This is a genomic window from Nostoc sp. LEGE 06077, assembly GCF_015207705.1.
Lineage (GTDB): Bacteria > Cyanobacteriota > Cyanobacteriia > Cyanobacteriales > Nostocaceae > Nostoc_B.
On the sequence record NZ_JADEWI010000025.1, the window covers coordinates 1 to 57,671 of the forward strand.

Consider the following 57,671-nt stretch of genomic DNA (forward strand, 5'->3'; position numbering starts at 1 on the left):
TGTGTCACTGATGTGAGACAGAATTGACTGTAGGTTGTTCATGGGTAGTTTGGTTGCATAGCATCAAGAGCTATGTTAGCGTACCTCATCCGCTAACTACTCTCCCACACCTTTTTTCCTTCACCCGCGATATTCAATTTCGGTCGGTTCTCCAGCTAAATGTTGTACCATCATTTGAGCAACGCGATCGCGATCAGCTGGATATACCGCATCCATCCACGATAGCGGCTGTGCATACAAACTTTGGCGAGAAAGACCCCAAATTTCCTCATAAGCCGGATTAACATACAAAAATTGCCCTGTTTGGGAGTCTTTCCACCAAATCAGAGATTGAATATTGTCGACAAAATGATGAAATTTCGCCTCGCTTTCCCTTAATGCGGCTTCTTTTTGTTCGCAATAAAGCTTTTCTTTATTGTGCCAGCTTTCCTCAGCTTGCTGGTATTCCCATATTTTCTGTTGCAACAGCTTATTTTCTGCCACTATTTTTTCTAATTCATCATGAGTTTGGTACAGTTTTTCTTCTACCATCTGAAGTTTTTTACGAGTTTGTTCAAGTTCTTGATGAATTGATATGAAAGTAGGTAATTTGGATTCTCTTTCTGGCTGGCGATGATGAATAGAACAACTTATGCCATTGGTTGTTCGATAATTATTTTGTGGTTGCTGTAAAGCTGTTTTGATCCTAACTATTGTGTCACGCTTAAAAGCTTGCAGTAAAACACTAGCAGTAAGAATTCCTGTTAATTTTTCTTGGTGATCCACAATTGGCAAATAACTAATTTGATAGTGACGCAACAGTGACCAAGCTATGAATATATCTTTTGCATAGCTTTTGCTGAGAGTGATCAATGCTGTCACCATCACTTCAGATACTTTTCTCTGGGTAATATCTACTCCAGCCGCAATAATGTTTACTATATCTTTTGCCGTGATTATCCCCAACAAATATCCAGAATCGACGACCAAGACACAACTATTTTCTTGCTGATTATAGATGTCCAGCTTTAAATATCTACTTAAGCTAGGTAGAGATAAATTTTGAGTTTTTTTCTGACTCATCAAAACAATAGCATCGACTATGTAGCTATCAGGGCTAATAGTTAAAGGATAATGATTAATCAGATGATTTAAATTCGGACAATTAATTAGCTGCTCTTGTAGTCGCATAGTTAATTAGTCTATTTAATGTATGTTCTTGACTTCAGAACAAGGTAGTGGATGAAAACCACAGTAAATGAAAGATGAATATCATTTATTAAAAATTAATAGAGCCTTATACAAAATTAACTGCAAAAATGGAATTTTTTGCTTCAAGGCAATGTTTCTCTAGTCTTAGACTAATTATCTAATGGGGGTATTCAAACTCATTCTATTGTTAAATGCTGGATAGATGATCCATTGAGTCAAAAAATAAATTGTACGTATTGTCAGTGTAAAACTGCTTGAGTCACTCACCATGTAACTTTTTATTCTTCTGTTTAAATGAGTAAACTTATTAACCATGCTAGTTTTTAAACATTTTCCCAATATCAAAATCAGTAATTATGTTTTTAAAGCTACACAATATAGGCAGTAATCAATTTGGAGAAAATATTAATTTTTCTTATTTACTGCTTAATTAAAAAAGATCCAGCCATATTGATCAGTTTGTGGAATAAAATTGCCAAAATGGCAAGTAAAAAACCAGTTTGCCGAAATTGAGATTAGCTGAGGTGCGTTCAATTTGTAAATTCTCTGGTTAAGATTGTCATGAGTCATTTCTCTCTAGTTTAGTAATTTAAGTTAAATAAAGTAAAGTTTAAGTTTTACTTATTTTTGCTGTGATGGCTCTCGATAATGATATTTTAGTTTTTCAGATAAAAAAGTAAAATCAAAATAATTTGTCAAATAAATTACAACTAAATCTGTAAAAAGACTAAAGACACGGAGGAAAATTTTATGGATTTTCAAGATTTTCTCAGACATAAATTTACTCATGTGGCAATGGGCGAATTTCAGCCTGGTAAATTTGAAGTTGCTAAAAAACTTTATGAAGAAGCTGTATTAACCTATACAACAGGTTTCAAAGGAGCCTATCTTTTACAAGAACCAGGAACTGACAGAGGCATATCTATAATTTTTTGGGAGAGTGTAGAAGATATGGAGGCTAATCAAAATGAAGTTTATCAACACATTTTGAAAAAGATGATGCCTTTATTTGTCGAGCCACCAAAGACGATAGTCTATGAACTAGTTTGTGAAATTAACCCGAAAGATGAAGTGTGAAGTGAGAAATTTCAACTTTTAGTGTAGCGGGGCGTTGAGCAGCGTGCTGAGTTAAAAATACTACTCTCGAATCTCTCTTTCCGACCTACTGCTTGATATAGTTCATCAAGGCTACTTACTGCTAGGATTTAGCATAGTACAAGTGAACTGTAATAGGTATGGAATGTCTGAGTTAATTCTATTTTGGCATCGTCGGGACTTACGCATTTCTGATAATACCGGACTAGCTGCGGCAAGGAGGCAAAGTCCGAAAGTGGTGGGTGTATTTTGTCTTGATCGCAATATTCTTGAACGTGATGATGTTGCGCCTGTCAGAGTAAAATACATGATTGGCTGTTTACAGGCATTACAAGAGCGATATGCCCAAATTGGTAGCCAATTGCTGATTCTCTATGCTGATCCTCTGCAAGCAATTCCCGCTTTGGCTAAAGCTTTGAATGCCAAAGCTGTGTTTTGGAATTGGGATGTAGAACCATATTCTCAAGTACGCGATCGCACTATAATTGACGCACTCAAAGAGAAAGGCATTGAGTTTCTCACCGAAAATTGGGATCAAATCCTCCACTCTCCAGATGAAATTCGCACAGGTAGCAATTCGCCTTACACGGTTTATACCCCTTTTTGGAAAAATTGGATTAGCAAACCAAAAGCGCCACTAGTAGAAACCTTACAAACCGCTGAAGGATTAACACCAGCCGAACAAGAAATAGCCAAAAACACAGGTGCAATTCCCTTACCCAGTGCCAAAGATTTAGGATTTATCTGGGATGCTGAGTTAATTTTGCCCCCAGGCGAAATCGCCGCCCAAACAAGGTTAGAAAAGTTTACCTATAAAGCTATTACCGAATATCAAGAACAGCGCAACTTCCCCGCCACAGATGGTACATCGCAACTAAGTGCCGCTTTGAAATTTGGCGCAATTGGGATTCGTCATGTTTGGCAAGCCACAACACAAGCACAAGAAGATAGCCGCAGTGAAGAAGCAACCACTGGTATCCGTACTTGGCAACAAGAACTAGCATGGCGCGAATTTTATCAACACGCCATGTATAATTTCCCCGAATTAGCTGAAGGTGCTTATCGTGATGTCTTCAAAAACTTTCCTTGGGAAACCAACGACGTACACTTCCAGGCTTGGTGCGAAGGTAGAACAGGCTACCCCATCGTAGATGCAGCCATGCGGCAATTAAATGAAATCGGTTGGATGCACAACCGTTGTCGGATGATTGTTGCTAGTTTCCTCACCAAAGACTTGCTAATTAGTCCGCAATTAGGCGAAAAATACTTTATGCAAAAGCTAATTGACGGTGATTTATCAGCCAATAATGGCGGTTGGCAATGGAGTGCATCAAGTGGGATGGATGCTAAACCTGTGCGAATTTTTAATCCGGCTAGTCAAGCACAAAAATTTGATCTAGATGGCGAATACATCCGCCAATGGCTGCCAGAATTAAGATCTATAGATACTGAATATTTAGTAACTGGGAAAATTACGCCTTTAGAGCGTTGCGCTGTTGGCTACCCTGAACCAATCGTTGATCATAAACAGCGGCAACAGCAATTTAAACAGCTTTATCAACAGCAGAAAGAAGCAATTAGGTAGATTGGTAGAAATAAAGTTGACTATAGCAATCCTAAATGAGTTGTGAACAATCTTCTTTTTAACGAACTGCAAAGAGCGATCGCATAGACGCGATAGCGGCTACTCTACCCTTCGGGAACGGCTTCGTCGAACGAGAACGCCTGACGGCGAACCCGCAGAGTAGGACACGAAGAAGGATAATAAAGAGAGTAAAATGAATTTCACGAATGATTTAAGATTGCTATAACTCAGGTTTTTATTTGTTATTAGTCATTTTTCATTGGTAAAAATATAATAGCGTTAGCCTAATTTGAGACTAACGCTATCTTTTTAAATAAATTCAGGGATAAAATATTAACGAATGCTCCCTGAAGCTTATCATAAATTAAACCAAAATAAATCAATTAAACAGTACTACGACGAGTTAGCAAGTTCCACAAGAAGACGGCGACAATAGCACCTAAAACCGCTACTAAAATACCAGGGATGCTAAGAGTAGGGGCTGCTAGTGCAAAATTCCCCGTACTGAAGAATACTCCTAAGCTACCACCAACAAATGCGCCAATAATTCCTAACAAAATTGTTCCTAAAATGCCGCCACCTTGATGACCAGGGTAGATAGCTTTAGCAATAGCACCAGCAATTAAACCTAAGACAATCCAAGCAAGAATGTTCATTTGTTTTTTCTAGTTAATTTTCTCTCTGACAATTACAGATTAGCAAGTTTAAGATAGGCAGCCAATCTATCATCAGCATTAATTATGTTTAGCCTGAAGAGGTAGTTAAATTGTTCTGATTCCTTTGGGCATATACCGAAATCAAGATAGGTAAAAACTCAAGAAAAAGCCCATAGCTGCTGTGAAACTATGGGCTGATTAATTCATTGCTTGGTAATTGCAGTATAGGCATTTATAATTAGCTCTATCCTCTACTAGAAGAATTAGGCTGAAATGAGAATTATGAAGATTATTAACAAGAAAAAGAGGAATTTATTTCCACCTCTGGTAGAGTGTAACCATCAATTACCCACATAGGATCAATACAGTCAGACCCAAGCACAATTTCAGCATATTTCAATTTATGACATTTAATTACAGATGGAAAAATGGCGCTCGACCAAATCGGGATGAAGCAATTAGACACAAATATTTGTTAGATGAAACCCAGTTTGAAAATGATCAAGACCGACAATTAGCAGAGGATTCTGCCAGGCGGTTATTGGGTGTACCTTTACCCACGTTAGATGAAGATAAATCAGTATTGCCTCAAGCTGACCCAGATAAAAAAGTATAAATGACCTTGATGCTGGAATATTGGGAAGTTATTCCGAATCAAAATTAAAGCGATCGCTCGAAAATACAATTTAAAGATATAGGGGTGTAAGTGTTCAAAACCTTTACACCCCTATATTTCTACAGCCAAAAGCTTCTTTTCTCAATGTTTGACGGTTAACTTAGTGGCTTAACCCGCTAATTCCCGATACCTTTGTTGAACCTCTTCAATTTCAAACAACGCTTCAAACTTTAAACCAACAGACTGGTAAAGTTCTGCGCCTCCTTGCTTGCGGTCTACTAGTCCAATTACTTGTTCAACGATATATCCTGCATCTTTCAGGCGATTTACCGCTTTTAGGGCAGACTGACCAGTTGTCACCACATCTTCCAAAACAACGATTTTTGTACCTTCTGGTAAAGTGGGGCCTTCAATATAAGCTTTCGTTCCGTAACCTTTGGCTTCTTTGCGGATAATTAGTGCTGGGATGGGGCGGTTTTCATAAACAGAAACCACGCTGACTGCTGTCACAATTGGATCTGCACCTAATGTTAAACCTGCCACAGCTTGAGTATCCGCAGGTAGTAAGGGAAATAATAAACGCCCAATAGCTAAAGCACCTTGAGGATGGAGAGTCACCTGGGTTTTATTGATGTAATAAGAACTACGCAGCCCTGAAGCCAGCACAAAATCACCTTCTTGATAGGCGAGTTGGCAAAACAAATCTAATAGCTTGTGGCGCAAAGTAGCTAAGTCAGCAGTGGCTGACCAAATATCAGCCTGGGTAAGGGTTTCAGTAGAATGCGTCATTACAAATGATTATCAGTTGTGCTACACCAAAGGTTGAACTCATCAGAGTTCTGCAATTAAGCATAAGTTAAGATTTGCTCAAAATTGAGGAGTTAAGCAAGATGGGTATAAAGTTTAAACCCTTTGGTGGTTTTTTTGTGCTTTTAGCTACAGGGTTGATTGTTCCCTCTGTGGCATCTGCTGAGACAGCAACACCCAATTATGAAACAGCTAATGAAGCATTTGAGCGAGCTTATTTCCGTCACGATCGCAATTTTTACGAAAATAACACTCCCAAGCGCCAACTACAAAATTTTCTGGGTAATGGTTCCGGTTTCAAGGATTCTTTTCCAGAGAATGAAATAGCCCGTGATGCTGAATTGATGAACACACTCTATCGTGATGTTATGACTCAGCAAGTCGGTAATGACCCTTATCTACGCACACCAGATTTACCCAATCCTTATGATACTTCTTTACTTGCATCCCCTCGCTTAAATAGTAACAAGCTCAAAGTCGGTACAGAATTCCGCTTTTAGAGTGCTGAGTCACCGAACTTTGCTCAACGCGGGGAACCCGCGCACGCAACTTCTCGCTGAGTGCTGAGTGGTTAAAAGAAGTGATTAGAAGCTTGTCGAAGTATCACACTCCAATTCAATTCTGAATTCTGACTCCTGAATTCTGAGTGATAAAACTTATCACTCAGCACTCAGCACTTAAAAATCCAGGGTGCAGGAGTTGAACCTGCCTTGGGCGAATTATGAGTTCGCTGCCTCAACCGCTCGGCCAACCCTGGTCGAATATCAATTTTATCTCAAATTTACTATTTGTCTACCCTTTTATCACAGTTTATCAGATTTTTATACTACATAATTTAATTATGAAATCATGCACACTATGATTGATTAAGTTCCTTTAAGGATTGAGGTACATAGCTTCAATGCTCTTAATATAGACCAGCATTCTTCAGCAACAGCTTATCAGCGATGAAAATAAATTCTACTGTCATACTGACGTTGATTCTGTTAATCCTGATGTTGGGCGCAGGGTCTGTAAGTGCGTTTTTAGGTTTTAATTTGGGAAGCTTGGCTCTTAAAGGAGTTTCAACCCCAGATGGTCGCCCTACAACCAAATTCGCCAGCGCTAAGACCAATAACTCCCAACAACCAGGAGTAACGTTATTAAAAGAAGAAGAAATATTAAAAATTGTTAAGTCTCGGATCGATGGTAAGACTAAAGCCGCTAAATCAGAAAAATTGGAAGACGAAGACGAAGATATTAACAACAAACAGAAGCCACCAGAAAAGCCGCAGGAAGTAGAAGAAAAACTCCAACCAGGATTTCCGGTGAATGCCGAAAGTGATGGTGTAACGTTTGCAGTGCAATCGGCGCGTTATTCTGGAGGCGATTTACTTTTAAAAGTCAAAATGCAGAATAAAGGAAAAGATTCTGTACGCTTCTTGTATAGTTTTTTAGATGTGACCGACGACAAAGGCAGAACCCTGAGTGCTAGTACAGAAGGTTTACCAGCGGAATTACCTGCAAATGGCCCAACATTTTCAGGTACAGTGATTATTCCTACAGCTTTACTGGATGATGTGAATAAAGTATCTCTGTCTCTGACAGATTATCCAGCACAAAAACTCAAGTTAGATGTATCTGACATTCCTGTAGCAAGGTAGGGCTGGGAAGTAAAAAGTAAAAAGTAAAAAGGCAAAAGATTCTTTTTACTTTTACCTTTTACCTTTTTACTTTAAGTGAATTTACACGAGCTTTGGCAGTGATTGGTTTTCCTGGTTTAACTTGGGCAGATGTAGGGCTGCGATTATTATCAGTACTACTGCTGATTGCCATCAATGCCTTTTTTGTAACAGCAGAGTTTTCGATGGTGACAGTCAGGCGATCGCGGATTCACCAGTTAGTTAAGGCGGGTGACATTCAAGCGATCGCAGTTGAGACACTGCAACGCAGCATTGATCGGGTGCTATCGACAACACAGTTAGGCATTACCCTTTCGAGTTTGGCATTGGGCTGGATTGGCGAAAGTACAATTGTCGTACTGGTTAGTACATGGTTGAAATCCTGGCCTTTACCAGCCACAACAACTAACTTTATCGCCCATTCCCTGTCAATTCCCATTGCCTTTTTTTTGGTAGCCTATTTGCAAATTGTCTTAGGGGAATTATGCCCAAAATCGTTAGCGCTGCTATATTCTGAACAACTAGCGCGATTTTTAGGCCCTTCCGTTAAAGCGATCGTCCGTTTTTTCAGTCCCTTCATCTGGATTCTCAACCAATCAACTTTTTGTTTGTTACGAATTTTTGGCATTGAATACACAGGTCAAAGCTGGAGACCACCAGTTACCTCAGAAGAATTACAGATGATCATTGCCACAGAACGGGAATCTACTGGCTTAGAACACTCTGAACGTCAACTCCTGAATAATGTCTTTGAGTTTGGTGATGTCACAGCCCAAGATGTGATGATTCCTCGGACGGGCATTATCGCCTTACCCAAAGATGCTACCTTCCAGAATTTACTCCAGGAAATGACCACTACAGGTCACTCCCGCTATCCGATCATTGGCGAATCTTTAGACGACATTCGCGGGATTGTTTACTTCCGCGACTTAGCCCAACCCTTAGCGATGGAGAAACTAACTTTTACATCCCATCTCCAACCGTGGATGCGCCCCGCCCGATTTGTGCCAGAAAACACACCCCTGAGTGAACTATTGCCGATGATGCAACAAGAAAAACCAGCTATGGTCATCGTCGTCGATGAATTTGGCGGGACTGTAGGGCTAGTGACTATCCAAGATGTGATTGGCGAAATTATTGGCAATACAGGGGAACCAGAAAACAGCGAAGACTTGTTGATTGAGATTGTGGATCAAGACACATTTTTGGTACAAGCACAGATTAATCTCGAAGACCTCAACGAAGTTTTAAATCTCCGTTTGCCTTTAACTAGGGAATATCAAACCTTGGGTGGTTTTCTACTTTATCAATTGCAGAAAATGCCCACCAAAGATGAAATTTTATTTTTCGACAATCTCCAATTCACTATAGTCTCAGTTGTTGGGCCAAGGCTGCACCAAATTCAAGTACAACGCTTACCGCAGGGATGAAGCAGGGGTGCAGGGGTGCAGGAATATCTAACTCCCCATTCACTACTCACCACTCCCTAAGCATAAGGAACTGGGTCTGTTAAGCCTAATTCATCAAAAGCTGCCAGCCGCAAGCGACAAGAGTCACAGACTCCGCAAGCTACATCACCGCCGCTATAGCAAGACCAAGTTAAATTCCAAGGAACGCCTAATTTGTTACCAAGCTGGATAATTTCAGTTTTTTTCAGATTAACCAAAGGGGCGACGATCTCAGTTGGTTGGCCTTCTCGGCCTTGCTTGGTTCCCAGGCGAAATACTTCCTGCATTGCCTGGATGTAATCTGGACGACAATCAGGATAACCGGAATAATCTAAGGCATTCACACCGATGTAAACTCTTTCAGCGGCGATCGCTTCTGCATAGCCCAAAGCAAAGCTTAAAAATATGGTATTCCGGGCAGGGACATAAGTTACAGGAATATTTTGCGCCATTTCATCCAAAGAACGTTCTTGGGGCAAATCGATTTTGTTGTCAGTCAGTGCTGAACCACCCCATTGTCGTAAGTCAAAATTGACCACCTGATGTTCTACTATCTGGGCTATTTGCGCTATTTGCCTGGCTGAGTTTAACTCTCGGCGATGTCGCTGTTGATAATTAAAAGAAATTGCGTAACACTCACAACCATCAGCCTTGGCTTGATACAGTACAGTAGAAGAGTCTAATCCCCCAGACAACAAAATTACGGCTTTCATCTTAGCTGCCAAATTTTTAGATTTTCAATTGCCAAATCATCATATTAAAAAATTAGAAATTACCCTCACTAGTCTTTTTTTCTTTCATCATGTACCAGTTTATAAACTGGACTATTACCTCAGTGTGATTCTTGCTATTTTTGTAGATTTACTGACCAAAAAAATATTTATTTACAACCTTTTTTGTTGGAAAATATACTGGTAAACAATTGCCTAACTGACATTGAGAAATTTTCACCTACAATTTAGTTTATGTTTAAAGTTAATAAAAAAACACATTAGCTATTGTGCAAAGAGCAAAAAACTGATTGATTTAAAACTGAACATAAAAAAGACAGCCAGATTGCGGGAACTATCGCAAACTTTGAAATTCTTCATAAACAGAGCCTCTATGTTACCATCTGGATGGTTTTAGACGGATCATAACTGGCTGTTCAGTATAAATGCCAACGGCCGCAGCGTCTCTAAATTTGGTGGTTGAGGAGAGAACAATAGTGCAAAATAGCATGTCAGTGGCAGAATCAAATTCATACACACAGCGCAATCAACCAAGACCGATTCGCGTAGGCGTAATCGGGGTGGGTAACATGGGACAACATCATGCCCGCGTATTGAGTTCAATGAAAGATGTTGAACTAGTCGGTGTGGCAGATATCAATGTTGAAAGAGGCTTAGAAACCGCCAGCAAATACAAGGGGCGTTTTTTTGAAGATTATTGTGACTTGCTCCCCCATGTGGAAGCAGTGTGCATCGCCGTACCTACTCGTTTGCATTATGCTGTAGGCATTAATTGCCTGTTAGCTGGAATTCACGTTTTAATTGAAAAGCCGATCGCTGCTAGTATTTCTGAAGCAGAATCGCTGGTCAATGCCGCAGCTGAATCTCAGTGCATTTTGCAAGTAGGTCATATTGAGCGCTTTAATCCGGCATTTCGGGAACTGAGTAAAGTCCTGAAAACTGAAGAATTGCTGGCGCTGGAAGCTCACCGAATGAGTCCTTATTCAGATCGGGCAAATGATGTGTCCGTAGTACTGGATTTAATGATCCATGACATTGACTTAATGCTTGAATTAGCTGCCTCTCCAGTTGTAAAACTGACAGCAAGTGGTACTCGTGCTTTAGACTCTGGTTATTTAGATTATGTGACAGCCACCTTGGGATTCGCCAATGGCATTGTTGCTACTCTCACAGCCAGTAAAGTCACTCACAGAAAAATTCGTCGCATTGTTGCTCATTGTAAGAACTCCTTCACAGAAGCAGATTTCCTCAAGAATGAAATTCTGATTCACCGGCAAACAACCACCAATTTAACTGACAATCGTCAGCTGCTTTACCGGCAAGATGGTTTGATTGAAAAAGTTTATACCACTAATATTCAACCTCTTAGTGCAGAATTAGAGCATTTTGTCAATTGTGTCCACGGTGGAAATCAACCTTCTGTCGGTGGAGAACAAGCTCTGAAAGCCCTAAGATTAGCCAGTCTAATTGAGCAAATGGCTTTAGAAGAGAGAGTTTTTAACCCATTAGATTGGCAATCTGAATCTAGGGTACAATCTTTAACTTCCACAATCTAACAGTTCTGCTCAATTGAATATATGAAATATTTAGGGGCGTAATCATTGCGCCCCTAAAATTTGGCGGTTATTACAGGTTACAGGTTACAGGTGATAAGTGACAGTAGGGGAAATTTATTTTCCTAGTGTTGGGAACTAGAACTGGATTGAAGGAGTATTTGTTCTCTTCCTACTCCCTTGCTTTTTAAAATTGCGATCGCCGGAATAATTTGGCGATTTTGTCCCCAGTGTGTACTGATTATAAGTAAAGTTTTAAGAAGATTAACGCTAGATTAGGCAATTAAACTTGTGCAGCAATTTTAGGAATAGACTCGATGCTCGAATGGATTACCAATACTATCAGTTCCTTGGGTTACGTAGGCATTGCGCTGTTAATGTTCGTAGAGAACTTATTTCCCCCTATTCCCTCAGAATTGATTATGCCCCTGGCTGGATTTACCGCTAGGGCAAATCCAGACAAATTAAATATTTTAGGAGTCTTTTTTGCCGGAGTGGTAGGTTCTGTAGCTGGCGCACTTGTATGGTACTATCCTGGTAAGTTTTTGGGCGAACAGCGCTTAAAAAGGTGGGCTGATCAGTACGGCAAGTGGTTAACCATATCCAGCAAAGATATTACCAAAGCAAAACACTGGTTTGATTCTCAAGGTAGCAAAGCAGTGTTAATTGGTCGTCTTGTACCGGGAGTCCGTACTTTGATTTCCGTACCGGCAGGCATTAGCAATATGCCTTTGCTACCATTTTTATTTTATACAACCTTGGGTAGTGCTGCCTGGGTAGGTTTGTTAACATACTCAGGATACGTGTTGGGTAGCCAGTATGAACTTGTGGACAAGTACCTTGCGCCAGTATCAAAAATTGTGCTTGGGAGCTTGGTTTTGGCATTTGTAGTCTGGATACTCAAGCGTCGGCGAAAAAAGACTAGACACTAAAATACACAACCCTAATTTAAAGTTGATTTAAAGTTGGGGGGTTACATCTGGTAAAAATTCGCCTACACTATGCCAAATAATGCTGAATTTGCGATCGCCTAACTCAGCGTTAGGCGTATTCGTAGTTACACTTGACGAAACCTAGAATTTCTGGTATCTCGCACGTTTGTATGTAAGATGAGCAAGTTAAATTTTGACAGTTAAGAAAGGACTAGGAGCTTTCATGACAGACCAACCTTCCGCCGCTACCCCAATGAATGCTGCTGCTATCCCACTCAACCGGGTTTCAGCATCTACCCCAATTAATACCGCGACCAATATTAAGCCCAATGGTGGTTCTAGCAAATCCATTCTCAGTGTGGACTTAGGCAGAACTTCCACTAAGACTTCTGTCAGCCGCGAACCAGGTAACGTGGTTTTCATCCCCGCCAATGTCAAACAAATGTCAATGGAAGAAGTACGGGGAGGTATTTTTGAAGCCCGTGCAACAGATCCTTTAATGGATTTGTGGATGGAATATCAAGGCAGTGGCTTTGCCATTGGTCAATTAGCCGCCGACTTTGGCGCAAATCTCGGAGTCGGTAAATCTAAGGTAGAAGATGCACTGGCTAAAGTTTTGGCCTGTGCTGGCTATTTCAAGCTGAAAGACGAAATTTCCATCGTCTTGGGTCTACCCTTCCTCTCCTTAGAGCAGTTTGAAAAAGAAAAGGCTCAAATCACCAGTCAGTTAACTGGCCCTCACATAATGAATTTTAGAGGCGAAACAGTCTCTCTAAATATCAATAAAGTTTGGGTCATGCCTGAAGGGTACGGTAGTCTTCTCTGGTGTGAAGCTCAACCTAAAAAAAGCGCTTCCAGCCCCGACTTTACTAAAGTATCGGCAGCCATTGTTGATATTGGACATCAAACCATCGATTTGTTGATGGTAGATAATTTCCGCTTCGCACGAGGAGCTTCTAAGAGTGAAGACTTCGGGATGAGCAAATTCTACGAAATGGTAGCTAAGGAAATTGAGGGCGCAGACAGCCAATCTCTAGCGCTCATTTCTGCCGTTAACAAACCCAAGGGAGAACGTTTTTATCGTCCTAAAGGCTCTAGCAAGCCCGCCAACCTTGATGATTTCCTCCCCAACCTGATTGAAATGTTTTCTCGTGATATTTGTAGCCGTGTCCTTGCTTGGCTCCCTGAGCGTGTGACTGATGTGATTATCACTGGTGGCGGCGGCGAATTCTTCTGGGAAGATGTGCAACGTCTGTTGAAAGATGCCAAAATCAACGCTCATTTAGCTGCACCATCTCGCCAAGCGAACGCCTTGGGGCAGTATATTTATGGAGAGGCGCAATTATCCGCCGTTCGCGCTGCTAGGTCTTAAAGCCAATGTTCCAATGGTCAAAAAAAGTAGTTAAATCGGTCACGTTCAACCCAGAAGTTGCAGACGAAAGCTTGTTGTCGCTAGTGGAAAACCATTTAGAGCCTCAACCAGAAAAGTCTTTTAGCGACCTCTGTAAAGAAGCCCTATGGCAATTTTTATGTGTCCCGGAAGCTGTCAAACCTGCTTCCAAACCAATAGCCGCAGAGTCGGTTGAACAGAAAATCGATGAACTGCAACGCCAAGTGGCTGACCTAGAGGAACGTTTTTTCGCTAAGGAATCGAATCGTTTGGAGGCGATGGAACGCCATATTGTGCAACTCACGCAACAAATGGCACATCTGGCCATCTTGGTGACAGAGCGACCGCCGATTATTCACCATCAGCCTCCAACTTCACCAGCGCCAGCGCCTGTAGTGTCAACAGTACCAGTCAAGGAAATGGTGAACACTACCCACGCTGCTACGGCTCCTGAAGATGTTGACCCTGTTATTAGTCGTCTCAGTCAGTTCTTAGATGATTTTTAAGAGACGGTTTGGATTGTGAGTATTATTATTTTTTGGAGATCCTTAGTAGTGCAGACTATTAAGGATTATTAATTTACGCGATGTGCAACTTATTCTTGAAACCCCTCTCCACACCTCTCCCCGAAACGGAGAGAGGCTTTGAATATTGCTTCCCTTCCCTTGTAGGGAAGGGGTTGGGGGTTAGGTTTGAGAGAAAGTAGCACACGGCGTTAATTTTTATCGTGAGCGATCGCCTAACATGATTCAATTCCTGAAACTCTTCAGATACCCGACTTCTTGAAAAAGTCGAGTATCTAAGTCTACATAATAAATTTAGAGCGATCGCTTCAAATCATCTTCTTCTGTTTGCAGCAATTCCCAAATTAATAATGCAAGTTCAATCACCAGTCCTGAACCTGGGATGAACAAGTCAGCAATTAGGGGAATCAGAAAAAATGCGATCGCCATCAGTTTCTTAGCTTTCATTTACTTTGCCTCAAACGCTGAAGCAAAGGTAAATTTGGGGTAGTAACGGAAAGCAAAAGACGCTGTTTGTTGGCGGTGATGCGTGAATCTGCTGAGGTTCGAGTTTGGGGATGCTAGATTAAGTTTGGGGAATCCCGAAACTTTGTCGCAAATTTGGGCAAGAATAACCTATGGCGCGTCCTAGCTATGGTGAAGAAGTCGAAGCGCGGGTAAGAACACTTTTAGAAAAGTTTTTGGCTTATGCCAATGATGAGTTAGAAGACAGTGAACTTTATAAAATTGCTCTTAATTGGGAAACGCCACAGCAAGTAATAGTCAGAACACAGTTAAGAGTTCTGGCGAAACTTAGTGGTTTGACTAAAGAACAAGTCCGAGAAGCATTAAAACGACTTGAGGATTTTTTAGGCATTCTGAAGGATGAGCGCGAACATGAGAAGGGTTCCGAAAACTGGCACTTTCGCCTGATGCTTTGGCATGATAAAAGCGGCAAAGAAGGGAATTTGCAGAAATTTGATGCAGAATGGCAACGCCGACGAGAAGAATTACCCGGTGTGCAGCGTGAGAAAGGTAGGAAAACTCAACCCAAGCCTACCCGTTACGAAAATATTCCCTTGAGTGGGGTAGTGGAGTTTGTCGGACGTGAAGCGAAATTGCAAGAACTCCATCAGTTGTTGCAGTCAAATCAACAGGTAGCGATCGCCGCTATTGCGGGGATGGGTGGAGTCGGAAAGACAGAGTTAGCTTTGCAATATGCCAATTCTCACCGCGTGACTTATCAAGGCGGAATTTGTTGGTTATCCGCCGTGCAGGATGTGGGGTTACAACTGGTTCAGTTTGCTATGAATAAGCTGCAATTGAACATCCCAGATGATTTAGATTTAGTTGGGAGAGTCCAACACTGCCTGACAAAATGGACTGAAGGTGAGGTTTTACTGGTAATTGATAACGTCACTAACTATCGAGAAGAAGTTAGATGTTATTTAGAGTCTGTTCCTTCCCGGTTTAAGCAGTTAATTACCACGCGGGAAAAATTACAACCGCCGATAGTGCGATTAGATTTAGATGTGCTGACACCACTAGCGGCAATGCAGTTATTAAAATCTATAGTTGGTAGAGAAAGGCTGCGGCGTGAGGCGTTAGTTGCGAGAAAGCTTTGTAAGTGGTTGGGATATTTGCCACTGGGTTTAGAATTAGTCGGGCGTTATTTGTTAGGGGATGAGGAATTATCCCTAGCAGAAATGCTGCAAGACTTGGAAACAGAGCGTTTGAAAAATCTTGCTTTAGTTGAAGTTCCCCAAGAAATGAAGACTGAATTGGGTGTTACGGCTGCTTTTGAGTTGAGTTGGCGACGGTTGCGAGAAAATGCCCAACATTTAGGCTGTGTTTTGAGTTTATTTGCTTTAGCTCCAATTCCTTGGGAGTTGGTGGAGGGGATAACAATAAATAATGAGGCGCACAATTGGAAACAAGCCAGACGTGAGTTGTTACAGTTACATTTACTTCAGTCCAAAGGTGAGGGAATTTTTCAATTACATCCTCTGTTGCGGGAGTTTTTTAAAGATAAGCTTACAAGTTTAGAGCAGAAAGAGGAATTTAAGCGAAGCTTTTGCAGGGTAATGGTAGCAGTTGCTCAAGATATTCCTCAAAACCCTATACTTGAGCAAATTAAGAATGTCGCCCCAGCAGTACCTCACTTAACAGAAGTAGCAAATCATCTCATTCAGTATGTCAGCGATGAAGATTTATTTTGGACTTTCATTGGCAACGCTCGATTTTACGATGGTCAAGGATTATATACTCAGGCTGAACCTTGGTTTGAGCAGTGTCTAGAAATCACTAAAAAACGCTTGGGAGAGGAACATCTATCTGTCGCCACTAGCCTCAACAACCTAGCAGAACTCCACCGTTCCCAAGGCAGATACAGCGAAGCAGAACCCTTTTACATCAAAGCTTTAGCACTGTGGCGCAAACTCCTGGGAGAAGAACATCCATCTGTCGCCACTAGCCTCAACAACTTAGCAGCACTCTACCATTCCCAAGGCAGATACAGCGAAGCCGAACCCCTTTACATCCAAGCTTTAGCACTGTGGCGCAAACTCCTAGGAGAAGAACATCCCGATGTTACCGCTAGCCTCAACAACTTAGCGGAACTCTACCGTTCCCAAGGCAGATACAGCGAAGCCGAACCCTTTTACATCAAAGCTTTAGCACTGTGGCGCAAACTCCTGGGAGAAGAACATCCCCATGTTGCCGCTAGCCTCAACAACCTAGCTCTACTCTACCATTCCCAAGGCAGATACAGCGAAGCCGAACCCCTTTACCAACAAGCTTTAGCACTGTGTCGCAAACTCCTGGGAGAAGAACATCCCCATGTCGCACTTAGCCTCAACAACCTAGCGGGACTCTACGAATCCCAAGGCAGATACAGCGACGCTGAACTCCTTCACCAACAAGCTTTAGCACTGTGGCGCAAAATCCTGGGAGAAGAACATCCCGATGTCGCACTTAGCCTCAACAACTTAGCTCTACTCTACTCCTCCCAAGGGAAATACAACGAAGCCGAACCCTTGTACATCCAAGCTTTGGTACTCAGACGCAAGCTCCTGGGTGAAGAACATCCAGATGTTGCTACTAGCCTCAACAACCTAGCAGCACTCTACCGTTCCCAAGGCAGATACAGCGAAGCCGAACGCCTTAACATTCAAGCTTTGGCACTGAGGCGCAAGCTGCTGGGAGATGAACATCCAGATGTTGCACAAAGTCTCAATAACCTAGCGGCACTCTACCGTGATCAAGGCAGATACAGCGAGGCTGAACCCTTGTACATACAAGCATTAGATATTTTTGAGCATCGGTTAGGCGCAAATCATCCTAATACTGTTGCTGTACGTCAAAGTTTAGAAGATTTACGCGATCGCCTCAACTCACAACAGTAAAATTCATGTTCCTAACCTCATCAATCAAGCTTTCATCTCCAAGTTTCGTGTTCAGAACGAGAACGTTCCTGTTTCAAACAAGAATGTTCCTGTTTCAAACAAGAATGTTCCTGTTTCAAACAAGAATGTTCCTGTTTCAAGTGAGAACGTTCTTGTTCTAAATGAGAATGTTCTTGTTCTAAACGAGAACGTTTCTGTTTTAAGTGAGAATGTTCGTGTTTAAAACGAGAACTTTCCTACTCTGAGGTGGAATGATGGTGTTGTGAGGGCGATCGCTTGAGCTTTTTACTCGAAGTTTCGTGTTTGCAGGTGGAATGATGGTGTTGTGAAGGCGATGTCTGACGACAAGCTGCAAGCGTCTACGCTCTAGTTTAATTGTAGAATAATCAGATCAATAATGAATTAGTATAAACTTACCGATGAATCAAGAACTGACTCAAGCGTAGGCGTAGCCCGCCGCAGACATCGCCTGTTACAAAATTAGGATTATTCAAATAAATTAAATCCGTTTTCGTTTTTCAACTTTTTGTCAAAAGTTGCTGTAGAAATACAACCAAAATTTTGAGCAACTGCACCAATTAAATAATCAGAAAAATCTGCTTTTCCCTGATTGAACTGTTGTAATGCTCGATAAATTACAGAGCGATTTTCCATCTCAAAAGTTGAACATTGCAGCATCAAAGCAATAGTGTTACTAATTTCTTCTCTACTAAATTGATAAGGCTTTCCTCGTAAAACCCAAACCAATTCACAAAGAACTATGTTAGCGACAAAACATTGCTCTCCTCCTTCGATAATTTCAGCAGCTTGTCGCCACTGCTGTTCATCATCTTTGGTCAAATAGCGCACTAAAATATTTGTATCAACTGCAATCACTTGCACCTTCTTGAATTGCTGTTTCCATTTCTTCTAAAGTTGCACTTTTCATCCTTGGGCGCTGTAAAATCCCGGATAAACTTTGCACCGAAACATTAAGGGGAATCAATTTCACTGTGCCATTTTCATCAATAATAAAATCAACTTTGCTACCTATATCAAGATTAAGATAATCCCTAATTTCTTGAGGAATAGTGACTTGTCCTTTGGAGGTAACTTTGGAACTAGACATCATGCAAATTCCTTACATACACTCTTAATTTTTATATGATAACGAAAATCAGCGATCGCACTCCAATACTAATTTCTCAGCAATCAGCGCTAGTAAATAGACTCTTTTTTTACTCGATTTACTGAACAAGTGCTAAAATCCTCAGATGGACAGTTAGGATACCCCAATGCCAGTTGTAGCTAACGCAATCAAATTTGGTACAGATGGCTGGCGAGGCGTAATTGGTGAAGAATTCACCTTTGAACGTCTTGCTCTGGTAGCGCCAGTAGCCGCTCAAGTCTTATATGATACTTATTACTCTACAGTTGGTAGCCGGACTATCATAGTCGGTTACGATCGCCGTTTTATGGCGGAAGACTTCGCTCGTGCTGTTGCTGATGCTGTTACCGCCGTCGGATTTGATGTTTTGCTGAGTGAATCATTCGCCCCAACTCCGGCTTTTAGCTGGGCTGCAAAACAACTTAATGCTTTGGGGGCGTTAGTAATTACAGCTAGTCATAATCCTGGTTCATATTTAGGATTAAAAGTCAAGGGATATTTTGGTGGTTCGGTATCACCAGAAGTTACCAAAGATATCGAAGCATCATTATCGCAGGGAGTCGAGAAAGCAGCGACTCCTGGAAAGTTAGAAAAATTTGATCCTTGGCCTAGTTACACCAAAGGGCTAGAAGGTAAAGTTGATATTACCAAAATTCGAGGAGCGATCGCCTCTGGTAATCTGACGGTATTCGCTGATGTGATGCACGGTGCAGCAGCAGGCGGACTAGCAAGATTATTAGGTGATCAAGTCAAAGAAATCAACAGCAACCGTGACCCGTTATTTGGTGGCGGTGCGCCGGAACCATTACCAAAATATCTTTCTGGCTTATTTGAAGTTATTAAAAGTCACAAACAAACTAATCCATCTGGTTTAACGGTTGGTTTAGTATTTGATGGAGATTGCGATCGCATTGCCGCAGTAGATCAAGACGCTAACTTCTTAAGTTCGCAGATATTAATCCCCATATTAATTGACCACTTAACTTTGCGCCGTGGTTTTACAGGGGAAATCATTAAAACTGTCAGCGGTTCTGATTTGATTCCCCGTGTGGCAGCATTACACAATTTATCATTGTTTGAAACACCAGTCGGGTACAAATACATTGCCGATAGAATGTTAGTCGCCCAAGTATTACTGGGTGGCGAAGAATCCGGTGGTATTGGCTACGGTAGTCATATTCCCGAAAGAGATGCGCTACTTTCAGCATTGTATGTATTAGAAGCAGTTGTTGAATCTGGGCGAGATTTGGGGGAATATTATTCCTACTTGCAACAACAAGCAAATTTTAGTTCCGCCTACGATCGCATTGATTTACCCTTAGCTAGTATGGAAGTGCGATCGCGTCTTTTACAACAACTGCAAACCCAACCATTAACAGAAATTGCGGGTAAAGTAGTCACTGATTGTCAAACAATCGACGGTTATAAATTCCGCCTTGCAGACAACAGTTGGTTAATGATTCGTTTTAGCGGTACTGAACCAGTTTTGCGCCTCTACTGTGAAGCCGCAACCATCGAGGAAGTACATCAAACCCTTGATTGGGCGAGACAGTGGGCAGAATAATATCAGTGAACAGTTATCAGTTGTCAGTTATCACGTTTAATTGTTAACTGTTAACTGTTAACTGTTGACTGAAATATGACCAAATTACTCGTAGTCGCTACAAGCAATGCAGGTAAGTTGCGGGAAATGCAAGCTTATCTGGCTAATTCTGGTTGGGAATTAACGCTGAAACCAGAAGAACTAGAAGTTGAAGAAACAGGTGAAACCTTTGCAGCCAACGCTTGTTTAAAAGCCTCAGAAGTCGCCAAAGCTACAGGAGAATGGGCGATCGCCGATGATTCTGGTTTAGAGGTAGATGCTTTGAATGGTATACCAGGAGTATATTCGGCGCGTTATGGCAAAACCGACGCAGAGCGAATTTCTCGGTTATTAACAGAATTAGGTAATGAAAGTAACAGACAAGCACAATTTGTCTGTGCAGTTGCGATCGCCCGTCCTGATGGTGAAATAGTTTTACAATGCGAAGGGATTTGTCGAGGGGAAATTCTTCATGCAGCCCGTGGTGATGGTGGTTTCGGCTATGATCCTGTGTTCTACGTTCCCGAAAAGCAGTTAACCTTTGCTCAAATGTCACCAGAGGTAAAAAAATCAGTTAGCCATCGTGGTAATGCGTTTGCAGTGTTAATCCCACAACTGAGTACAATACTGAGTGCTGAGTAAAGTTTCGACTTTCTATTCTTATTGACTTAGCAATTACCATTTACAAATTACTATGGCTATAGCGATCGCACTCAATACAGACTCAATTAATACCTTAGATTTGTCCCCCGCTTTAACGGTAATTGAACCACTGCTGCAAGAGGGAGTCGCTGCCTATGAACAGCAATTAAGCTTTGATATTGATTATCCTCTCGAAGCTGGAGATCCCCGCGAACTTTCCGAAATTCCAGAGTTGCGGCTGTGGTTTATTCGCTTAGATGCTAAATATCCTTGGCTACCTTTTTTACTCGATTGGAAAGCCGGGGAATTAGCCCGTTACACCGCCATGCTTGTACCACATCAATTCAGCACTAAAGAAGGCATTCAATATAATCCTGAAGCATTAGAAATATTTTTAATGCACAAAATATTTGTTTTAACTGATTGGTTAAAACAACAAGAAATCCCCAGTTCAGCGCGGCTCAAATCTATGGCGCAAATACTGGGTTATGAATTAGATGATGGCTTTTTTGAAATGTTTTAAATAATAGTTTACAGGCGAATTTTGCTGTTCGCTTGTAAACATAAGATTATTTTATTTACCGTTTGAAATAGCAAAAATGAATGACTCGATTTATTCATGACCAATTTGCCAAAGACTATCTAGAAGAACTCCTGAAAACTTATGGGACAGTAGAAGCACCGAGGAGAGTAGCCGGAGAAGTACGAGAAATTGATGTTTTATTTTCTCCGACAATCCAAGAAAACTCAAATTTAGAATTACTAGGACTATTAGGGCGGTTAGCTGTTACTCCTGCTCTTTTTGAACCGTTTCGTAATGCAGCATCAAAAGAAGAAATTTGTGATTGCCTTTTGAAACTACTAGAAGTGAGAGGAGAAATTCAAAGAGAAGCAAACCGGAATAGAACCCCGATTCAAGAATCGCAAATTCCCAAATTATGGATTCTCACACCAACTGCATCTGCATCACTACTGTCGGGCTTTGGTGCCACTCAACAATTAGAATGGTTATCAGGAGTACATTTTTTACCAGAATACTTGCGAACAGCGATCGTGGCTATTCATCAATTACCGCGTACTCAAGAAACTCTATGGTTAAGGATTCTTGGTCGAGGAAAAGTGCAGAAACAAGCAATTGATGAATTAGAAACGCTACCATCAAATCATCCATTTCGCAGAGCAACGTTAGAATTGCTGTACAACTTGCAGCAAAACTTAGTAATATCCCCAACTCCAGAAGAAGATGATAGGGAATTAATTATGCGACTTACACCGTTGTATCAACAAGATAAAGAACAAGTTAGACAAGAAGGGCGACAAGAAGGGCGACAAGAAGGGCGACAAGAGGGAATTAAACAAGGAGAACGCCTTGTGGTAGAAAATTTACTCCAAGTGCGCTTTGGCTCAGTAGACGATGATTTGCAAGCAATTATTGAACAAGTATTAGCTTTATCGCCAGCCGAATTCACTCCTTTACTTATGCAATTATCACGAGAGGAATTAATTGCTAGATTTAGTAGATAATATTGATAAATAAAAATGGTGTGGTGCTGACACTGGTTAGTCAGGTTTCACCACACCATTTTATTTTGTAGAATCGCTGATTATAGCAATTTAAAAAACGATCGCAACAAATAGATTTACAAAATCCAGGCGCAGAAGAAGATTCTCCATCTAAAATCCCAAATGGATCAGCCGCCCCAAATTTTTTCAGAAACGGTTTTAGGCGAAATATCTGCCACTTTCCCAGTTGGGGATTTAATGGCGAGGAATTTTTCACTTTTTGGTAACAACTTCCCTGGATCTGAGGAGCCAAGTAGAGCGATGGTATAAGTCTGGGCTGCGATGCTCAACTGTAATGCTGCACTTTCGGTAGACAGCATTAAGTTTGCGCCAGCAATCATCGCTGTCAACTTACCTGCATTATCAGGAGATGTTACCTTAATTTCTGGACAGGATGCCCGGAGCGATCGCACAAATGTTTCATCATCCGCACCTTGAATCACAACTACAGGCATATCTGGTTGCTTCAGGTGAAACTCTTGAATGATCGGCTGCCAATTCGCAACAGGATAGATTTTATCAGCATCTTTAGCTCGTAAGGCTGAATCAACACCTCCATAAATCAAGACGTAGCCTGTTTCATTCACCCCCAGACGTTTTTGTTCAATTTGTGACCATTCAATATCTGGTTTTGGGACATTTACCGCTAACTCTGGCAAAGGTGTAGTCAGACCTAATGGTTTGAGCAATTCGTGATACGCCGCCGCTACGTATTGGGATGGATTAAACGGCACGGTATGAGTCAGAAAAGCTGCTCCTTTGCCTTTAAAGCCAACACGCATGGGAATCCCTGTTAACCAGAGCATCAGTCCCACTAACCAGCTTTGCCCAAAAGCAATGGCGACATCATATTCGCGATCGCGAATTGTGCCTACCAAGTTACCCCAATCTGCTAGACTGTTGCGATCTTTATAATCAAAGGTCAGTACCTCGTGAACAGACTTGCTCACCCGGTAGGCAGCCTTTGACTGGGGTTCCGTAACGACATCTATTTTGGCGTTGGGATAATAACGCTTCAAATCATCTAGAGTCGGAAAGAAGAGAATTTGGTCGCCAATTCCGCCAGGTACAAGGGCTACTACTCGCATAATAATTATTGACGCTTACTCGCTCCTTATTTTAGGGGAATATAGGTATGAAAGATTAGGCAATGGGGAGTAGGAGCTAGAGACTAGGAGCTAGAAATTAGAAAAATTAATCTACTATTTGCACTCTCACCTGTAACCTGTAACCTGTCACCTATAACCTGTAAGCTGTAGTTTTGCGATTGAGAACGCTTGTGTATTTATTAATTCCTGCTGCTGGTGTCGGCAAAAGAATGGGTAGTAACCGGAATAAACTCTTACTTGAGGTACACTCAAAAACTATTATTGCTTGGACTCTGTTAGCGGCGGAAGCGGCGAGTTCTATTAAATGGATCGGAATTATTTCTCAACCTAGTGATTGGCCGGATTTTAAGAGCATCATCGCTGATTTGCCCCTAACTAAACCTATAGAATTTATTATCGGCGGTGCGACTCGGCAAGAATCGGTTTACAACGGCTTGCAAGCATTACCACCAGAGGCAGAGCAAGTATTAATTCACGACGGTGCTAGATGTTTAGCAACACCGAATTTGCTAAACGCTTGTGCAGCAGCGATTCGCCATTGTGCTGGTTTAATTGCGGCCATACCTGTGAAAGACACGATTAAAGTTGTTGATCACAATGGCATAATTCAAAGTACCCCTGACCGACAACATTTGTGGGCTGCCCAAACTCCTCAAGGATTCAATGTCCAGTTATTGAAACAGTGCCACGCTGAAGGGATTCTTCAAGGCTGGGAAGTTACTGACGATGCGGCTTTATTTGAAAAGTGCGGTATAGAAGTTCGCATTGTTGAGGGTGAAGAGACGAATTTAAAAGTTACCACTCCCCAAGATTTAGCGATCGCAGAATTTATCCTGAGTCATCGAGAAAAAGCTAGTACAACAAGGCAAAAGTAAAAAGGCAAAAGGCAAAAGAAAGAATAGTTATCCCATAAGCCTTTTAGCAATTCCAGATGGTCACTGAGCCTCGTCGAAGTGTGGTCTGTTTATTTCCGCCGTGCTTTACTAGGGGCTAGTACTTTTTTTAACTCCCTACTTTGAATAATTACGAATCATTAAGCTTCTTCTGGCATTTTGTAACAAAATCTAGTATAATGCCACACACTTGTTCATTGTCCGTTATTAGTCATTCGTTGTCAGTGAAAAGTAACAAATGACTATTGACTATTGACAAATGACTATTGACTAAAAGCAAATGAAAACAGCTACCGCGACCAAGACAGCAACTAAGATAGAAGCGATTCTGTACTTGAAGGGTAAACCCTTATCCCTCAGCGAAATAGCCGAGTATGCCGCTTGCGATCGCGCGACTGCCCAAGAAGGCATAATTGAACTTATCGACAACTACGCCCGCAGAGATAGCGCTTTAGAAGTGGTGGAAACCACAGATGGTTATAGCCTACAACTGCGGTCTGATTTTCAAGATTTAGTCCAAACACTGATTCCGGTAGAATTGGGAGTAGGTGCCTTGCGGACATTAGCGGCGATCGCGCTTAATAGTCCCATCCTACAAAGTGATTTAATTAACCTCCGTGGTTCAGGAGTTTATCAACACGTTCCTGAATTAGTCGAACTAGGTTTTGTGAAAAAACGCCGAGATAACGAATCGCGTTCTTATTCCCTACAAGTAACACCCAAATTTCATCAGTACTTCCAAATCGAGCAACTTCCCCAACCATTTGATACTAAAGAACAGCAACTAGAATTAGATTTAACTATTGAAGATGAGTTAGAAGATATGAGGGAATAGAGGCTAGAAAAGAGATTTTTTCTGTTCAGCCTTGAGTCTTTCCATGAATAACTGAAGTTGATTTTTATGAAGTGCAGAATTGTCACAAAATCTTTAATTGGAGTTTTATTTCCAACATTATTGTTTTGGATGAATGTAACCACTGCTCAGTCGCAGTCTATGCCTGTAGAGCAAAACATAGACAGTACAAAAATAGTACCAGGATCGCCAATCAAATATCAACATTTTGGCAATGTAAAACGGATGAGGCGCATACCAGGACAAGCAGGAAGCACTTGTTTGCGAGGCAGAGGTAAAAATCATCTGACTGTTTTAGTGCCAGAAAATAATCCTGTATTGACTACTGTTGGACAGCCAAAATTATTTTTCTATCTTCCTAAAACTACCAAAACCTCTGTACTAGGATTTGAGTTTTTTGTAGAAGATGCTGCTCAAAAAGTAATTTATCAGAAAAAGTATAAGGTTAATCAGAAATCAGGAATTTTTAGCCTTGATTTACCTGCTGATAAAAATCAGCGATTACTCGAAGTTAGTCAGGAATATAATTGGTATTTAACAGTTATTTGTAATCGCGCAGACCGTTCTCTTGATCTCGTTGTGGGTGGAATTATCAAACAAATCGTTCCTGACAAAAAGTTGACTGATAAGTTAAAAAAAGCTTCGCCAAGAGAACGTGCGGCTTTATATGCAGCCAATGGTATTTGGTACGATAGTCTGACTATCCTCGCACAGTTACGTCGTCAGCGTCCAAATGATGCTGCTTTGCAAACAGATTGGCAAAGTCTTCTAGATTCAGTCAAATTAGGAAATATCGTCCCAGAGCCTTTATTGGGTGAGTTAGAAATTGAGTGAAAATTATGGCGTTGCATAATTACGGGATGATTTATCGGGCTACGCCCCGCTTCGCTAACACGCAGAGGCGCAAAGACACAGAGAAAATAAGGAGTTGAAAATTTCAATAGCTCCAAATTCATCCCCTAATTCAGCAATGAGAAAATTATTAAGTAACCTAACTACTTGCTGCCTAGCTTGCTTACCCTCTATTCCCTCGGCTTCCTGCACCTTGCTTTCTGCCTTCTTTAAGGTAGAGATAAAACCCATACCTGTGGAAAAAGCCCTACTCTTGTACTATGGTTTAGAGTAGAATTAGCAACTAAGCTAAAAAAGACTGCCAATGGTGTTTGATCCTGACTTTTTGAATGACAACTCCGAGGAACACCCGAATCAACTTCTAAGCGAGAACTTTGAGGAAAACCCCAATCAGTTACTCCAATATTTGCAGCATCAGTCTCCTGATGTTCTAGCGCGTGTCGCTCAGTCTGTCAGCCCCGAAATTAAGCAAATCATTTCCCAAAACGTCCAAGGGCTGGTGGGGATGCTTCCCGCAGAAAACTTCAATGTGCAAATTACCACAGACCGAGAGAATCTCGCTGGGCTATTAGCATCAGCAATGATGACGGGGTATTTCTTACGGCAGATGGAACAAAGAATGCAGTTAGATTATTTATCTGATGGTCAATAGTCAATAGTCAACAGTCAAAAATACTTGAGACTCTTAACTATTGACTGCTGACTATTTTTTGGGATAAATACCCGACTGCACTTTTAAAGTCTGTATTTTGCCACTGCGGTTGATTTCAAGTACGAGGATATCTCCGACTGTGCTGGACTCTACCAGTTTTTGCACTTGGGCGGCTGTTTTAACTGGCTTTGCGTTAACTTTTTGAATTACGTCTCCAGGAAGCAGTCCAGCCCGTTTTGCTGGCGAGTTATCGAGAACTCCTTTAATGACAACGCCAGTATCTTGCTTGATATTGAGCTTATTTTCTAGATTAATTTGTTGTTTCTTCGTGGGAGATAAATCTGCCATTTCGATTCCCAAAAAAGGATGATCTACCCGCCCTTTAGTAAATAGTTCTTTGGCAACACGGGCGGCGGTTTCAATGGGAATAGCAAAACCTAATCCTTGGGCATCAGCGCGAATGGCTGTATTCACGCCAATTACCTCACCTTGGGCATTTAATAAAGGCCCACCAGAATTACCTGGGTTAATAGCCGCATCAGTTTGGATGAAACTCACGCGTTTCTCTGGGACACCAACTTGGGCGCTAGTGCGGTCAGTCGCGCTAATAATGCCGATGGTAACAGTGTTATCTAACCCGAGAGGATTGCCAATAGCGATCGCCCACTGTCCGGGAATCAAATTCTGCGAATTGCCCAGCTTCACCGTCGGCAATTTATCACCAGGAATTTTCACAACTGCCACATCTGTAATTGCATCAATACCTAACACCTTCCCTTCAAAAGTGCGACCATCTTTGAGGGTAACTTGGACGGTATCTGTGTCAGCTACAACGTGGGCATTTGTCAGCAATTCACCATTTTCGCTCAAAATAAATCCTGAACCTGTACCGCGCTCAATGCGTTCCTGGGGAATTGCTTGTTCTTCTTCACCAAAAAAGCGGCGTAATAGAGGATTTTTCAAAGCTTCCGAGATGGGATTTGCCACCTTACGAGTTGCATTAATGCGGACTACTGCCGGGCCTACTTTCTGCACTGCCGTGGCAATAAAATTCACATTATCTCCACCAGTAGTTCCAATAGTCCCGCTGGGGGCATAAGGGGTGACAGATTCTGGAGGTAAAGCGGCAGTCACATTTCTTAACTCTCGAAACGAGTGATTTTGTATCAGGAGATAGCGACTACCAAACAGACCTGCACCACCACCAACCAACAGTAAAGATACATAAATACCCAGTTGCTTCAAAGATAAATTCATAATAATTACGCTATAAGGACAGCAATGCAGTTGCTAATTTCTAAGTGTAGTCAAGCAATTGGTCAGTGGACAGATAAATTTAACATAGAGTTGCTTAATAAATATTGAAACTTAGACATTGGTGATGAAAACAGAGCTTGACGCATTTCCCGAATCACCAACATCCATTTATAGTTATACGGCTAATATTTCTGGGAAGACTAGTCTTAATTGATCAAGATAAGATCCCTAGACTGTGATGACAATTTTGTCCTGTGACGAAGAAGCGAGAAAAATGGATAGTTGCGCTAATGCAACTAACTGTGCATATTCTTGACTATCTTATCGCCAGGAAGATCTACTCTGGGGGTCGGACTTTAGTTTATTGGGTATTCATGATGCTGACCAATTCCCCATTGTCTTCAAACAGTTTATGGAAGTATTTACACGCGATCGCCTAGAAATTCTCCAGATGTTGTGCTTTCAAAGCACAATTTTCTTAAAAAATGTGGATATTGAACAAAATAACCAACCGCAGCTGGTACAAAGCAAAAACTTAGTAGTAGGGGCGGGGCGAATTTCTATGGATGAGGTGTTTCATGTCCATAGTTAGCCTGAGAAAAATTCTGAACAAAAAAGAGATGCCGTCTCTACTTCAGAATTTAGCCAGCCAAATCAACAGCGCCATTGATATTGAACTGGTAGACGGCACGCAACTAATTAGTATTGGCGAACAAACTAGCAAAAACCGCTATCCCATTGAGGTGTCAGGAGAAAACATCGGTTGGGTAGTTGGGGAAGAACAGACAAACACAGTCGCAACCTTGCTCTCGTTGCTGGCCAAACAAGAAGCTGAGAAAAAAGAACTAGCGAAAGAATTACTAGAGCGATATCAGGAAATTGATTTGTTTCAGGATATCTCGACACAACTGACGACGAGTTTGGACACGCGACAGATTGCCCAACTCGTGCTTCAGGAAATGAGTCAATTGATTGAATCATCAGCGGGGGCGCTGATGCTTCTAAGTCCTGATGCTACTACCTTAGAAATCATTGCCGAATTTGGCCAGTTTTTTGATCACACTCAGCTGGCATCAGACAAAGGGATTATTGGCAACATTGTGCAATCTGGTCGTGCAGAACTCGTCAATGATGTGCAGGCTGATCCGCGATTATGGGGAGAGAAAAATGTTCAGGCGCTGATTTGTGTACCATTACGAGCCAAAGAAAGAATACTAGGAGCGATCGCTATTGGCACAAACAAAATCGACGCATATAAAGCCGAGCATCTCAAACTTGTGAGTATCTTTGCCTCCCAAACCGCCGTAGCCATTGAAAAAGCTGTGCTGTATGAGCAAAGCATTCAAGCAACCGCCCAGGCAAAAGCCCAGACAGAAAAACTCCAACAGGCTTTGCAAGATTTGCAACTAGCACAAACCCAGTTAATCCAAAGCGAGAAAATGTCCAGCTTGGGACAACTCATTGCCGGAGTCGCCCACGAAATCAACAATCCAGTGAACTTTATTTGCGGTAATTTGCGCTGTGTGACCGAGTATGCCCAAGACTTGTTACATCTGCTGCAAGAGTATCAGAAATGCTTACCTGTGACTCCGCCAGATTTGGAATCAGAGTTAGACAATATCGACGTGGAATTTATTATCGAGGATTTGCCCAAACTCCTAGATTCAATGAAACTAGGAAGCGATCGCATCGTCGAAATTGTCAAATCTCTGAAAAACTTCTCTCGTCACGACGAAGCCCAAATAAAAGCCGTCAACATCCACGATGGTATTGAAGGAACATTGATGATTTTACGCCATCGCCTTAAAGCGACTACACATCACCCAGAAATTGAAATCATTAAAGACTATGCCAAAATTCCTCAAATCGAGTGCTATCCCGGACAATTAAATCAGGTGTTTATGAACATCCTGGTAAATGCCATTGATGCGTTAGAAGAGTCAATAGTCAATAGTCCTGAACAAAGGACAAATGACAAAGGACAAATGACAAAACCTCAAATCACCATTCGCACCCAAAACCTAGACAATCAGTGGATTGTGATTCGCATTGCTGACAACGGCTCCGGTATGCCGGAAGAAATTCTCCAACGCATCTATGATCCCTTTTTCACCACCAAAGAGATTGGTAAGGGAACTGGCTTGGGTATGGCCATCAGCCACCAAATTATTGTTGATAGACACCGAGGACTGCTCAAGTGCCGTTCTCAACCAGGTCAAGGAACAGAGTTTTGGATTCAGATTCCGGTGAATTTTGCAGTAGAGGATGCTGAAGAAAGCCAGGATAGTCCAAGTTCTACCGTCGGAGGTATCGCCGCATCAGCCAATACATCTGATATGGAAGGCTTTATTTGCTCCACAACCCCTATGCTCAAAGCAACGGAACTGCTAATCAGTCATAGTCAATTGCTCCGGCGACTTTCGCAGCAGAGTCCAGATGTTGGCACAGCTTCACCCGATCAAATTTATCAGATGTTTCAACGTCATCCAATTTTATTCAAGCTTTCCACCACCTTATTGTCCTGGTTTTGTTGTCCTAACCCCACTCAAATCCACCATTAATCCAAAATCAATATCAGGAAACTATAAATTATGTCTAGCCAACAACTTGACGAGTTTAACCGTCATCTTTTGGAAAAATGTCCCGTTGGTCTGGTACTGTGTCGCACAGATGGAACTCTGATTGAGATCAACCCTTTATATGCCGCCATTTTAGGGCGCTCTGTTTCCGAAACTCTTCACCTCAATTACTGGCAAATTATTGCTCAAAACTACGTTACCGACCAGCAAATCATCATAGAACACCTAGAAAAAACTGGTTACTACAGGTCTGATGAGCAAGAATACATCCACAAAAATGGACATTTGATTCCAGTAAAAATCTCCGCCGTCATGCTTGAAAAAGATGGGGAGAAGCTCATTTGGTCGAGTGTGGAGGATATTAGCGACCTGAAAAAAGCCCAGCAAGAACGCCAACAATCTGAAAAAAACTTAAAGCAGAGTGAAGCCCGATATCGCTCTTTGATTAAAACGAACACGCAAATTATCTGGGTGAGTTCACCAGAAGGAATTTGCTTTGAACTCACAGACTGGATAGCCTACACAGGACAAACTTTAGCGGAAGCTGAGAACGGAGGTTGGATTGATGCTGTTCATCCTGACGATCGCGGCTACACCGGAGAAGCTTGGGGTATTGCCGTAGCCAACCGTAGCCAATATCAAATTGAATACCGGATTCGGGGCAAAGATGGCAACTATCGCTACTTTTGGGTCTGGGGCGCTCCCGTGATTGAAGAGGATGGTAGTGTCGAAGAGTGGATTGGCACCTGTACAGATATTCACGATCGCAAACTGGCAGAAGCCGAAAATCAACGTCTCAAAGAACGTTATCGCTCCTTAGTGGCTGCTACCTCCCAACTGGTTTGGGGCGCTACTCCTGAAGGAATGGCGATCAGCAGTGAAATGCTCACTTGGATAGCTTATACAGGACAAAGTGAAGCTGAAGTTGAGGGTTGGGGCTGGATTGAGGCAGTTCATCCCGATGACCGCGATCTCTCTGCCAAAGTTTGGAATGCCGCAGTGGCAAATCAAACTATCTATCAAACCGAATATCGACTGCGGAGTAAAGATGGTGATTATCGCCTATTCTCAGTTTGTGGCGCACCAGTCTTAGAAGCAGATGGTAGCATCCGCGAATGGATTGGAACTTGTATTGATATTCACGATCGCAAACTGGCAGAAGCCGAAAATCAACGTTTATTTGATATGTTGAATCATTCCAGTGATGCTATCATTGTCCGCGATATGAGCGATAGAATTTCTTACTGGAATCAAGGTGCTGAGAGGATTTACCATTGGACGCGAGAGGAAGTTAAAGGCCAATACATTTACACATTTCTCAAAAAAATCTTTCCCAAACCCAAAGAAGAAATCATTGCAGAGTTATTACACCAAGGTCATTGGGAAGGCGAAGTCCAGCACATTACTCATGATGAGAAACTGATTACTGTGCAGAGCCGATGGACGCTGCAACGGGATGTTTTTGGTCAACCCTGCGCGGTATTGGAAATTAATACTGATATTACAGCCCGCAAACAAGCAGAAATTGCCCTCCGCCAACTCAATCAAGAACTAGAAGTCAGAGTTGCCGAACGAACGGCAGCTTTACAAGATACCCTGGCAGAAGCTCAAGGGCTAAATGCGATTTTGGATAACTTAGCGGATGCTTTATTGGTAGTAGATACATCAGGACAAATTACCCACTTCAATCCGGCTTTTTTAGCCATGCACGGATTGACGGAAACTGTTCTTAAAGGTCACTATCAAGAACTGCCGATCGCCGGTTTAGCATATTTGATTAAACAAACTCAATCCCATCCCCAAGAGGTATTTGCCGCCGAAATTGCATTGGTAAAAGAACGCATTGGTCAGGCTGTAGCCACAGCCATCTTTAAGCAAACAACTGTTAACGAACCTGCTACCTGCTTTGGTTCAGCACTTCTGATTCGGGATATCACAGCAGAAAAAGAAGTTGACAAAATGAAGACCGACTTCATTTCCACAGTGTCTCATGAACTGCGGACACCTTTAACTTCTGTGCTGGGCTTCGCCTCCATCATTAAAGAAAAGCTGGAAACCGATGTGTTTCCAATGCTAATTACCGAAGACCGCAAATTACAAAAAACAATTAAGCGGGTGAGTGACAACCTCAATATCATTGTGTCGGAAGCAGAAAGACTGACATCCTTGATTAACGATGTTTTAGATATTGCCAAGATGGAAGCAGGGAAAGTGGAATGGCAGATGCAACCCCTTGACCCTGGTGAGTTACTAGATTGGGCAACTACTTCTACAGCAGGATTGTTTGAAACCAATGGCCTGCAACTGGTCAGCGAAATTGATCCTGATGTAACTCAAATAGTGGGCGATCGCAACCGTCTATTGCAAGTCCTGATCAATCTAATTTCCAATGCTGTGAAATTTACCCAATCTGGCACTATTACTTGTCGTGTCAAACAACAAAACGACGGTGTATGCATTAGCGTTATCGATACAGGTATTGGTATTGCACTAGAAGACCAGCCAAAAGTCTTCGAGAAATTCCGCCAAGTTGGTGACACCCTGACAGATAAACCTAAAGGTACAGGTTTAGGATTACCTATCTGTAAACAAATCGTTGAACATCATGGCGGCAGAATTTGGGTAGAAAGTGAACAAGGCAAAGGCAGCATCTTCTCGTTCTTGATGCCTGTGTACACCAAGGACGAAAAAAACAATGGACAAATCAATCTTGATGCCTTAGTCAAACAATTAAAAGAACACGTCATCACCACCAACACTGTGTTTAACGAAAACCATAAAACCATTTTGGTAGTTGACGATGATGCCAACATTCGAGAATTATTGCGACAGCAACTAGAAAACGAAGGCTACAAAGTTCGAGAAGCGAAAGATGGGATGGATGCAATTCATCAAATCAAAATTGCCCGGCCTGATCTGATTCTGCTAGATGTGATGATGCCCCAAATTAACGGCTTTGATGTGGCAGCCGTCCTCAAAAATGACCCCCACACAGCAGATATTCCCATCATCATTCTGTCAATTATTGAAAACAAAGAACGTGGTTATCACATCGGTATCGATCGCTATCTCACCAAGCCCATCAATACAGATCAACTCCGTAAAGAAATTGGCTCACTACTTTCTCAGGGTACTTCCAGTAAAAAGGTATTAGTGGTTGATAAAAATGCCTCAACTTTAAAAACATTATCAGATGTCTTGCAAACTCAAGGATATAACGTGATTGAAGCTTCAGATCCACAAGAATGTATTAACAAAGCTCGTTCAGCTAAACCTGACATGATTATCCTTGATTCAATTTTTTCCCATGAAACTGACTTGGTAAAAACCCTCCGGTTTGAAAAAGATTTAGAAAATGTACTTTTCATCATGCTGTCTGATCGTTAATGAGGATAAAAGAGAGGCTAGTACCGCCGTGAAGTCAAAAGTCGAAAAGTTTGTATATCAAGGCTTGTGCCTGTTTGAAATGCTAGGTTTATTTACGCCGTGATTTACTAGATACTTGCGGCTAGGGACTAGGATTTTTACTTAAAATAGCAGGTTACAGGGTTAAAATTCTTTTGCTGTCTCAGTTTGATCATTTACCGATATCGTTACTACCTTGGTTGTTGCTATACTCAACATTTTCAAGTTTGCTATTCACACACAAGCCCATAACCAAACATAAAAAACTTTCGTTTCTAGTCTATAGAGCATAGATTCACTAATCAAAAACCTCCCAAACCCTAGTAGGGAAGAGAGTAGCTCAACCCCCCTCTCCGACGCGGAGAGAAGTCGAGGGAGAGGTTCTTCCAGGATTACTAAATTGCTGTTCTAGTCTCTAATTTCCCTCTTTACACAAATAATTTTAAGAATCAAATCGGATTGTTATATGACTCAAAAAATTCTTATTGTTGACGATGAACCTAATATTGTGATTTTGTTAGAACAAGCTCTAGAAGCTTTAGAAGATGAAGGTGTAGAACTCCTCACTGCGAGAAATGGAGAAGAAGCACTGGAAACTATTAAAACTGAAAAACCAAACTTAGTTTTTCTGGATGTGATGATGCCAAAAATGAATGGTTTAGAAGTTTGTCAGATAGTTAAACATGATCTACAAATGGATGAAGTTTACATTGTAATGTTGACAGCCAAGGGACAGGAATTTGATAAACAAAAAGGTATTGAAGTTGGTGCTGACTTATATCTGACTAAACCTTTTCGCCCTAAAGAAGTGTTGGAAAAATCAATGCAGGTATTAGGATTTTGAATAAAAACTGTCATAAATTTGGTAGCTAATGGCAAACTTTTAGGGGAAATTTTAGAAGAATATCCTGATTTAGAGCCAGAGGATATCCGTCAATCTCTACTTTACGCATCGCCATAATTATCTCCCAATTCTCACAAGCGATCGCTACTCTCAAAACAAACCCGTTATACTCCACATATCGCCTGTGAATTTACTTGATGATGCTCCCCCTACACCTTCATAACGTGAGTTCGATGAATTTAAAAAACCCCTCTCCAAACCTCTCCCCTGCAAGGAGGAGCCACTGCGTTGCGCGGGTTCCCCGCGTTGTAGCAAGTGGCGTAGAGGCTTAAAAACCTTCATTTTTCGTTTTGAGCTTTCAAGATATTTAAGCCCCTCTCCGCGTCGGAGAGGGGTTGGGGAGAGGTCATCGAACTCACGTTTCAAAACACCATCATTCGACCTCAGAACTAGAAGATTCTCGTTTGCAGCAAGAACATTCTCACTTGAAACAGGAAAGTTCTCGTTTGAAACAGGAACATTCTCGTTTAGAACAAGAACGTTCTCACTGAAAACAAGAATACTTGAGTTGGAAACAGGAACATTCTCGTTTGCAACACGAAAGTTCGAGTTCTGAACATGAAACTTTGAGTTCAAAGCACGGAACTTGGAGATAAAAGCTAGAGTGATGAGGTTGGGAAGGTAAATTTTCCTGTTCTCATTAGAGATGATCGCGTAAATTTGCTAAATTATTACGACAAGTCACAGTATTAGGATGATTCGCTCCTAAACTTCGCTCCAAAATATCCAAAGCTTGGAGAAACAGGGGTTCGCCTTGGTCGTACTTTCCTTGGGATTTGTAGAGTTCTGCCAAGTTGTTGAGGCTGGCAGCGACATCGGGATGATTGTCTCCCAGCAGGCGTTGTCTGAGTTCTAAAGCTTGGAGATGCAGGGGTTCGGCTTGGTCGTACTTTCCTTGGGAATTGTAGATTTCTGCCAAGTTGTTGAGGCTGGTGGCGACATGGGGATGATTGTCTCCCCGCAGGCGTTTCAAAAGTTGTAAAGCTTGGAGTAACAGGGGTTCGGCTTGGTCGTACTTTTCTTGGGAATAGTAGAGTCCAGCCAAGTTGTTGAGGCTTTCGGCGACATGGGGATGATTGTCTCCCAGCAGGCGTTGTCTGAGTTCTAAAGCTTGGAGATGCAGGGGTTCGGCTTGGTCGTACTTTCCTTGGGAATTGTAGATTTCTGCCAAGTTATTGAGGCTTTCGGCGACATGGGGATGATTGTCTCCCAGCAGGCGTTGTCTTAGTTCTAAGACTTGGAGAAACAGGGGTTCGGCTTGGTCGTACTTTCCTTGGTAAGTGTAGAGATATGCCAAGTTGTTGAGGCTGTCGGCGACATAGGGATGATTGTCTCCCAAGCGGTTTTGTACTGTTGATAAAAACTGCTGACACCAAGGTTCGGCTTGGGTATATAACCCTTGTCCTTCATAGAAGCGACTCAAGCCGACGAAAGGCCAAATTAAATCTTCATCACTGACGTATTGAATGAGATGGTTTGCTACTTCAGCTATGTGTGGTATGGCAAGGGAAACAGCGTTAATTTCCTCAAGGGTAGGAGTCTCAGGAATTTCTTGAGCAACTGCTACCATTACCTGAGAAAACGATCGCTTAAGTTCCTCTGCTTGCTCTACACCTGTAAACTTAGATTGAAAAAATTCCCGCAGTAGGGGATGTAGTTGATAAATTCCTTCACCTTTGCGCTGGAGTAGATGCAGATTCAATAATTTATCATCCCGAATTTCTTCTAACTCACCCTCATATTCCTCTGTTAAGCACTTTTCTACTAAGTTCCAGGGTATGGGTGCGGTTGCAAATAAACTGAGTACACAGCCTAATAACTTATCATCCTCTGCTAATTCCTGCCAACTCAACTCAAAGGCAGCTTTTATTCCCCGTTGTGCTGTCATATCTGCTTCTGGGTTGACAGTTGCAGTTTGTTCTAGTCGCTTTTCCTTTAATCGTCCCATCATTTTCAATAGGGACAAATCTTGTTTTTTCGCTAAATATCGCCCCACCAACTCTAAACCCAAAGGCAAATACCCCAGCCATTCGCACAATTGATTTGCTACATCTAATTCTCTCTCAATTCGCTCTGGTGTTTCTTTCAGCAAAGACTTTAACAACTCCAACGCTGCATCTGGTTGTAATACATCCAAAGATAATTGCTTGATGGCTGCACCTAATTTGTTGCGCGTAGTCATCAACACTTTAAATCTGGAAGATACGCCCTGTAGGTAAGGTTTGATTTGCTGGTAATCTGTAACATCATCCACCACTAGCAGCACATTACCCTCACGCCAATTCCGCCAGCAGTATTGTACTTGTGCAGATAAATCAAATTCTTCTGGTGGCTTTAAATCAAGCTGAGTTCTGGCAAACCGCACCACTTGAACGCCAAAATCCTCAACTTTCGCCTGTAACCAGCACAGTCCACCTTTGTAGTTTTCGCGCTGAGTCATGGCATATTGCAAGGCGAGTTCTGTTTTACCCAGTCCACCCATTCCCAAAATAGCCGCAATAGCTACTTGGTTATTTTCCTGCAATAGTTTGTCGAGTTCTTGCAGTTCTTCATCACGTCCCACAAATTTCACCACCCCACTCAGGGGTAAATTTTGCGGTATTTCAGGATTTGACTTTACCCGTTCCTGTCCGGGCGACTGTAGTCAGTTGAATGTGTTTTGCGGATTATTAATTGTGATTTGTTGGGCAACCATTGACCCTTTTTCAGCTTGGATATTTTCTGCTAACTTGGCAAAGTTATTAACAATTGCTGGCTGCGCTTGAATTTCTGCGGCTAATTTTTGAATTTTCTCAGCAGTCTGGGACTGATCTTGATTGATTGTTGCTTCCACTTCGCGCACCGATTGAGCAATTTCGGTATCTGTATCGGCTGCGGCTTTCAACTCCAGCACAGCATTACCATAATCTAAAGCCTGCTGTGTGTTTTCCTGTGACGTATTCGCTAACAAGGGCAGCTTATTTTTCTGGCGTAGCTTTGCAATTAACTCGTTACTTTTTTCTAATGCCGCTTCCCCCAGCTTTTCGCCTGTTTTTTCTAAAGCCTTAGTTAAAACTATAGTAGCGATCGCAGTTCCTACGGCTGTTAAGGTTACTGGTTCCATAACTTAACAATAATATTCCGAGATTATACTTATTTTCCTGAGCATAACAGTTTCTCAACAGAGAAAAAATCACAAATTATATAGCGGTTCTCGGTTGAATTTACCACTGTTTTGATCTCATGACTCTGGGAATTATCAGCATTGGTGATCTGTATAATGCTGCATCATAGCGAATCTAGGAATACATAAAATATAGCAGAAGGCAGCTTTCTGGAGAAAAGTCTTACTATTCCTGGCATTCAAGCTTTCAAATTGTCCTAATATATCTGACTAACGCTATATAATGATAGCCTTTGGATTGTTTGTGGGTAACCTTAAAGCAGTAATTAATATTTTGTTAGCCTATTTATTCTATGTATCGGAACTTTGAACAGAGGTTAATATTAGGTCTATGCTTCTTAGGATTAATTGGAGGTTCCGCAATTCTTCTTGGAATTGCTATACTACTGTGTTTTATATTTAATGATATGTTTTTTGGTTGTAGTATGAGTTGTAAAGCGTTTCAAGCATTAGGAACGACTACCGCCTCTAGGTTTAACCTAGCTCAACGAAGTTATTATTTAAATCATGAAAAATTCTCAACATCTTTAAGTAAATTACAAACGAATATTGAACCTAAAATGGGTAAATACAACTTTTTTATCAAAACTATAAATAGTCCTAAAAAACATGAAATTACATATTTTTATGCAGTTTCGAGGGTAGCAGGACTGAAAAGTTATGTTAGTGCTGTCGCTGTTATACCAGATGTAAACTCGAAAATTAATGACATATTAACAATAACAATTAAATGTGAGACTAATTCCCCAAGCCAAAATCAACCCAATGATCCGCAAGTTAAAAATACCGATCTTAGTTGTGGTAAAGAGCAATTTGAGATTAAACATTAGACATCAAGCTGTTTTCCAATATTGTTTTTGCCCAGCTTTGGAGAAACGGGAGTTTGTACATCATGGTAGAAACACAAGTGCGATCGCCTAAAATTACACAGGCTGGGGTTTGAGTAAATCTGTCTTGGTGACAAACTCGTTAAAGGGTGTTGGTAGCTGTTGGGGTATAGCGATTTGCGAAGTTTGCAGTGGTAAGCGGGGGAACAGTAACTCTGCGACGCGATAAGCTTCTTCTAAATGGGGATAGCCGGAGAATACGAAGGTATCAATTCCTAAATCGGCATATTCCAACATTCTCGCGGCTACTGTGTCTGGATCTCCGACTAAGGCTGTACCTGCACCACCCCGGACTAAGCCCACACCAGACCATAAATTAGGGCTAATTTCTAAGTTGTGGCGGCTACCGCTGTGTAGCTGCGCCATTCGCCTTTGTCCTGCTGATTCTGACTGGGAAAAGCGTTTTTGGGCAGATGCAATGGTGTCATCATCAAGATATTTGATCAGTTCATTGGCTGCATCCCAGGCTTTTTGAATAGTTTCCCGGACAATAACGTGCATCCGAATGCCAAAGCGGACTGTTCTCCCTTGGGCTGCGGCTAGTTGGCGGACTTTACTAATTTTTTCGGCTACTTGTGCGGGTGGTTCACCCCAGGTTAAATAGACATCAATGTGTTTGGCCGCAACTTGCAACGCCGCATCCGAAGAACCACCAAAATATAAAGTGGGGTAAGGCTTCTGCACAGTTGGAAATTGGAGTTTCGCGCCAGCAACTTGGAGGTGACGACCATTAAAAGTCACTTCATCACCTTGCATGAGCGATCGCCAAATTGTTAAAAATTCATCAGTAAGTTCGTAACGCTGATCATGATCTAAGAAAATGCCATCTTTGGCTAATTCTTTAGAATCACCACCAGTCACCACATTCAGAAGAATTCGCCCGTTAGAAAGTTGATCAAAGGTAGCAGCCATCCTCACAGATAGTGAAGGTGACATAATCGCCGGACGAAAGGCTACTAAAAACCGTAAGCGTTGTGTAACCGGAATCAACGAAGCAGCGACAATCCATGTATCCTGCTTTTGTCCAGTCCCAATTAACATTCCGCCATAGCCTAATTTGTCAACAGCTTGGGCGATTTGCTGCATATAGGGATAATTGGCTTGTCGTCTGCCAATTGTTGTACCTAAATAGCGTTCATCGCCTTGGGTCGGTAAATACCAAAATATTTCCATAATCTTATCTCTGGCTAATAGTTTTTGGTGTTATCGCTGCATATTGTTCGGTAGTTAGCGTTGCTGCTTTTACATCAATGGGTTTAGGAATGACTTTTTCTTGGGCGAACAAATCAGCAATTTTCTGTTGACCTTCCATGATTTCTGGGGTGATTGGTCTTAAGCCGTAAGTGCGCCGTTTAATCATTGTGGTTAAAATGTCTTCATCCAATTTGAGGTGAGGCGCAGTTATTTTTACAACTTCTGCTGTGTTTTGTTCTGCCCATTTACCAACATTGTTTATTTCTTCTAAAATGACCCGCACTAACTCTGGATTTTCTGTGGCAAATTTGCGCGATGCCATATAATATCCCCCTTGAGTAGCAATGCCGCTGGCATTTCTTAAAACTCTGGCATTGGCAACTTTTTGGGCGGAGGCTAAATACGGATCCCAAGTTACCCAAGCTTCTATTTTGCCTTGAATAAATGCTGCCCGTGCTTCGGTTGGTGGCAAACTAATTGGTTGAATATCGCTATATTTCAAACCAACTTCTTCCAAGGCTTTGATTAATAAATAATGTGATGCCGAACCTTTTTGAAAAACTACTTTTTTACCTTTTAGGTCTGCCAATGTCTTAATAGGAGAGTCTTTGGGAACTATAATTCCACTATTTTGACCAGTTCCGGGTTTATTACTGGCAATATATACTAATTCTGTGCCAGCAGCTTGAGCAAATATTGGTGGAGTTTCCCCAACGGAGCCAATGTCAACTCTGCCAACATTCATTGCTTCCATTAATTGTGGCCCAGCGGCAAATTGCGCCCAATCGACAGTCACGCCCAACGGTTGCAAACGTTTTTCAATGACACCTTTTAATCTAACTAAATCACCAGAGCTTTGATAGCCTAAATGGACAACTTTAGTGGTGAAACCTACGGCTTTATTTTCTGATTTTGGGGTATCAACTGAGCAACTAACTAAGGTTGTCGAAATTGTAAATATTCCTGGAAGTATGAATAGAGAAAAACGTTGAAAGATATTAATTTTTGGTTGTTTTACAGTTGTTACCATGTTGTTAAAATTATCCTAAAAATGCTAGACACGATAAATTAAAGCCAGCTTTCACTGACTTGCTAAGTTTCCCTAAATTAATTACTGAGCCAGTAAATTTGATTGAATTTACACAAGGAAAGATTAGTAATTGGTAATTAATCATTACCAATTACCAAGTCATCAAATTTATGGCAGAGGTTGTGATTGAGGGAGGAGTTATATTGAGCTAAGTGGGTCGGTACAAATCACGCTAACTAGTTAAGGTTGTCATTTGTCCTAAACTGGCTGCAATTGCAAATTTTTCTGGAACAGTTCTAAAACATGGTTCCACGCATCAGCCGCAGCTTGGGCATTGTAGCTGGCGCGATGATTGCAGAAAAAGCCATGTTCTGCACCAGAATAGCGGAAGATTGTATGGGGAATTCGGTGTTTCTTTAATTGCGCCTCTATTTGTTCGGTTTGTTCTAAAGGAATACCTTTATCTTCTGTACCGAAGAAGGCGTAAATTGGGCTTTTAATCTCTGGAGTATGAGTAATTGTGGGTTCTCCACCACCAGGAGTGGAGTTAGGAATTCCCCCACCATAGAAGGATGCGGTGGCTTTGATATCTGGTAAGGTGGCTGCTAGATAAACAACGTGACCACCAAAACAGAAACCAATAGAACCGATCGCATCTCCTTGGACATTTGCTAAAGTTCGCAAATAAGCGATCGCCGCTTGAATATCACTCAATATCTCTTCGGCTTTGGTCTGATCCTTGGCGGCGCGTCCTCGTTGAATATCATCAGGAGTGTAAGCAGCCTCAAAACCAGGCGCAGTGCGTTGGAATAACGCCGGCGCGATCGCTACATACCCTTCACTAGCTAGTCTTTCTGCAACTTCCCGAATATGGATGTTGACTCCAAAGATTTCTTGAATCACGATGACGGCGGGAAATTTCCCCTCTTTTGCAGGTTCCGCTAGGTAAGCATCAATCTGCAAATCTCCGTTTGGGACTTTAACTTGATTTGTCCGAATTCCTGTGTTTGTCATCTTAAGGATTAGTCCGCAATTCCTTTGAGGACAGGATTTTTTATGGTGTGTCCTGATAAATACTACTAAATCTTTACCGATTTGCCGTATTTTAAAAGTAGTATTTCACAAACATCGTGTAAAGGCAAGCCCCTTGTCAGAATTCACGGGAAGGAGTCAGAAGTCAGAACTCAGTATGAATCCTTTTCTCAATCAAGAAACTTTTGTACGAATCCTATATTTTCTATCAACAGGAGAATGAAGATGAAACTTGAGGCAGTCCATCATATACAAGTGACTTACCAGACTGAAGTTGAGGAGACAATATTATTTTTCTATAGCAAAATTTTGGGATTAAAGGAAATTAACCCACCGGAAGGTAATGATTCTGGTGGGTGGTATCAATTGGGTAATACAGAAATCCATGTCAGTCGAGAAGCAAACGCCAATAATCAAGCCTCTAGGCGACATATTTGTTTTCAAGTTGATGATTGGAAAGCGTTTGCCGAACATTTACAGGCGCATAATGTAGAGATTCTACCAGGAACACCAATTCCGGGATGCGATCGCTTTTTTATCCGTGATCCTGGTGGAAACAGAATAGAAATTACCGAGTTTACCAAGGAATAACTTGTGTCTGATTTAATTAACAAACAAATCTTGCTTAAAAGCCGCCCTGTCGGTGAACCAAAAGAAACTGATTTCGCTTTAGTCGAAGCGCCAATTGCGGAACCCGCTGAAGGTGAAGTTCTCAGCCGCACAATTTATTTATCTCTAGACCCTTATATGCGTGGGTTGATTAGCGAGGGTGAATCTTACGCGGCAAATGTAGAATTAAACTCAGTGATTGTTGGTGGGACAGTTAGCCAAGTCATTCAATCAAATCATCCACAATTTCAAGCCGGAGATATTGTCCTGAGTTGGAATGGTTGGCAAACTTACGCCATAGCCAAGGGTGAAACACTGCGGAAACTTGACCCCAGCCAAGCACCTTTATCTTATAGTTTGGGTGTGTTGGGTATGCCTGGACTAACTGCTTATGCGGCGCTGTTAGATATCGGTCAACCCAAACCAGGAGAAACCGTCGTAGTTTCCGCCGCTTCTGGGGCTGTAGGTGCAGTTGCTGGTCAAATTGCCAAAATTAAAGGTTGTCGAGTCATTGGAATTGTGGGCAGTGATGACAAGCGAGATTATATAGTCAAAGAATTAGGCTTTGATGTGGGAATTAATCGCAAAACTGAAGAACTAGATGCAGCATTAAAAGCCGCTGCACCTAATGGCATTGACGTTTATTTTGATAATACCGCCGGGGTAATATTAGAAACCGTGTTACAGCAAATCAACTTAGGGGCGCGAATCCCCTTAGTTGGGTTGATTTCGGAATATAATGCCACATCTGCGCCGCCTGGCCCGAATTTAAGACCTCTGTTGATTAAACGTGCTTTAATCAAAGGTTTTTTGGTGAGTGACTACCAACACCGCGCGAATGAATTTGTCAGCGATGTTGCTGGGTGGTTAAAGTCAAGTCAACTGAAATATCAAGAAGATGTCGTAGTTGGTTTAGAAAATGCGCCCCGTGCTTTTATTGGTTTATTGCGCGGGGAGAACTTTGGCAAGCTCGTTGTCAAAGTCGGTGAAGAGTCAAGCACTGTTTAAGTTTGTGCATAAGGTAGAATAACAGCGATGTCTGATGACAAACCACTCCGCGTCTACGCACCAGAGATAAAGTCTGTTAATGAAAATCTTGTCACTAGCCGCTGTTACTACTCAAAACCGCATATTCTGGGCTGTTTTGCTCATTGGTACAGCGCTAATTATTACTCTAGCGCTGTCACTGTCTCAAGGCGCAGTACCTCTAAGTTTCTCGCAATTGTGGGCAGCGATTCTGCATCGAGGCGACCCCACTAACCAAACTATTATCTGGGATTTGCGGCTTCCTCGCATCATCGCCGCGGTGATTGTGGGTGCAGCCTTGGGAATGTCTGGCGCATTACTGCAAGGAATGTTACGTAACAGTCTCGCTGACCCTTTTATTTTGGGGATTTCCGCAGGTGCAGGATTGATTGTGATTTTGATGATCACGTTGCACATCTTCCCCATCGCCATTCCTTTAGCTGCGTGGCTTGGGGCAATTTTGACCTCAGCTATAGTAATTTCTCTCGGTCGTGCAGGTTCGGGAATTTCCATTGAAAGGTTGATTTTAGGCGGTGTGGCGGTTAGTTCTTTATTAGGTTCAGTGCAAAGTACATTGCTGTTACTCGCCGAAGATGGGCAAATTCAAGTTGCGTTAAGTTGGTTGGTGGGTAGCTTAAACGCCAGAGGCTGGAAAGAAATTACCACGGCGGGGCCTTATATTATGGTGGCGTTACTGGGCGGATGTTTGCTGGCGCGGTCTGTGAATGTGCTGGCGTTGGGCGATGATTTAGCCGTTGGTTTGGGAGTATCATTAACGCGATCGCGTTTATTAATTGGTGGTGTTGCAACTTTACTCGCCGCAGGTGCAGTTAGTATCAGTGGTTTGATTGGCTTTGTTGGTTTGGTAGTACCCCACGGAGTTCGGCTACTAGTGGGTACAGACCACCGCTTTGTTTTACCATTATCAGCGTTAGCGGGTGCGTGGTTACTCACCTTTGCAGATTTACTCTCTAGATTAGGGGCGGTAGAACTACCCGTCGGTTCTGTGACTGCTTTGTTAGGTTCACCCTTATTTATCTGGTTACTATATCGTCGTTCTTCTGGATTGGGTAAGTCTTAATTTAGTGAGAAAACTTTGTATCCTAACTTCTTTTTCCTAAAAGCTATGATGTACACAAAAATTGCTTAATTAGCAATGTAATAATGTTGCCTTACATGATTAATGTATCAAGTTACATTGTTAACGCGTCGCCCCACATAATTAATGTATTGAGTTACATTGTTAATGCGTTGCCCCACATGATTAATGTACCGAGTTACATTGTTATAGCGTTTCCAACTCTGGTGAGTTACAAAATTCCCCCTCTTCAACCATCTTTTTGGCAAAGCTACAGTGTACACACAAATATTTGTGTAGCGCACTGTCCCACCTCGGAATGAATACCGAGTCTTATAGCGCAAGTCATCTTCAGATGACTCAACTAAAAATATACCAGTCCACACTTTGTGGACTTTGGCTATGAGCCTGGAACTTTAGTTCTAGGCGGGATGTGGTTGAACATGAAAATTTTTGACTTGTGTATACACAGTAGCTTGGCAAAGGGAGGGTGCGCGACAGTGCGGGTGAGGTGTATTTTATCTGCCCGATAATTGCAATAATGCGTTGCCCCACATTATTGATGTATCGACTGTAATAATTAATTTATCTTATTGGGTGGCAATTCTCCAAGACTTATATGTATAAGGTAGTTTAAGAGAAGTCAAATCCAATTTATCGAATTTTACGTCTGTCTGAAAATGCCTCTAGAATTGCAAAATCTCACTGGTGGTTATACCGCAGAACCAATTGTGCAAAATATTAACCTCACCTTGCAAACAGGAGAATGGTTAAGTTTAGTCGGTGCTAATGGTTCTGGTAAATCAACATTGCTTAAATTATTAAGTCGTATTCTCACACCACAACAGGGAATTGTCTTACTTGACGGTAAAGCAATTCATTCTCAACCGCCGAATGTAGTAGCGCAGAAATTGGCACTATTACCACAACAACAAACTGTGCCAGTGGGCTTAAATGTTAGACAATTAGTGAGTTTAGGACGCACACCTCATCAAGCTTGGTGGCAATGGGAATTAACAGCCCAAGATTGGCAAAAAGTTGATGCGGCAATTGAAAAAACGCAGTTAGAAAATAAGCGCGATCGCCCAGTTGAGCAATTATCTGGTGGTGAAAGACAACGCGCCTTTTTAGCTCTGGCTTTGGCACAAGAACCAAAGGTTTTATTATTAGATGAACCGACAACTTATTTAGATATTAACTATCAATTGCAACTATTAGAACTGCTGAAAGATTTAAATCAGCAACAAGAATTAACTATAGTCACAGTGTTACATGAATTAAACTTAGCTGCACGTTATAGCTCTCGCATTGCCTTATTAAAACAAGGTAAACTTTGGGGAGTAGGCACACCAAAAGAAGTATTAACACCGCAGGCGATCGCCCACGTTTTTGGTGTAGAAGCAGTAATTATGCAGACACCTGTTGGTTTACAGGTTTGTGCTATTTCTGCTATCTAAAAAGTCAAGTTTGATCATAAGTGTATCGAAATAACAAAATCTAAAAAGCACCTTAAGAAAGGTGCTGAAAAAATATAGGACTCATATTTGATTTCTAAAAAAGCTTAGGTATCTTTAAGAAGCGCATTTGCTACTCTACTCTAGGCTAATTGAGAAGTTTCCTGAAAATGCCACCCTACATACACTTGAGAAATCAAATCGAATTACTATATATGAAATAAAATATTCCCTAAGAACGATAAGTGTTAGTCCGAGGGCTACGAACGCCAGCAATAGCGCCTATTAATGAAGCCGCCAAACTTAATAAAGAACCAAGCACAAACCACCATAAAGCTTTAGAAGTTGCAGCCGCCGCGTCACGAGTTTGTTGGGCGCTAACATTAGGTACATTTTGTGGTACTGCTAAACCACCAGGCTGCTGTACTTGGTTGATAACTTCTCCCGCATTAGAAGCAGCAATTCCAAAAGCACCAGTTACTCCACTAGCCAATAGCCAAGAACTCAGCGCTAAAGTGGTAGCCCAGAGAATTGCGCCATTTAGCAAAGCTGTATTGCGGTTCATCGGCCCACAAGCACGGCTTGTTATCCATCCACCAATGAATAGTGAGAGTAATAAGGCAACGGTTGACCAAATTCCTACATTACCAGCTACATCAGGTGCGATTGTTCTGGGTGCGGCGGAATCTGCCACTCTCCCTGCACCGATAGCCGCAAAAAAGGCGCTCAAAATTAACTGGGTAGCTAAAGCAATTAACACCCCAGAAATTATCGGCCCCCAGCGAACACGGTCATGATAATCAGCAACTCTATTTACGACAGCAGGATCAGTAACAATATCGTCACCTGTGCGATTTACGTATGACATAGTTTATTTGCTCCCTCGACTATTTTTAAGTAAAGTTTTTTCGCTATATTCATGCTTACGTTTAAAATTAAATTGCTATTTTCAATTTTTAATATCTATCAACAGAAAGACTTGTTTTCTCTATCTAGGGTAAGAATAAATATAAAAATTGAATCAATATTAAATTTAAGCTATGAATACCTGGGTTTTTATCTATTTAAATAATAAAAATTAGACAAAACTATCAAAATTAATTTATTTTTTAAAATGTCGCTAATAAGTAATTTAGTAATATATCAGTTACCCATCATAGTAAGGCATAGCATAACTAGCCTGTGAACTAAAATAAATCTACCTCAGCCGATTAGGAAACGTGATATTCATTACCTATTAGCGATTCTCAATATATGATTAAAAAGCTTGTCAATATGAGATAAAAAACTAACGCATTCTGACTGCTGTACCTGTAGCCGTAATCAGCATCAGCACTCCAGACTGGTCGACATTGATTGTACCTGTATCAATTTCAATACCAATAACGGCATTTGCGCCTAATTTCTGTGCGCGTTGTTCTAATTCTGCTAGTGCTTTTCTTTGACCTTCTTCAAATAAACGTTCATAACTACCAGTTCTGCCACCAATCACATCTCGAATACTGGCAAAAAAATCTCGGAGGAAATTGCTGCCGTAAACAACTTCCGCAGTTACAATACCTAAATATGAATCAATCACTGCACCTTGAATTACATCGGTTGTAGTTAAAATCATAAACTAATCTCGCAGGTGAGGCGGTCAAGGAATATTGTACGTCTGAGATTGTGATTATGGGGGTAACTGCTTACTCCAAATCAAACTTATTACTAGAAAACAAGATAAAAATTGATACAGAAATTTAATCTTTTAGTCGTTAAGCTAAGACAATCTAGAACAGAGAAAAGAAAATTGTTAGCAAAAAAAGACTTAAGTAGGCTATTAATAGTCTACAGGTTGAGATGAAGAGTATACTGAACATTTAATACCTGATGTATCTATCTTTCAGTAGAAACTCTAGTATATTTGTGTATTTTACGTTTCAGGAGTTAAAAATTATTAATATTTCGTAAAACAGAATAAATACAGTTTTCAAAAATCCATATTTTTGTTTTAATGTACAAGAAAAAAGTTTGCTAGAAGTTCAGGAAATTTACTGTGTACAAACGCATATCACTTATAGTTAGTGTTCTGTTATTAGGATGTAGTGTTGTGGCGATTCCTGGGAGAGTCCAGGCTCAAGTATTAGTCGCACAAGCAAAAAATCCAGAGTTGAAGGAACTGTTTGAAGAAGGTCGCAGACAAGTTGATGCAGGTGATTATAATGGAGCGATCGCTACATATCAAAGAGCCGCTGCCCTTGACCCAAAGAATGCTAAAGTACATTCTGGGATGGGTTACTTGTACGCTCAACAAGGAAATTACCAAGCTGCGTTAGTTGCTTACCGTCGGGCATTGGGTCTCGATCCTAATAATAGTGATTTCTTTTATGCGGTAGGTTACATCAAAGGTAACTTGGGTGACACAAAAGGCTCTAGAGATGCTTACCGTCGCGCCATTCAGCTGAACCGCAACAATATTAATGCCTATTTGGGATTGGGAGTTACCCAAGCTCGTCTAGGAGATTATGAAGCAGCTAATTGGGCTTATGAACAAGCAATTGGCATAGATCGCAATAATCCCCAAATATATGAATTTATGGCGGCGATGTTTAAACAACGTCGTCAGACAAAGCAAGCAAATAGCTCACTGCAAAAAGCTCGGAGCTTATACCAACGGCAGAATAATGCAGATGGAGTTGACAGAGTAGAAGCAATGCTGCGGGAGTTAGGAGGCTGAAATTAATCTAACTGTCGCCCAGTTAGTTCCACAAAAATATCTTCTAAATTAGAGGAGCGCACCATCATTCCGGTTCTATCTGGCTGTTGATTTAGATAAGTGTTTGCTTCTGCTAAAGAAGGGAAAAATAAATATTCCCAGCGTCGGGCGCTGTCATTACCCGCATCGGTGATACCCAATTGCTTCATTACCAGTCCTTCACCGTGAGCAGAACGCAACTGTTGGAGCGTTCCCAAAGATATAAGTTTGCCATTATCCATAATACCGATGCGTCCCGGCTGAGTAGATTCAAAAGCTCCACACAAATACTCGACTTCATCCATATAATGAGTCGTGAGTAACATGGTCATCCCTTGTTTGTTGAGATCACGAATAATCTCCCAAAGTCGCCGACGAGTTTGGGGATCTAGTCCCACAGTTGGTTCATCCAAAAATAAAATTTGTGGTCGATGTAGTAAAGCCCTAGCTATTTGTAACCGTCGTTTCATTCCTCCAGACAGAGTTTTGACTAAATCATCTTTTCTGTCTATTAGTTCCACATACTCTAGCCACTGATTAATTAGTCGTTGTCGCTGTGGGTTGGCTATATGATGTAGCCGCCCATGCAGTTCCATATTTTCCCAAACGCTTAAATCGCCATCTACACTTGTTTGCTGCAACACAACACCAATGCTCTGTTTTGCTTGTATTGGTTGTTTGACAACATCATAACCAGCTACTTCTATATGTCCTTGGGACGGCTTTGTTAATGTAGTTAACATCCGAATTGTGGTTGATTTACCCGCACCGTTAGGGCCAAGTAACGCAAAGATTTCTCCAGGTGCGATCGCAAATGATAAATCATTAACTACAGGGACATTTTTATAAAACTTGAAGACATTTTCTAACAGAACAGCAGCAGTCATGGATAACTTACTTAATATCAGTTCATCACATAGACTATCATCCGTTGAGTGCTGGGTGCTGGGTGCTGAGTGCTGAGTGCTGGGTGCTGGGTGCTGAGTGCTGAGTGCTGGGTTCTGAGTGCTGAGTGTTGGGTACTGAGTAGGGAGTAAATGTAGTAGCCAAGTTACTTGGGACATTGGTAAATGAAACTATAGCAAAAGACTTTTACGCCCATAACCTGTTTCCTATCACCTGTCACCTATCACCTGTCACCTGTCCCCTATTCCCTGTTCCCTATTCCCTGTCCCCTGTCCCCTGCCCTTACTGTTAGCTTAATAAATTATGATGGGCGTGCCTTTTCCAATCAAGACACACCCATATTGAAGGAGATATCCAGAGTTCAGATTTTATCCCGGAAACTTCTTCAATAAATCATCGCCTGGAATCACTGTTGTATAGAATACGTAATCATTATTGGCTACATAGCGACGGTCTTGTTTAATGATGGACATAAACTCTTTATGTCCTTGGCGCAATCGGCCGACAAGACAACCAGCACTGGCATTTTTAATATCATTACTAGGTGCATCATAACCCCAGTGTTGATTTACATAGAACAGACCTGTATCTAGTTTGTCACCAGTCCGTTGAAAATCTTTGTTGAAGTCGCGGTGAACAGTAATTGGTGCTACTTGTACTAATGCTTCGTGACGTTCTGCATTGCCATGTAAACCCACAGCCCAAGCTTTGTATTGTCCAAACTTAATTCTGGCTGCACCGCCGGGATTCATGGGGTTTACGGTGTAATATCTGCCAGGTTCAGTGGTAGCCTGCCAATGATCAACAATTTTCGGAGTACCATTGACGACTTCAATGACAATACGGCGATCGTTAAAGGCATTGGGTGTGTCACTATTTAGGTTCCAGTCACCATCTATACCTTCAACATAAACAATGTTGTATTCTTTGGGGGCGGTAAAAACTTGATAATTTTGTGCCAGCATATATTTAACAATTTTGCTGGCAATGTCATTACCTAGTTTTAATGCAGGTTTGGGTAATTCATCGGGTTTGGTTTCAATTAATTCTTTGGCTGTAACTGCACCTATATAATCTGGTTCATCAATTTTCTTTAACTCTTGAAATTTTTTGATTGCTCCAGCCGTTACAGGGCCAAACTTGCCATCAGCAGGCGGTTCCAATAAACCTAAACCAATTAATAATATTTGAATTTGGCGGGTCAAATCTTCGTCTTTGGCGATCGCCTCAAATCCCCATTTTTCTTCTTTACCTAAAAAATCTTGTAATTTCATAATGCACCTATCTTCGCGTAGTTACAACTAGGTATAAACATCATTTCCATAATGGCGGATGATGTCTGAAACTATACTCGCGGCTAAAAATTTCAGCCGTGAATTTTAGTATTACTTTACTATTCACGGTGATATCAGTAATTTACGCAAAAATAATCCTGTATTGTTGATAAAACACAATAGCTAGGTCGTGTTGTTGGGATTTGAGAAACAAACTGCTTTCATGTCACTATGGACTATTGACCCCTTCGGGTAGGGGAAACCCCCTGGGCGTTAGCCTCTCCCCTTGGGAGAAGACCGCGCTGTTTTACCATTGACAATTGACCAATTAACTTATGACGACAAATCAAGCTCCGATTCCAGTAATTATTAACGGTGCTGCTGGCAAAATGGGTCGTGAGGTAGTCAAAGCTGTAGCACAAGCACCTGATTTAACTTTAATGGGTGCAATTGACCGCAACCCTGAACATCAAGGTAAGGACGCTGGGGAATTAGCTGGTTTAAATGAACCTTTGGAAGTGCCAATCACTGATCAATTAGAACCAATGTTAGGGTACGTGGCTGGGGAAAGACAACTACCACCAGGGGTGATAATTGACTTTACCCATCCTGATTCAGTGTATGACAATGTACGAAGTGCGATCGCCTATGGTATTCGTCCGGTTGTCGGGACTACAGGCTTAAGTCCAGCACAAATTCAAAATTTGGCAGACTTTGCCGAAAAAGCGAGTACAGGTTGCTTGATTATCCCCAATTTTTCCATTGGGATGGTGTTATTACAACAAGCCGCCATCACCGCATCAAAATATTTTGACCATGTAGAGATTATCGAACTACACCACAACCAAAAAGCTGATGCACCCAGCGGTACCGCAATTCAAACCGCGCAGTTACTAGCAGAAATAGGTAAAACTTTTAACTCAGCAATTGTAGAAGAAACCGAGAAAATACCAGGAGCTAGAGGTAGTCTAGCCGATGAAGGCATTAGAATACATAGTGTGCGCTTGCCGGGACTGATAGCCCATCAAGAAGTAATTTTTGGTGCTGCTGGTCAAATTTATACATTACGACATGATACAAGCGATCGCGCCTGTTATATGCCCGGCGTACTACTGGCAATTCGCAAAGTCTCACAGTTAAAGTCGTTAGTGTATGGTTTAGAAAAGATACTTTAAACCAGTTATCAGTTACCAGGCGTATAGTGGGCGATTTAGACCCACCACCAACGCCTTCCACCTTCTTTGTGGGCGACTTAGACCCCTTCATATTTAACTGTTTACTGTTTACTGTTCACTGTTAAACATTAACACTCTACATCCAGCACCCATGCTTGTCCCACTGACTCGCCAGAAATTTGAACAAGTTATCCCCCTAATTGCTACTGGTCAGCAGTACAAGTACTATTGGGGGAATTTTTCTAATTTTCTACAACGGCTATTAGTTTCTGTAGTTTCTGTAGTTGTAATTTTGCTAGTAAAAGCCCTGTTTGGGCTAGATTTCGGCCCCCTCCTGTTTTTTCTGGGTGTACTAGGGGCGCTTTTTTGGATGTGGTTCCCCGTGTTTCAGGCAAGTATTCGGAATGCCAAATGTCGCCGTTATAAGTACTGCGGCTTTTTCCGGGGGCGAATTATCGATTGGTGGATTACAGACAAATTGATGGGTAAACAAGAAACTGTCAATAGCAAAGGAGAACTGGTAATTGTTGAAAATCGTGAAAAACGGATCAATTTAGAAGTTGGTGATGATACTGGATTTAGCGTAGAGTTAGATGCACCACTAAAGCCTTTTCATAAAGCGATCGCTCGTGGTCAAATAGCGGAAATGATCGTGATGTCAAATCGGTCAGATTTAGGCACTATTGAAGATTTCAGCGATGTTTACATTCCCAGCCGTGATATCTGGGTAAACGATTATCCCTATCTCCGCAGAGACTTCTTTTCAGAAGTCAGTCGCCGCTTACGGGAAGGTCAAAAAGACAGACCACGCCGGCGGCGGAAATATGAGGATTAAAAAAGTTAAAAGGTAAAAGTTAAAAGTAAAAAACTGTTTCTTTTTCCTTTTGCATTTTTACTTTTACCTTGATCTAACTTTGCCGCTTCGCATTTTGTCCGTAAGCTTGCCAAGCTAAATCTACCAGTCCATCAACAACAGCAGCAGCCACAACAGCATTGCCTTTGCGATTGTCAATTGTAATATAGGGAACTGGAGAGTCTTGTAGACGGTTTTTAGCAGTATCCACATCAACAAATCCCACTGGAGTAGCAATGATTAACGCTGGTAGAATTTCTTCAGCTTCAATCAAATCCACCAAGGCTGTTAGTGCTGTCTGTGCTTGACCAACTACAAAAATGCCCTCTGGATAACGTTTGGCTAAAGTTTCAATTCCCCATGCGGCCAAAGTTTTTTCCTTTTGAGGACGTGTGACTGTTTCCATACTGCAATAGACTGGATTAGCAAAGGTGTTTTGGATGTCGTAAGCGATACCTACTTGTACCATTGGCACATCTACTACAACTGTGGTTCTTGCTGCTAACGCCGCTGCACCAGCTTGCAAAGCGTGTTCCGAAAAGCGGATTAAAGACTTATATTCAAAGTCAGCTGTGGCGTATATTACCCGCCGCACAATTTCATACTCTGCGGGTGAAAAGGCATGATCGCCAATTTCACTATCAATGATTGCTAAACTTTGAGCATCAGTTACGTGCCATTCCATCACTATTCAGTGTTGATAATACCAGCTTTCAGCTTATCAGCTTCAGTGAGTGCTGAGTCAAAATCAATCAACAGGACTTGCATAGAAGATTGTCCTTTGAGGTTGGTTATAAGGGTATGGGGTGTTAGGGTTTTTTTGAATACCTATCCCCTTTACCCCTAAACCCTTTGCTAAAAGCATTCGCACTCACAATTCAGGACTAGAAGAAGGGCGACTGAACACAGGAGACAGATAAGCAACTAAAGCACCGATAAAAAAGCCAGAAATATTCCGAACTAGAGGTAGCCAATCACTAGTCCGAGTCACTACAGGCCCAATACCGAAGGCTATGAACAAAATTCCCCATAAAGGAGAGAAAATTAATGCCCATTGCCAAGCCACAATTTGTTTATCGTTGCGAGGTTGGGCGGCAAATCCACAAATTATCCCACCAACGATGGAAGTAACTAAGGTAAGAATCCACTGTTCTCTAGGAAGTCCAGGTACAACATTACAACCGCCTTTGATTAAGCAGCCTTTAACTGAGTCGAGGGCTTGTAAAATTGCTTGGTCTTCACCTTGTTCTCGCACAAAGTACAAGTTACCAAAGCGAGTTTGTAGTTCTATCCAAAATGTCCGGGGTAAAAGCTCATAAACTGCATCACCAACACTAAAGCTGAGAATGTTACCGCCGCGAGAGTCAGCAACTAGCAGGATACTTTTATCATCTAAACCCCAATAATTGATCACTGCTCGACCGGGGGTGCGATCGTACTGTGTCAATACTCGCAGTTTCCAGCCAGTTTCGGTTTCAAATTGTGCCAAATCGGACACTAGCTTATCTTCTTGAATGTCAGTGAGAGTTTTCGCCAAATCAATCACTGGAGTTTGGAAGTTGGGTAACAACTCAGGATTGTCATAGGCAAGGGCGGAGGAAGGATTTGCGACCCAAATTGACCCAGCCACGAAAAATACTGCAATTGATACGAGAATTCGTCGCCAAAAACAAGACTGCATGGATGTTCTTATACAAATATCAACAGTAAAAGTGAACAAGTTGTTTTAAAAAGTAGGGGAGAAAAGTGATACTTCTTTACACTTGTTTACTTTACTCTAATATTATGGTTTAAGAAAAGTATTGAGCGTTAGAGATTTGTGGTGTATCGCCCAATGGCGATCAAGACCATAATAGCGATCGCTGTTTTTTGGTTTTGAGGCTTATAATGCGTTACGTTCAGTTAACAAAGTTTTTTCTTCCCGCAGGGTAGGCTGTTCGCCCCGTTGGGGCGGGTGTAGGGGTTTAGGGGAAGAGTACTAATTTGTAACTATGTAATGGTCGTTTTTATTCTTTTCCTTACACCCTACCCCTGACACCCTAACACCCCAAACCCAGTCACATTATGGATTTACGCTTTTATTAGAGCCATTCCCCTACACCCCGAATGAACTCTAAGCGGCTGGATTTAACAAACCATTATGCCGCAGCAACGAAACTGTACTCGGTTCCCGTCCACGGAAAGCTTTGAATATCTCCATTGGGTGCTGACTACCACCAAGTGCCAGTACAGTATCCAGGTAACGTCTACCTGTGGCTTGCACTGCGGCTTCGTCATCTAACCCAGCTTCTTCAAAGGCGGCGAAAGCATCAGCACTCAGCACTTCAGCCCACTTATAGCTGTAGTACCCAGCGGCGTAACCACCTTCAAAGATATGCCCAAATGCACATAAGAAAGAATCTTCGGGTAGGGGTGGTAAAGCTGTTGTGGTCTTGGCGATGCGCTGGCGTACCTGGGCGGGAGTTTCATCATTACCAGGACGATAGCGATCGTGCAGTTCTATATCCACAGTGCTAAAGTGAACTTGCCGCAATGTAGCACTACCACTCATATAGTTGCGGGCGGATAACAGTTTTTGGTAATAATGCTCTGGTAATGGTTCGCCAGTTTCATAATGCTTCGCCATCCCAAACAAAGTGGGGCGTTCATAGCACCAGTTTTCCATGAATTGACTCGGCAATTCCACAGCATCCCACTCGACATTGTTAATTCCGGCGGCACTGGTGTAATCAACTTTAGTCAACATATGATGTAAGCCATGACCAAATTCGTGGAATAATGTCTCCACTTCATCGAAGGTCATTAAACTAGGCTTACCATCCACTGGCGGAGTTTGGTTACATACCAAATACGCCACAGGCAACCGCACAGATGTTGTACCATGATCATTAATTTTGCTGCGATTAATGCAGACATCCATCCAAGCACCGCCGCGTTTCTCCGCAGGGCGACTGAAAGGATCGAGATAAAAGTAGGCTATGGGTTTACCTGTTTCATCAGCAATTTGAAAATAGCGAACATTTTCGTGCCAGACTGGGGCTTGTCCATCGGCGGGGGTGACGGTGATACCAAATAGCCGTTTAACTAGTCCAAATAAACCATCTAAAACTTGCGGTAAAGGGAAATAGGGACGTAATTCTTCGGTTGTAAAGGCAAATTTTTCTTCGCGTTGGCGTTCTGCCCAAAAGCTAATATCCCAATGTTTTAAATCTGTGGCTTCTGTTGCGCCTTTGGCAGCCGCAAAAGCTTTGAGTTCGGCTAATTCTTTAGCAGCCGCATCATAACTTGCACTCCGTAGTTCTTCTAATAATGCCTCAACAGCCGCTACATTGGGAGCCATTTTACTAGCAAGGCTCAACTCGGCAAAATTTTTGTAGCCTAATAAATTCGCTAGTTCTTGCCGTAATTCCAAAATCCGCACAATTATTGGGTTGTTATCTAACTCGCCAGTAGAAGCGCGGGTGATATAAGCTTTGTACAGTTTTTCCCGCAAGTCTCGGCGGGTGCTGTGCTGCATGAAAGGGCCGTAGCTAGGAAAATCTAAGGTGATGCGCCAAGGGCCATTTTCCGGTGTGGCGTTTTCTTCTCCCGCCTCACGGGCAGCTTGGGCGGCTAGACTAAGGGAACTTTCGGGTAAACCGTCCACTTCTGCTTTGGATGTTAGGGTTAAACTAAAAGCTTTGGTGGCATCTAATACATGGTTAGAGAACTTTGTCGATAGTTCTGCTAATTCCATTTGAATGGCATTATAGCGATCGCGTGCTTCTCCTGATAAGCCCACACCAGACAGTTCCGCATCTCGGATAGCAGCTGTAACAATGCGCTGCTGGGCTGGTTCTAAGGTTTTCCACGTATCACTAGCACGGAGTTCTTTAAAAGCGTTGTAGATAATTTGGCTTTGCCCAAGCTTATTACTGAATTGGACTACCTGGGGTTGAACAGTTTCATAAGCTTCGCGCAGCTGGGGACTATTCTTGACTCCCATTAAATGGCTGACTATACCCCAACTCCAGCTTAGGCGTTCGGTTAGCTGTTCTAAAGGTTCGACTAAACCACTCCAAGTCGGCTGGGCGTTAGTTTCTATGGAAGCAAGTTGCTCATCTAGTTCTTTTAATAACTGAGCGAAGGCTGGGATTACTTGTTCTGGTTGTATCTCGGTGAAGGGCGGTAAGCCAGTACCTTTAAGCAAGGGATTTTGCGGAATAGTGGCTGCACTCATAGCGTGATGTTAATGCCGATAAATATC

General features: G+C 41.9%; 53 protein-coding genes and 1 tRNA gene. 32 read left to right on the top strand and 22 right to left on the bottom strand.

Annotated elements, in window-relative coordinates; all coding sequences use genetic code 11:
* Positions 1-120 precede the first annotated feature (120 nt).
* Complete coding sequence (locus tag IQ244_RS16820) at positions 121-1,170, bottom strand: CBS domain-containing protein (protein ID WP_193896055.1); 1,050 nt, start codon at positions 1,168-1,170, stop codon at positions 121-123.
* Positions 1,171-1,941: 771 nt separating this feature from the next.
* Here IQ244_RS16820 and IQ244_RS16825 point away from each other — a divergent pair.
* Together IQ244_RS16825 and IQ244_RS16830 are read left to right on the top strand one after the other, a co-directional pair.
* Complete coding sequence (locus tag IQ244_RS16825; RefSeq protein WP_193896057.1) at positions 1,942-2,268, top strand: antibiotic biosynthesis monooxygenase; 327 nt, start codon at positions 1,942-1,944, stop codon at positions 2,266-2,268.
* Between the two features lie 163 nt (positions 2,269-2,431).
* The gene (locus IQ244_RS16830) at positions 2,432-3,871 is read left to right on the top strand and encodes an FAD-binding domain-containing protein (protein ID WP_193896059.1); all 1,440 of its coding nucleotides are present in this window, start codon (positions 2,432-2,434) and stop codon (positions 3,869-3,871) included.
* Between the two features lie 383 nt (positions 3,872-4,254).
* On the opposite strand, the gene IQ244_RS16835 is transcribed toward IQ244_RS16830, so the two are convergent.
* Positions 4,255-4,527 (bottom strand): GlsB/YeaQ/YmgE family stress response membrane protein, encoded by a 273-nt coding sequence (locus IQ244_RS16835; RefSeq protein ID WP_193896061.1) that lies wholly within the window; start codon positions 4,525-4,527, stop codon positions 4,255-4,257.
* A 403-nt stretch (positions 4,528-4,930) separates the two neighbouring features.
* On the opposite strand from IQ244_RS16835, the gene IQ244_RS16840 reads away from it, so the two are divergent.
* A complete protein-coding gene (locus IQ244_RS16840; protein ID WP_193896064.1) occupies positions 4,931-5,143 on the top strand; it encodes a bromodomain-containing protein in 213 nt (70 codons plus the stop codon).
* A gap of 168 nt (positions 5,144-5,311) precedes the next feature.
* Here IQ244_RS16840 and pyrE read toward each other — a convergent pair whose 3' ends face one another.
* The gene (gene pyrE / locus IQ244_RS16845; protein WP_193896066.1) at positions 5,312-5,932 is read right to left on the bottom strand and encodes an orotate phosphoribosyltransferase; all 621 of its coding nucleotides are present in this window, start codon (positions 5,930-5,932) and stop codon (positions 5,312-5,314) included.
* A 101-nt stretch (positions 5,933-6,033) separates the two neighbouring features.
* Here pyrE and IQ244_RS16850 point away from each other — a divergent pair, with 101 nt between their 5' ends.
* The gene (locus IQ244_RS16850; RefSeq protein WP_193896068.1) at positions 6,034-6,450 is read left to right on the top strand and encodes a hypothetical protein; all 417 of its coding nucleotides are present in this window, start codon (positions 6,034-6,036) and stop codon (positions 6,448-6,450) included.
* Positions 6,451-6,634: 184 nt separating this feature from the next.
* On the opposite strand, the gene IQ244_RS16855 is transcribed toward IQ244_RS16850, so the two are convergent.
* Positions 6,635-6,707, bottom strand: a tRNA-Ile gene (locus tag IQ244_RS16855).
* 190 nt (positions 6,708-6,897) lie between these two features.
* On the opposite strand from IQ244_RS16855, the gene IQ244_RS16860 reads away from it, so the two are divergent.
* Both IQ244_RS16860 and IQ244_RS16865 read left to right on the top strand, forming a co-directional pair.
* Positions 6,898-7,593 (top strand): hypothetical protein, encoded by a 696-nt coding sequence (locus tag IQ244_RS16860; protein WP_193896070.1) that lies wholly within the window; start codon positions 6,898-6,900, stop codon positions 7,591-7,593.
* Positions 7,594-7,691: 98 nt separating this feature from the next.
* Positions 7,692-9,041: a hemolysin family protein gene (locus IQ244_RS16865; protein ID WP_193896072.1), complete on the top strand. Its 1,350-nt coding sequence runs from the start codon at positions 7,692-7,694 to the stop codon at positions 9,039-9,041.
* Between the two features lie 56 nt (positions 9,042-9,097).
* On the opposite strand, the gene queC is transcribed toward IQ244_RS16865, so the two are convergent.
* Positions 9,098-9,772 carry a 7-cyano-7-deazaguanine synthase QueC gene (queC, locus tag IQ244_RS16870; RefSeq protein WP_193896074.1) on the bottom strand — a complete coding sequence of 225 codons (675 nt, stop codon included), beginning with the start codon at positions 9,770-9,772 and terminating at the stop codon, positions 9,098-9,100.
* Positions 9,773-10,266: 494 nt separating this feature from the next.
* On the opposite strand from queC, the gene IQ244_RS16875 reads away from it, so the two are divergent.
* The 4 genes from IQ244_RS16875 (at position 10,267) to IQ244_RS16890 (ending at position 14,171) form a co-directional block, all read left to right on the top strand.
* Positions 10,267-11,346, top strand: a complete 1,080-nt coding sequence (locus tag IQ244_RS16875) for a Gfo/Idh/MocA family oxidoreductase (RefSeq protein WP_193896076.1) — start codon at positions 10,267-10,269, stop codon at positions 11,344-11,346.
* A gap of 314 nt (positions 11,347-11,660) precedes the next feature.
* Positions 11,661-12,275, top strand: coding sequence for a DedA family protein (locus IQ244_RS16880; RefSeq protein ID WP_193896078.1), 615 nt, complete (start codon positions 11,661-11,663; stop codon positions 12,273-12,275).
* A 223-nt stretch (positions 12,276-12,498) separates the two neighbouring features.
* Entirely contained in the window at positions 12,499-13,647 is a 1,149-nt protein-coding gene (locus IQ244_RS16885; RefSeq protein ID WP_193896080.1) for a ParM/StbA family protein, read from the top strand.
* Positions 13,648-13,652: 5 nt separating this feature from the next.
* On the top strand, positions 13,653-14,171 hold the full coding sequence (locus IQ244_RS16890; protein WP_193896082.1) for a plasmid segregation centromere-binding protein ParR: 519 nt from the start codon (positions 13,653-13,655) through the stop codon (positions 14,169-14,171).
* 312 nt (positions 14,172-14,483) lie between these two features.
* On the opposite strand, the gene IQ244_RS16895 is transcribed toward IQ244_RS16890, so the two are convergent.
* A complete protein-coding gene (locus tag IQ244_RS16895) occupies positions 14,484-14,636 on the bottom strand; it encodes a hypothetical protein (protein ID WP_187308241.1) in 153 nt (50 codons plus the stop codon).
* A 170-nt stretch (positions 14,637-14,806) separates the two neighbouring features.
* Here IQ244_RS16895 and IQ244_RS16900 point away from each other — a divergent pair, with 170 nt between their 5' ends.
* The gene (locus tag IQ244_RS16900) at positions 14,807-17,572 is read left to right on the top strand and encodes a tetratricopeptide repeat protein (RefSeq protein WP_193896084.1); all 2,766 of its coding nucleotides are present in this window, start codon (positions 14,807-14,809) and stop codon (positions 17,570-17,572) included.
* 486 nt (positions 17,573-18,058) lie between these two features.
* Here IQ244_RS16900 and IQ244_RS16905 read toward each other — a convergent pair whose 3' ends face one another.
* Positions 18,059-18,448 carry a PIN domain-containing protein gene (locus IQ244_RS16905; protein WP_193896086.1) on the bottom strand — a complete coding sequence of 130 codons (390 nt, stop codon included), beginning with the start codon at positions 18,446-18,448 and terminating at the stop codon, positions 18,059-18,061.
* Positions 18,435-18,680, bottom strand: a complete 246-nt coding sequence (locus IQ244_RS16910; protein WP_193896193.1) for an AbrB/MazE/SpoVT family DNA-binding domain-containing protein — start codon at positions 18,678-18,680, stop codon at positions 18,435-18,437. Before IQ244_RS16910 ends, IQ244_RS16905 begins: the two co-directional genes overlap by 14 nt.
* Before the next feature lie 166 nt (positions 18,681-18,846).
* Here IQ244_RS16910 and IQ244_RS16915 point away from each other — a divergent pair, with 166 nt between their 5' ends.
* The 4 genes from IQ244_RS16915 (at position 18,847) to IQ244_RS16930 (ending at position 22,467) form a co-directional block, all read left to right on the top strand.
* On the top strand, positions 18,847-20,283 hold the full coding sequence (locus IQ244_RS16915) for a phosphoglucomutase/phosphomannomutase family protein (protein ID WP_193896088.1): 1,437 nt from the start codon (positions 18,847-18,849) through the stop codon (positions 20,281-20,283).
* Between the two features lie 75 nt (positions 20,284-20,358).
* Positions 20,359-20,943 (top strand): RdgB/HAM1 family non-canonical purine NTP pyrophosphatase, encoded by a 585-nt coding sequence (gene rdgB / locus IQ244_RS16920; RefSeq protein ID WP_193896090.1) that lies wholly within the window; start codon positions 20,359-20,361, stop codon positions 20,941-20,943.
* Positions 20,944-20,995: 52 nt separating this feature from the next.
* Positions 20,996-21,466 (top strand): CRR6 family NdhI maturation factor, encoded by a 471-nt coding sequence (locus tag IQ244_RS16925; protein ID WP_193896093.1) that lies wholly within the window; start codon positions 20,996-20,998, stop codon positions 21,464-21,466.
* Positions 21,467-21,546: 80 nt separating this feature from the next.
* Complete coding sequence (locus tag IQ244_RS16930) at positions 21,547-22,467, top strand: Yae1 family protein (RefSeq protein WP_193896095.1); 921 nt, start codon at positions 21,547-21,549, stop codon at positions 22,465-22,467.
* Between the two features lie 167 nt (positions 22,468-22,634).
* Here IQ244_RS16930 and IQ244_RS16935 read toward each other — a convergent pair whose 3' ends face one another.
* Positions 22,635-23,594, bottom strand: coding sequence for a glycosyltransferase family 9 protein (locus IQ244_RS16935; RefSeq protein ID WP_193896097.1), 960 nt, complete (start codon positions 23,592-23,594; stop codon positions 22,635-22,637).
* A gap of 191 nt (positions 23,595-23,785) precedes the next feature.
* Here IQ244_RS16935 and ispD point away from each other — a divergent pair, with 191 nt between their 5' ends.
* The 4 genes from ispD to IQ244_RS16955 all read left to right on the top strand — a co-directional run bounded on the left by ispD (position 23,786) and on the right by IQ244_RS16955 (position 26,865).
* The gene (ispD, locus tag IQ244_RS16940) at positions 23,786-24,490 is read left to right on the top strand and encodes a 2-C-methyl-D-erythritol 4-phosphate cytidylyltransferase (RefSeq protein WP_193896099.1); all 705 of its coding nucleotides are present in this window, start codon (positions 23,786-23,788) and stop codon (positions 24,488-24,490) included.
* A 298-nt stretch (positions 24,491-24,788) separates the two neighbouring features.
* Entirely contained in the window at positions 24,789-25,343 is a 555-nt protein-coding gene (gene scpB / locus IQ244_RS16945; RefSeq protein WP_193896101.1) for an SMC-Scp complex subunit ScpB, read from the top strand.
* Positions 25,344-25,409: 66 nt separating this feature from the next.
* On the top strand, positions 25,410-26,195 hold the full coding sequence (locus tag IQ244_RS16950; RefSeq protein WP_193896103.1) for a DUF928 domain-containing protein: 786 nt from the start codon (positions 25,410-25,412) through the stop codon (positions 26,193-26,195).
* A gap of 322 nt (positions 26,196-26,517) precedes the next feature.
* The gene (locus tag IQ244_RS16955; protein ID WP_096582808.1) at positions 26,518-26,865 is read left to right on the top strand and encodes a DUF760 domain-containing protein; all 348 of its coding nucleotides are present in this window, start codon (positions 26,518-26,520) and stop codon (positions 26,863-26,865) included.
* Positions 26,866-26,916: 51 nt separating this feature from the next.
* Here the strand turns inward: IQ244_RS16955 and IQ244_RS16960 are convergent, their stop codons facing one another.
* Positions 26,917-28,122 (bottom strand): HhoA/HhoB/HtrA family serine endopeptidase, encoded by a 1,206-nt coding sequence (locus IQ244_RS16960; RefSeq protein ID WP_193896105.1) that lies wholly within the window; start codon positions 28,120-28,122, stop codon positions 26,917-26,919.
* A 364-nt stretch (positions 28,123-28,486) separates the two neighbouring features.
* Between IQ244_RS16960 and IQ244_RS16965 the strand changes: the two genes are divergently transcribed.
* The 5 genes from IQ244_RS16965 to IQ244_RS16985 all read left to right on the top strand — a co-directional run bounded on the left by IQ244_RS16965 (position 28,487) and on the right by IQ244_RS16985 (position 35,067).
* Positions 28,487-28,714 (top strand): hypothetical protein, encoded by a 228-nt coding sequence (locus tag IQ244_RS16965; RefSeq protein WP_193896107.1) that lies wholly within the window; start codon positions 28,487-28,489, stop codon positions 28,712-28,714.
* Positions 28,701-30,683 (top strand): sensor histidine kinase, encoded by a 1,983-nt coding sequence (locus tag IQ244_RS16970; RefSeq protein ID WP_193896109.1) that lies wholly within the window; start codon positions 28,701-28,703, stop codon positions 30,681-30,683. The genes IQ244_RS16965 and IQ244_RS16970 overlap by 14 nt, the downstream gene beginning before the upstream one ends.
* Positions 30,684-30,713: 30 nt before the next feature.
* The gene (locus IQ244_RS16975; RefSeq protein ID WP_193896111.1) at positions 30,714-34,088 is read left to right on the top strand and encodes a PAS domain S-box protein; all 3,375 of its coding nucleotides are present in this window, start codon (positions 30,714-30,716) and stop codon (positions 34,086-34,088) included.
* Between the two features lie 484 nt (positions 34,089-34,572).
* A complete protein-coding gene (locus IQ244_RS16980) occupies positions 34,573-34,950 on the top strand; it encodes a response regulator transcription factor (protein ID WP_193896113.1) in 378 nt (125 codons plus the stop codon).
* Positions 34,951-34,962: 12 nt separating this feature from the next.
* Positions 34,963-35,067 carry a DUF433 domain-containing protein gene (locus IQ244_RS16985; RefSeq protein ID WP_322746077.1) on the top strand — a complete coding sequence of 35 codons (105 nt, stop codon included), beginning with the start codon at positions 34,963-34,965 and terminating at the stop codon, positions 35,065-35,067.
* Between the two features lie 583 nt (positions 35,068-35,650).
* Here the strand turns inward: IQ244_RS16985 and IQ244_RS16990 are convergent.
* Both IQ244_RS16990 and IQ244_RS16995 read right to left on the bottom strand, forming a co-directional pair.
* On the bottom strand, positions 35,651-37,573 hold the full coding sequence (locus IQ244_RS16990; protein WP_193896115.1) for a tetratricopeptide repeat protein: 1,923 nt from the start codon (positions 37,571-37,573) through the stop codon (positions 35,651-35,653).
* 81 nt (positions 37,574-37,654) lie between these two features.
* Positions 37,655-38,113, bottom strand: a complete 459-nt coding sequence (locus IQ244_RS16995; RefSeq protein WP_193896117.1) for a hypothetical protein — start codon at positions 38,111-38,113, stop codon at positions 37,655-37,657.
* A gap of 353 nt (positions 38,114-38,466) precedes the next feature.
* Between IQ244_RS16995 and IQ244_RS17000 the strand changes: the two genes are divergently transcribed.
* The gene (locus IQ244_RS17000; protein WP_193896119.1) at positions 38,467-39,003 is read left to right on the top strand and encodes a type IV pilin-like G/H family protein; all 537 of its coding nucleotides are present in this window, start codon (positions 38,467-38,469) and stop codon (positions 39,001-39,003) included.
* A 93-nt stretch (positions 39,004-39,096) separates the two neighbouring features.
* On the opposite strand, the gene ssuD is transcribed toward IQ244_RS17000, so the two are convergent.
* From ssuD to IQ244_RS17015, 3 genes are all read right to left on the bottom strand, one after another.
* Positions 39,097-40,233: an FMNH2-dependent alkanesulfonate monooxygenase gene (ssuD, locus tag IQ244_RS17005; protein WP_193896121.1), complete on the bottom strand. Its 1,137-nt coding sequence runs from the start codon at positions 40,231-40,233 to the stop codon at positions 39,097-39,099.
* A 4-nt stretch (positions 40,234-40,237) separates the two neighbouring features.
* Complete coding sequence (locus tag IQ244_RS17010) at positions 40,238-41,284, bottom strand: sulfonate ABC transporter substrate-binding protein (RefSeq protein WP_193896124.1); 1,047 nt, start codon at positions 41,282-41,284, stop codon at positions 40,238-40,240.
* A gap of 258 nt (positions 41,285-41,542) precedes the next feature.
* Positions 41,543-42,298: a dienelactone hydrolase family protein gene (locus IQ244_RS17015; protein WP_193896126.1), complete on the bottom strand. Its 756-nt coding sequence runs from the start codon at positions 42,296-42,298 to the stop codon at positions 41,543-41,545.
* A 243-nt stretch (positions 42,299-42,541) separates the two neighbouring features.
* On the opposite strand from IQ244_RS17015, the gene IQ244_RS17020 reads away from it, so the two are divergent.
* The 4 genes from IQ244_RS17020 (at position 42,542) to IQ244_RS17035 (ending at position 46,486) form a co-directional block, all read left to right on the top strand.
* Positions 42,542-42,907 carry a VOC family protein gene (locus IQ244_RS17020; RefSeq protein WP_193896128.1) on the top strand — a complete coding sequence of 122 codons (366 nt, stop codon included), beginning with the start codon at positions 42,542-42,544 and terminating at the stop codon, positions 42,905-42,907.
* A 3-nt stretch (positions 42,908-42,910) separates the two neighbouring features.
* Positions 42,911-43,933, top strand: coding sequence for an NADP-dependent oxidoreductase (locus tag IQ244_RS17025; RefSeq protein WP_193896129.1), 1,023 nt, complete (start codon positions 42,911-42,913; stop codon positions 43,931-43,933).
* Positions 43,934-44,012: 79 nt separating this feature from the next.
* Positions 44,013-45,032 carry a FecCD family ABC transporter permease gene (locus IQ244_RS17030; RefSeq protein ID WP_193896131.1) on the top strand — a complete coding sequence of 340 codons (1,020 nt, stop codon included), beginning with the start codon at positions 44,013-44,015 and terminating at the stop codon, positions 45,030-45,032.
* 677 nt (positions 45,033-45,709) lie between these two features.
* The gene (locus IQ244_RS17035) at positions 45,710-46,486 is read left to right on the top strand and encodes an ABC transporter ATP-binding protein (RefSeq protein ID WP_193896133.1); all 777 of its coding nucleotides are present in this window, start codon (positions 45,710-45,712) and stop codon (positions 46,484-46,486) included.
* 229 nt (positions 46,487-46,715) lie between these two features.
* Here IQ244_RS17035 and IQ244_RS17040 read toward each other — a convergent pair whose 3' ends face one another.
* Positions 46,716-47,351, bottom strand: a complete 636-nt coding sequence (locus IQ244_RS17040; protein ID WP_193896136.1) for a hypothetical protein — start codon at positions 47,349-47,351, stop codon at positions 46,716-46,718.
* A 420-nt stretch (positions 47,352-47,771) separates the two neighbouring features.
* Positions 47,772-48,098 carry a YbjQ family protein gene (locus IQ244_RS17045; RefSeq protein ID WP_193896138.1) on the bottom strand — a complete coding sequence of 109 codons (327 nt, stop codon included), beginning with the start codon at positions 48,096-48,098 and terminating at the stop codon, positions 47,772-47,774.
* Positions 48,099-48,518: 420 nt separating this feature from the next.
* On the opposite strand from IQ244_RS17045, the gene IQ244_RS17050 reads away from it, so the two are divergent.
* Positions 48,519-49,199: a tetratricopeptide repeat protein gene (locus tag IQ244_RS17050; protein ID WP_193896140.1), complete on the top strand. Its 681-nt coding sequence runs from the start codon at positions 48,519-48,521 to the stop codon at positions 49,197-49,199.
* Positions 49,200-49,201: 2 nt separating this feature from the next.
* Here the strand turns inward: IQ244_RS17050 and IQ244_RS17055 are convergent, their stop codons facing one another.
* Both IQ244_RS17055 and IQ244_RS17060 read right to left on the bottom strand, forming a co-directional pair.
* Positions 49,202-50,104, bottom strand: a complete 903-nt coding sequence (locus IQ244_RS17055; RefSeq protein ID WP_193896197.1) for an ABC transporter ATP-binding protein — start codon at positions 50,102-50,104, stop codon at positions 49,202-49,204.
* Positions 50,105-50,491: 387 nt separating this feature from the next.
* On the bottom strand, positions 50,492-51,397 hold the full coding sequence (locus IQ244_RS17060; RefSeq protein WP_193896141.1) for a peptidoglycan-binding domain-containing protein: 906 nt from the start codon (positions 51,395-51,397) through the stop codon (positions 50,492-50,494).
* A 335-nt stretch (positions 51,398-51,732) separates the two neighbouring features.
* Here IQ244_RS17060 and dapB point away from each other — a divergent pair, with 335 nt between their 5' ends.
* Entirely contained in the window at positions 51,733-52,572 is an 840-nt protein-coding gene (gene dapB, locus IQ244_RS17065; RefSeq protein ID WP_193896144.1) for a 4-hydroxy-tetrahydrodipicolinate reductase, read from the top strand.
* A 151-nt stretch (positions 52,573-52,723) separates the two neighbouring features.
* On the top strand, positions 52,724-53,407 hold the full coding sequence (locus IQ244_RS17070; RefSeq protein WP_193896146.1) for a phosphate ABC transporter permease: 684 nt from the start codon (positions 52,724-52,726) through the stop codon (positions 53,405-53,407).
* A gap of 73 nt (positions 53,408-53,480) precedes the next feature.
* Here the strand turns inward: IQ244_RS17070 and IQ244_RS17075 are convergent, their stop codons facing one another.
* The 3 genes from IQ244_RS17075 to IQ244_RS17085 all read right to left on the bottom strand — a co-directional run bounded on the left by IQ244_RS17075 (position 53,481) and on the right by IQ244_RS17085 (position 57,644).
* Entirely contained in the window at positions 53,481-54,110 is a 630-nt protein-coding gene (locus IQ244_RS17075; protein ID WP_193896148.1) for a precorrin-8X methylmutase, read from the bottom strand.
* A gap of 186 nt (positions 54,111-54,296) precedes the next feature.
* Positions 54,297-55,106 (bottom strand): TPM domain-containing protein, encoded by an 810-nt coding sequence (locus IQ244_RS17080; RefSeq protein ID WP_193896150.1) that lies wholly within the window; start codon positions 55,104-55,106, stop codon positions 54,297-54,299.
* Between the two features lie 432 nt (positions 55,107-55,538).
* The gene (locus IQ244_RS17085; protein ID WP_193896152.1) at positions 55,539-57,644 is read right to left on the bottom strand and encodes a M3 family metallopeptidase; all 2,106 of its coding nucleotides are present in this window, start codon (positions 57,642-57,644) and stop codon (positions 55,539-55,541) included.
* Positions 57,645-57,671: the final 27 nt, after the last annotated feature.

Coding starts and splice junctions, on each gene's coding strand:
- dapB (WP_193896144.1), top strand. CDS start 51,733: ATGACGACAAATCAAGCTCCGATTCCAGTAATTATTAACGGTGCTGCT.
- IQ244_RS17000 (WP_193896119.1), top strand. CDS start 38,467: ATGTATCGGAACTTTGAACAGAGGTTAATATTAGGTCTATGCTTCTTA.
- IQ244_RS16960 (WP_193896105.1), bottom strand. CDS start 28,122: ATGAATTTATCTTTGAAGCAACTGGGTATTTATGTATCTTTACTGTTG.
- IQ244_RS16860 (WP_193896070.1), top strand. CDS start 6,898: ATGAAAATAAATTCTACTGTCATACTGACGTTGATTCTGTTAATCCTG.
- IQ244_RS16950 (WP_193896103.1), top strand. CDS start 25,410: ATGAAGTGCAGAATTGTCACAAAATCTTTAATTGGAGTTTTATTTCCA.
- IQ244_RS16955 (WP_096582808.1), top strand. CDS start 26,518: ATGGTGTTTGATCCTGACTTTTTGAATGACAACTCCGAGGAACACCCG.
- IQ244_RS16935 (WP_193896097.1), bottom strand. CDS start 23,594: ATGCGAGTAGTAGCCCTTGTACCTGGCGGAATTGGCGACCAAATTCTC.
- IQ244_RS17040 (WP_193896136.1), bottom strand. CDS start 47,351: ATGTCATACGTAAATCGCACAGGTGACGATATTGTTACTGATCCTGCT.
- IQ244_RS16975 (WP_193896111.1), top strand. CDS start 30,714: ATGTCTAGCCAACAACTTGACGAGTTTAACCGTCATCTTTTGGAAAAA.
- IQ244_RS16980 (WP_193896113.1), top strand. CDS start 34,573: ATGACTCAAAAAATTCTTATTGTTGACGATGAACCTAATATTGTGATT.
- IQ244_RS16895 (WP_187308241.1), bottom strand. CDS start 14,636: ATGAAAGCTAAGAAACTGATGGCGATCGCATTTTTTCTGATTCCCCTA.
- IQ244_RS17085 (WP_193896152.1), bottom strand. CDS start 57,644: ATGAGTGCAGCCACTATTCCGCAAAATCCCTTGCTTAAAGGTACTGGC.
- IQ244_RS16995 (WP_193896117.1), bottom strand. CDS start 38,113: ATGGAACCAGTAACCTTAACAGCCGTAGGAACTGCGATCGCTACTATA.
- IQ244_RS17055 (WP_193896197.1), bottom strand. CDS start 50,104: ATGACTGCTGCTGTTCTGTTAGAAAATGTCTTCAAGTTTTATAAAAAT.
- IQ244_RS16840 (WP_193896064.1), top strand. CDS start 4,931: ATGACATTTAATTACAGATGGAAAAATGGCGCTCGACCAAATCGGGAT.
- ssuD (WP_193896121.1), bottom strand. CDS start 40,233: ATGGAAATATTTTGGTATTTACCGACCCAAGGCGATGAACGCTATTTA.
- pyrE (WP_193896066.1), bottom strand. CDS start 5,932: ATGACGCATTCTACTGAAACCCTTACCCAGGCTGATATTTGGTCAGCC.
- IQ244_RS16890 (WP_193896082.1), top strand. CDS start 13,653: ATGTTCCAATGGTCAAAAAAAGTAGTTAAATCGGTCACGTTCAACCCA.
- IQ244_RS16830 (WP_193896059.1), top strand. CDS start 2,432: ATGTCTGAGTTAATTCTATTTTGGCATCGTCGGGACTTACGCATTTCT.
- scpB (WP_193896101.1), top strand. CDS start 24,789: ATGAAAACAGCTACCGCGACCAAGACAGCAACTAAGATAGAAGCGATT.
- IQ244_RS17020 (WP_193896128.1), top strand. CDS start 42,542: ATGAAACTTGAGGCAGTCCATCATATACAAGTGACTTACCAGACTGAA.
- IQ244_RS17015 (WP_193896126.1), bottom strand. CDS start 42,298: ATGACAAACACAGGAATTCGGACAAATCAAGTTAAAGTCCCAAACGGA.
- IQ244_RS16900 (WP_193896084.1), top strand. CDS start 14,807: ATGGCGCGTCCTAGCTATGGTGAAGAAGTCGAAGCGCGGGTAAGAACA.
- IQ244_RS16825 (WP_193896057.1), top strand. CDS start 1,942: ATGGATTTTCAAGATTTTCTCAGACATAAATTTACTCATGTGGCAATG.
- IQ244_RS16835 (WP_193896061.1), bottom strand. CDS start 4,527: ATGAACATTCTTGCTTGGATTGTCTTAGGTTTAATTGCTGGTGCTATT.
- IQ244_RS17080 (WP_193896150.1), bottom strand. CDS start 55,106: ATGCAGTCTTGTTTTTGGCGACGAATTCTCGTATCAATTGCAGTATTT.
- IQ244_RS16885 (WP_193896080.1), top strand. CDS start 12,499: ATGACAGACCAACCTTCCGCCGCTACCCCAATGAATGCTGCTGCTATC.
- IQ244_RS16930 (WP_193896095.1), top strand. CDS start 21,547: ATGACTCGATTTATTCATGACCAATTTGCCAAAGACTATCTAGAAGAA.
- IQ244_RS17060 (WP_193896141.1), bottom strand. CDS start 51,397: ATGAAATTACAAGATTTTTTAGGTAAAGAAGAAAAATGGGGATTTGAG.
- IQ244_RS16970 (WP_193896109.1), top strand. CDS start 28,701: ATGTCCATAGTTAGCCTGAGAAAAATTCTGAACAAAAAAGAGATGCCG.
- IQ244_RS17075 (WP_193896148.1), bottom strand. CDS start 54,110: ATGGAATGGCACGTAACTGATGCTCAAAGTTTAGCAATCATTGATAGT.
- IQ244_RS17030 (WP_193896131.1), top strand. CDS start 44,013: ATGAAAATCTTGTCACTAGCCGCTGTTACTACTCAAAACCGCATATTC.
- rdgB (WP_193896090.1), top strand. CDS start 20,359: ATGACCAAATTACTCGTAGTCGCTACAAGCAATGCAGGTAAGTTGCGG.
- IQ244_RS16820 (WP_193896055.1), bottom strand. CDS start 1,170: ATGCGACTACAAGAGCAGCTAATTAATTGTCCGAATTTAAATCATCTG.
- IQ244_RS16850 (WP_193896068.1), top strand. CDS start 6,034: ATGGGTATAAAGTTTAAACCCTTTGGTGGTTTTTTTGTGCTTTTAGCT.
- IQ244_RS16910 (WP_193896193.1), bottom strand. CDS start 18,680: ATGTCTAGTTCCAAAGTTACCTCCAAAGGACAAGTCACTATTCCTCAA.
- IQ244_RS17035 (WP_193896133.1), top strand. CDS start 45,710: ATGCCTCTAGAATTGCAAAATCTCACTGGTGGTTATACCGCAGAACCA.
- IQ244_RS17045 (WP_193896138.1), bottom strand. CDS start 48,098: ATGATTTTAACTACAACCGATGTAATTCAAGGTGCAGTGATTGATTCA.
- IQ244_RS16880 (WP_193896078.1), top strand. CDS start 11,661: ATGCTCGAATGGATTACCAATACTATCAGTTCCTTGGGTTACGTAGGC.
- IQ244_RS17070 (WP_193896146.1), top strand. CDS start 52,724: ATGCTTGTCCCACTGACTCGCCAGAAATTTGAACAAGTTATCCCCCTA.
- IQ244_RS16925 (WP_193896093.1), top strand. CDS start 20,996: ATGGCTATAGCGATCGCACTCAATACAGACTCAATTAATACCTTAGAT.
- IQ244_RS16915 (WP_193896088.1), top strand. CDS start 18,847: ATGCCAGTTGTAGCTAACGCAATCAAATTTGGTACAGATGGCTGGCGA.
- queC (WP_193896074.1), bottom strand. CDS start 9,772: ATGAAAGCCGTAATTTTGTTGTCTGGGGGATTAGACTCTTCTACTGTA.
- IQ244_RS17010 (WP_193896124.1), bottom strand. CDS start 41,284: ATGGTAACAACTGTAAAACAACCAAAAATTAATATCTTTCAACGTTTT.